Origin of the sequence: Xanthomonas albilineans, assembly GCF_002939705.1 — a bacterium.
GTDB classification, from domain to species: Bacteria; Pseudomonadota; Gammaproteobacteria; order Xanthomonadales; family Xanthomonadaceae; genus Xanthomonas_A; species Xanthomonas_A albilineans.
In genome coordinates, this window is the sequence record NZ_MDCB01000005.1 from 167,998 (window position 1) to 225,668 (window position 57,671).

The window sequence follows — 57,671 nt, forward strand, 5'->3', positions numbered from 1 at the left end:
AGGCGATTGGATCGAGCGGCGCCTGCGCGGCAAGGGCCTGCGTGCCGATGCCGGCGCAGTGCAGCGGCTGGCCGAGCGGGTCGAGGGCAATCTGCTTGCGGCGGCGCAGGAAATCGACAAGCTGGCTTTGCTGAGCGACGGACAGGGGCTGGACGTGGCGGCGATGGAGTCGCTGGTCGCCGATGCGGCGCGCTACGATGTGTTCCGGCTGGCCGAGGCCACCTTGGGCGGGCAGGCGCCGGCGGTGCGGCGCATGCTCGCCGGTCTGCGCGCCGAAGGCGAGGCGGTGGCGGCGTTGTTGCCGATCCTAATCAAGGAACTGTTGCGCACGGCGGTACTGGCCAAGGTGCAGGCGGCCGGTGGCAATCTGGCCGCGGAGATGAAGGCACAGGGTATTTGGGAAGCGCGGCAGGCGCCGTTCAAGCGTGCTTTGCAACGCCATTGCGCGCCGCGCCGCTGGGAGCGCTTCGCTGCCGAGGCCGGACGTATCGACCGCATCGCCAAGGGGCGTGCCGACGGCGATGCCTGGATCGCGTTGGAACGCCTGTTGCTGGCTGTCGCCGAGGCGCGTGCGGTGCGGTTGTTGGTGGTATGAAAGCCGGGACCCGTGAGAGCGGGGTTCCCGCGAGGACGTACAGTGCTACCTCCGACACCGGCACGCTGACCCGCGAATCGTCGGGTCACCGTCAAGATGCCGTTGCATCAGTAGCATTGAGCTTTTCCGGGTCCGGGCTCCACCTCATCTACGGCGGCACGTTCGATCCCGTCCACAACGGACATTTGGCGATCGCGCGCGCGGCGCGCGATGCGTTCGGTGTGGCGGTGCGGATGATGCCGGCCGCCGATCCACCGCATCGTCCCGCGCCGGGTGCCGATGTGCAGCAGCGCTGTGCGATGCTGGCACTGGCAATCGCCGATGAGTCGGAGCTGCTGCTGGATCTGCGCGAGGTGCGCCGCGCATCGGCGCAGCCAGGCGTGGCGTCCTATAGCATCGATACGGTGCGCGAACTACGCGCCGAACTCGGCGTCGACGCACCGTTGGCCTTGCTGATTGGTGCCGACAGCTTGGTTGGTTTCACGGGGTGGCGCGAATGGCGTGCGCTGCTCGATACCGTCCATCTGATCGTTGCCGATCGCCCCGGTAGTGGCTGGCAACAGGCACTGCCTGAAGCATTGACGCAGGCGCTGGCCGGGCGCTGGGCCGCTTCGCCGCAGGCGTTGGCGGCTGCGGCGGGTGGTCTATTGTGGTGCCTGCGGCAGCCGTTGCGTACCGAATCTGCCAGTCAGGTACGTGCGCGTATTGCTGCCGGCGGCGATTGGCAGGGACTGCTGCCGGCGGCGGTCGCCGATTACATCCGCGCCCATCGCGTGTATGCAGAAGATGCCAGCACAGCCGACTGAATACGTGTCGTCGCAGGCTCCCCTATACTTTTCCCATTCCATCGAGTTCGCCGCTTTGTCCAATCAAGCCCACGTCATCAAGACCCAAGTCCCCAACCCGCCGCCGCCACTGCCGGTTTTGCTCGCCCACGTTCGCGAGGCAGTCGAGGAGCTCAAGGCCAAGGAGGTGGTGGAAATCGACGTGCGCGGCAAGTCCAGCGTCACCGATTACCTAGTGATCGTCTCCGGCACCTCCACGCGCCACGTCAAGTCGATCGCCGACGAAGTCATCAAGTACGCCAAACGCCTGGATTTGATGCCGCTGGGCGTGGAAGGCGAACGTGAAGCGGAATGGGTACTGGTCGATCTCGGCGATGTGGTGGTGCATGTGATGCTGCCGCGCGTGCGCGAATTCTATGCGTTGGAGCGTCTTTGGACGGTCGGCGATCAGCCGCCGAGCGATGCCGAAGAGGATCATGGGGGAGTATGACTAAGCGGCAGGACGGAACCCGTGCCGCGAGTGGCCAGACGTTGCTCTTGCGGGTGCGTGCTGGCGCAGGCGAGCCGCGTCCGAGCCCAGCACGCAAGCGCTTCGATACGCTGGTCGAACGCCTTGAAAAAACCCGCCTGCAACTGCGCGCCTGGCACGAGTCGTTGCCGTGCTGGGAACAGCGTTATCACGAACAGGTCGAGCCGTTGCTGCAGGCGCGCGATATGGCGCAGGTGCAATTGGTCCGTGAACTGGATGCGGCGTATACCGCCTACAAGCTGAGCAAGCGCGATCGGGCCGATTTATCCGATGCGATCTGCGAACTCGCCGGCCTGCTCATCGAGGAGGGTGGCTTCGACGATCTGAAATCGGTCTATGACCGCCACAGTGAGGTCGCTTTCGATCAGCAAGTGGCTGAGTCCGATGCGATGTTGAAGTCGTTGATCGGCGGACAGTTCGGCCTGACCGAGGAGGAGCTGGAGCATGTCCAGTCTCCCGAAGCGTTGTACGCACAGATTCAGCAACGTGTGCAGGCGCAACAGGCGCATGCGGCCGGGCGCGCGCAACAGCGCGCCAAGGGACACCGAGCTGGCGTGCGCAAGGCGGTGGGCCCGGCGCTCGATCCGCGACAGGCCTTGCGCACGCTGTACCGCAATCTGGTCGCCGCGTTGCATCCGGATCGTGAGCCCGACCCGCGGCAACGCGAACGCAAGACCGCGCTGATGCAGCGGCTCAACGGCGCCTATCGCGATGACGATCTGCTGGCTCTGCTGGAATTGCAGATGGAGATTGGCCAGCTAGATCAGGCCGGAATCGCCGCCATGGCCGAGCAACAGATCCGCGACTACAACAGCATGCTGGCTGCGCAGTTGAGGCAGATCGAGCAGGAATTGGCGCAGTTGGTCGATGCCTTCATGCACCGCTACGGCCTGGCCGAAGCGCGCCGGCCGCAGCCGCAACGCCTGGACGCGTTGATGGCGCGGCTCAAGCGCCAATTGCAGGAGGAGTGCCGCGACTATGCCGAAGAACGCGCTGCTGTTCGGCAGCCTGCCACGTTCAAGCAATGGCTCAAATGGCAACGTGCGCACATGCAAGAGCAAGCGTGCGCCGAAGCCATGCTGGACGTGATGTTCACGGTCGAACGCTGGTGATGTGCGTGGCGAGCCCGAGGCGATGAAGGCGCGCCTCATTGCCACAGGGGAGCGTGCCCCGGCCTGGGTCGCCCAGGGCTTTGCCGAATACCGCAAGCGTCTGTCGCACTGGCTGCCGCTCGAACTGGTGGAGATCGAGCCGGGACTGCGCGGCAAGGGCCGCGATGCGCAGCGTGCGATCGAGGACGAAGGGCGTCGTGTGCTTGTTGCATTGCCCAAGAATGCGCTGGTGGTTGCGTTGGACGTGCCCGGCAAGCAGCACAGTTCCGAACAGTTGGCGCAGCGGATGGAACACTGGCGCGGGCAGGGCCGCGATCTGGCGTTGCTGATCGGTGGTCCGGAGGGCCATTCGGCCGAGGTGCTGGCGGTTGCCGATGAATCCTGGTCGCTGGGACCGCTGACCTTGCCGCACATGCTAGTGCGGCTGATCGTGGCTGAGCAGTTGTACCGTGCCGCGGCGATGCTGGCCAACCATCCCTACCATCGCGCCTGAGTGCACCATCATGGTGAGCTTGTGTCTTGCCGCAAGCCAGGCGCGGCAGCGGCGTGCGCGGCTGTCATGTGCCCCTTGCGGCAGGACATCGTCCGCTCCGCCGGATTCCGCTGACGCGTGACATAGGCGTTATCGGCACGCCCTGTGTGATGCGTGCCTGGTCCATCCATGTTGCTGCGCGTGCTGCGCCTCCTGGGGCCTGCCGTGGCCGCCGTTCCCATCGCATGGCCGAGCCCTCGCTATGCATTCGTCACTCAATGCCTCGCGATGGTGCGAAATGTCGCTTGCTGCGGCGTTGTGCACCTTTATGGTTCTAGCTGATTCTCGTTCGAAAATCTTGAGACAAGGGTTGCAAATTTGTCTAGATTTTGCTCTAAATGAATCTCCTATTAATAGATGGTTTTTCTTGAAACAAATTTGTGCATGTCAATCGCGAGCGTCTGGTTTCTCGCTGATGTGCAGCTCAGGTTTTTCTTAGGTTTTCTTACTCAGGGAGAAAAATAGATGTCCAAGCACCATCCGCGTTGTGTCGTGCGTCGAAGCGTATTGGCGGTGTTTCTGGGGGCCGCGCTGACGCAGGGAGTTGTTCACGCGCAGAGTACGACGGGTTCCATCTATGGCGTTGCGCCGTCGGGCGCCACCATTACCGTGCAGAGTGACACCGGACTGACGCGCACCGTCCCGGTCGATAGTGCTGGCCGCTTCAATATCGGCTCGCTGCCAGTGGGAACCTACACCGTCACCCTGAATAAGGATGGTCATGCCGTCGATACCCGCAAGGGCATCGGCTTGCGGGTGAACTCGGGGACCGAGGTGTCCTTCGCCCAGCCCGGCGGAACAACTTCCACGCTGGGTGCGGTGACGGTCAGTGCCAGTAACGTGGCGGCGGTGGACGTCACCACGGTCGATTCGCGCACGGTCATCACCGCCGAGCAGTTGCAGCGTTTGCCGTTGGCTCGCTCCGCCGAAGCCATCGCCCTGCTGGCGCCTGGCGCGGTCTCCGGTAGCGGCTATTTCAAGAATGGGAATGCCGTGTCCTTCGGTGGCGCCGGCGTGTCGGAGAACGCCTACTACGTCAATGGCTTCTCCACCGGTAATCCGCTCGACAACATCGGTGGCGTGAGCCTGCCCTATGGGGCGATCGACCAGCAGGAGGTCTATACCGGTGGCTATAGCGCGCGCTACGGCCGCTCCGATGGTGGCGTGATCAACCAGATCGGCAAGCGCGGCACCAACGAGTGGCATTTCGGCGGGCAGGTGCTGTGGCGTCCGCGCGGCACCTCCGAGTCGCCGAAGGACGTGTACTACCCTAATGGCAGCCTGCCCAGCGGCTATGCGTATCAGAAACCCGAACTGGCCGGCACGCTGTATCGCTCGGGCAAGGACAACCCGACCTGGAGCAACGTGTACAGCGCCTACGCTGGCGGCCCGTTGATCGAGGATCGTCTGTTCCTGTTCGCTGCGGTCGAGCAGGAAAAGATCGACGGTGTCTCGACCAATTCGTCCGATAATGGCGTCGTGGCGCGCAACCATTCCGACGAGAACAAGCCCAAGGTCTACACGAAGATCGATTGGAACATCAACGACAGTAACCTCCTAGAGCTGACCGGGATCAAGAGCAACGACCGCACCGGCGGTTACTACAACGCCTTCGACTACGCCACGCTGTCCGAGGGCGCGCGCAATACTGCGATCGCGCCGAATATCGTCAAGCAGGACAGCACCTATTACATCGGCAAGTACACCAATTATCTGACCGACGATCTGACCTTCAGTGCGACCTACGGCAAGAGCACTTTCGACAACAAGAACTATCCAGGCATCGTCAGTGCGGACCCCTTTCTGAGCGGTCAAGTCTTCCAGGATCCCTCGATCACTGGCGGTCATCCGATCTACAACAACCAGGGTTCGCTCAACAAGCTCAATGGTCAGGACAAGACCCGTGGCCTGCGTCTGGACTTCGATTATCGCCTGGGTCACCACGATCTCGCCTTCGGCGTCGATAATATCTACTACTCCGCCAAGAACGAAGGTCAGGCCATGACCGGCCCGGGGTATGCCTGGTATTACGCGAAGTCGTCCAGGCCAGCCCGGCCGATCAGCTCCTCGCTTGGTGTCGGTGCGCCCGGCGGTAACGGGTATTATGTGCGCAAGCTGATCTTCAGCACCGCCACGTCGATGTCGGTCAAGCAGAAAGCCTACTTTCTCGAAGACCGCTGGCAGGTCACCGACAAGGTGTTGCTGTCGCTGGGCTTGCGCAACGACAAGTTCGTCAACAGCAACAGCGATGCCAAGCCCTACGTCGACAGCGGCAACCAGTGGGCGCCACGCCTTGGCGCCACCTGGGACGTGCATGGCGATTCCTCGCTGAAGGTCTACGCCAACCTGGGCCGCTACTTCCTGGCGTTGCCCAACAGTGTCGCGATCCGTGGTGCTTCGGCATCGACCTACACCAGTGAGTACTTCGCTTATAGCGGCATCGACGCCAAGGGTAATCCGACCGGCCTGCGGGCGCTGGGGCCTGGCCCGGTTTCCGCGGATGAAGAGTACGGCGTTGCGCCGGATCCACGCACCTTCACCCCCACCGACCTGAAGTCGATGTACCAGGACGAATTGATCGTGGGTTTCGATCAGGCGTTCGCCGAGAAGTGGGCCTTCGGTGCCAAGGCAACCTATCGCAAACTGGAGTCGACCATCGACGACGTGTGCGATCCGGATCGCATGCGTGCCAAGTTGCAATCGCTGGGTGTGGATCCCAGTACCGTCACCATCCCGGGCTGCATCCTGTTCAATCCGGGCAGGACCAATACCTTCAGTCTTGCCAATAGCAACGGCGGCCGCACTCAATTCACCATGAGCAAGTCCGACTGGGGCTTCGACAATGCGGCCAAGCGCAACTACGCCTCGGTCAACCTGTATTTGGAGCGTCCGTTCGATGGCAAGTGGAGTACGCGTGTCGACTACACCTGGTCGCGCAACTTCGGCAACACGGAAGGTCAGTTGAAGTCCGACATCGGCCAAGCCGACGTGTCCAAGACCCGGGATTGGGATGCGGCGGCGTTGATGGATTGGGCTGGCGGTTATCTGGCCAATGATCGTCGTCATCAGGTGAAGCTCTACGGCGCGTATCAGGTTGCGCCGGAATGGATGGTGTCGGCCAACCTGCGCATCCAGTCAGGTACGCCGCGCAATTGCCTGGGCTACTTCAGCGCCAACGGCACCGACGAGAGCTCGACGGCGGGCGATCCGATCGGTTACGGCTCGGCCTATCACACCTGTGGTGGCAGCCCCTCGCGTCCTGGCGATGCGGGCCGCACGCCATGGACCAAGCAGGTCGATCTGGGTTTGATCTATCGTCCGGCGTTCGCGGACCAGAAGCTGGCGTTCGGGTTGCAGGTGTTCAACCTGTTGAACGAGCGCAAGCCCATCCAGCAGTTCGCGGCCTGGGAGTCAGGCCCGTACACGGTGCTCAATACGTATGGCATGGGCAATTACTTCCAGACGCCACGTTACCTGTTGTTGTCGTTGTCCTACGATTATTGATCCAAGCATCGCGCCGTTCGCTGCTTGACGTCGATCTGCCAGGCCTGCTCCCAGTGATGGGGGTTGGCCTTTTCGTTTGGTATCCGTGTTGGCCGTACAAGGGAGCGTGGTACCCGGTAGCAATACCGGAAAGCAGCGCTGGTCGCCTTGCCCGAGCGCGCGAGGCAGACGAAGATCAGGTGCAGCGCACCGTTCAGCCACAACAAGCGGCCCTTGTACTTGTCGATGAGGATGCTTTGCAGGGTTTGCTATCGCAGGCCGCTTTTTTCAGATTGGCAAGATCGGCGAAGCGGGCCTCGGTGCCGTAGGAGGCGAAGAACTCGGGTATCGACAATCCAGCTTGGAACGGCAAGTCATGGATGCTCATCACGCCACTTCGTTGGCTTCAGGTGACAGCAGCATCCGCCCGGGGCACCACAGATCCTGCGACTTTTGGTTGACGAGTAGGGTTAATCAGATCGTGTCTTCGATCATGTAGGTGACATAGTCGCCCCTGAAAAACCACGCAAATCCACCTGCGCCACGCCTTCTGTGCCGCAGAGGCCGTGTCTGCATTGCTATTCCGTCAGGCTGGGCGCGGTTTTCTTGCATTTTCCGAGCATGCGCAATCGACGTCCCACGGTTGAAGATCGCCCGCCCGAAGAGTTGTTCTGTTCCAGGCTGGAGAACCAGATCGATCTGCGTTATCCCATGGCGCAGCTATCCACCAAGATGCCGTGGCCGGCGCTGGAGCAGGCCCTGTCGGCCCGCCTGCTAGCCGATCCGGTGCGCGGTGGACGTCCCGCCCTGCCGATCCGCTTGATGGCCGGGCTGCTCTACCTCAAGCACACCTATGACCTGTCCGATGAAGTGGTGTGCGAGCGCTGGCTGGCAGTGCTTCACCGGCGAGGTGTTTTTCCAGACGTGTTGCCGTGCGATCCGAGTTCGCTCACGCGTTGGCGCCAGCGTCTAGGCGAGACGGGAATGGAAGAAATGCTGGCGCAGATGATCACCGCGGCCAAGGCGATGAAGGCGTTCGATGCGCGGGAATTGTCACGGGTGATCGTGGTGCAGGAGAAGGTGATCGCACATTCCACCGACAGCTGATTGTTGGAGATGGCCCGCCGCAAGCCGGTGCTGCTGTGCAAGCGGCATTGTGTGAAGTTGTCGCGGTGAGTCAGATTAAAAGTGCTGATGACACGGCAGAGTGCCGAGTCCGAAGGCGCGAAGCTGCATCTTGCAGATGGGGCCGCTATGCCCATGCCAAACAGTTCAAGCGGATGCGACGAGTGCTGTGTCGGCAGTGCAAGGTGTTGGGCCGGGTGATACGGGACATCGGGCGCCCCTACGATGGCGATAGGCTGGCCGAGTGACTGGAGCAGGCCAGCACGCTGATGCAGGACACGGATGCGCAGCCGCAGGTGGAAATCATGGGGTATCGAGGACGCGAGGTGGAGAGCGCGCAGATTCTGCCCATATTCTGTTTACATATGTAGACTCTTGCTTTGAATGGCATCCAGGCCATTGGAAAAGCTAAACGTTCGTAATAATAATGGCCCCACTCCTGCATTGCCACTACGTGTTAGACGAACTGGTTTAAGGCCGATAGTAACTGGTTTGTTGACATGTCACCGTTCTGCAGAAAGCAGTCGCTCATTGCCGCGTCGGGGTAGTTCTGAATCCTTGGGAAAACGGAGTGTCCTTATGCATGGCGAGGATCTGCTGGCGAGAGGGGGGGGGGCAGGGAAATGCTTGCAAATGAATCAGTGTTGCGGACCATATTGCGGTGCAATTCACCGCTGCAACAATTTATCTGCACTGTGGCCGATTTTCTAAATTCTCAGCGAAGCGAATCAGGCCATACGAGTGTGCAGTTCCATGAGCTTGATTTGCTAATGGAACATGTCGAATCGAGAATATTCTATGCCACTGAGGTGGATGAGCTTGTTTTTGGGCTGAGGCGCGAAACGCCACACGATAAAGTTTTGCAGGAGGCTTATTGTTTATGGGAGACCACTCTGGAACGAAATTTCGTATCCAGGCTATGTGGAGGATCTGCCACTGCGGTTTCAGATTATAGATTGGCTGGCCGTCTGCAACGCCTTGTGCGACGTGAAGTATCCATGCTGCGGACTCAGCCAGAAAGGATGCTTTTTATTGGATCGGGTCCACTCCCGTTAAGTGCTATATGGTTCAGTAGGATCCTTGACGTACATGTTGACGGGATTGACATCTCGAAGTCTGCGGTCGAGGAGTCGTCTACGCTCATCAAGGTGCTGGGGCTTGATCGATCCATTCGCATCATCCACCGAAATGCGGTTGATTACGATGTTTCAAATTATGACATGATTGTGATCGCGCTACTAGCGAAGCCGAAGCAATTGCTTTTAGATAACATAGCGCGTACTGCGCGAAGCGATTGCACTATCGTATGTCGTACATCCTTCGGTCTTCGTAGTTTGATTTATGAGCCTACATTTTTTTCTCCAGCGATTCTCGATAATTTCGACATAGAGGATATACGCTTAGTGAAAGGGGCTAGTGACGATACTGTGTCTTCTTTGAAGCTCAGTATCCGGAATTTATAAATGATCGCTGTTGAAAAATGGCATCGGAAAGGTGGATTATTTTAATTTAACTGTGTAACTATTTAGCCCCTATATTTTCTGATTCATGTGTAAAATTAATAAAGATAGATCAAGTTGCGAGGGTGCGGCATGAGGTGCCTCCGGCATGGTGTGAGAAAATTGATTGCCCTCATGTCAATGATTCAATAGCTGGGTAAGTGGCATTAAATAACACTCGGGAGTGAAATTATAATGTTGGATCATCTATCCATCGATAGCCATGTACAGCAACTGATATCAGCCTATAACGCTGTTTCATGTCACGAGCCATTAACTATCACTGACACCTCGATCGCAGACTTCTCCAATTTATGGCATCTCTGCCAAAGCCTTCGAAATAAAGAAATTGCTCATGCCGTATGTTCAGATGAGCGATTGAATGACATCAAGCCTAAATTACTAATGCTTTACGCCGAGTGGTGCTACTTACGAGAAATCCAAGCAGCACGGAATATCTTCGAATCCCAAGATGCGCAAAGTGCTTTTCGGACACTTTTTACTGATCTCCCACTTTATGAGCGCATCGTCGCTCTAGAGTATCAGGCCGTTCGCATATGTGCTGGACGCGACCTGAAAAATGCATTGATGATCGGCTCCGGTCCTGTCGGATCGACAGCTATGATTCTTCAAGGGCTAGGGCTTAATGTGGACTGCGTTGATATCAGTGCGGAGGCTACCGAAATATCACGTGAATTGATGCGGCGCCTTTCAATTGCAGTAGGTATGTGTCATATAACCAGCGACATACTTGAGTTGCGCGACCTTTCAAAGTACGATGTCATATGGCTCGCCGGCTTCGTCGGCGTGGCCGGCATGAAGCAAAAAGTCATTGAGCACTTAAGTATGCATGCTGCACCCGGCGCATTCTTGATCGTCCGCAGTGCTTCAACTCCTTGCAATATCTTATATACTGAAGTGCAACCGTGGGAGCTCGATTCTTTCGAGCGCTACATCTATCTTCAGCCACTGTCGTTCAACAATCACTCCTCCTACATCGTGCGGCAATACAACGAGCATACGGCCCATGGCTAGGCTGCTCATGCTTGATAGTTGGGTCTATGCAACAGGCATCACGGTTCCTCTCGCTATCCGTGAATTAGGCCACACTTATACGCTACTGACGCCCAATCCGTCGCGCTTCAAAAACAACCCGCTTGGCGATGGTATACACCCAGTGATCGCAGAAGCGGAGGCGGTTGTCGTGGCCAATGTCAACGACGATACCACCTTACTTGAAACTGCCCGCAGATTGCATGAACAAAGTCCATTCGACGCGGTAATCACTTCCTGCGATCACTACCTTATCGCCGCTGCACGAGTTGCCGAAACGCTGGAACTGCCGACGGTTGGCAGCAATGTAGTACGCACTACGCGGGACAAGTATTTGATGCGATTGGCGTCGTGTTCCGCGGGTGTACCTACTCCTCAATTTGGTGTTGCTGCTACACATCAGGAGGCTCTAGCCATAGCGCAACGAATCGGCTATCCGGTTGTAGTAAAACCAACGGATATGTCTGCCAGCGCATTCGTCGCACTCGCGATGACGGATGCCGAGCTGCTTAGCGCGACAGATGCCGTCACCTGCTATCGCCAGAACGCAAGAGGACAGGACCTCAATGCCGTCGCCTTGATAGAAGAGTTTCTAGATGGGCAGGAAGTCAGTGTCGAAACAGTGACGGTTAACGGAGCGACTCAGGTGATTGCTGTAACCGACAAATCGCTCTACAGCGACACATTGTTCATAGAAACCGGCCATATGGTTCCGGCGATACTGGATCCTGAAACCGTTCGTGCTGTCGGGGATCTTGCAGAAGCGGCGTTGCGTGCCGTGGGTTATTCTCATGGCGTGGCTCATACAGAAATAAAACTGACGTCCAGAGGTCCACGCGTTGTAGAGATAAATCCGCGAGTGGGCGGCAACTGGATTTCGGAGCTAGTGCGGATCACCGTCGGATTCGATCTCATCCAGGCGTTCGTCAAGCTATCGCTCGGCGCCACGGATCTAAGCGATTGCTTTCTCGCCCCAGTCGCACGTAGTGCGGCGATCCAGTTTTTGTTGCCTCCAAGCCCAGGCATTCTCGCAGGCATTTCTAACTGGGACGAAATCGTAAGTGACCCGTATGTACATAGGAGCCATTTGGATCCGTTCATGCGAGGTAAAAAGGTGGCAGCTCCAAAAAACAATGACAGCTATCTTGCACACGTGCTATGCATCGACCGGGCAGGAGTGGATGCGCGTGCCCACTGCGAGCGCCTTGTCGCGGCGATTGAACTCACCTACCTTGAAAGACACTAGCCCGCACGGCCGCTCCGAATCACAGCACATCTACGGCCCCAATCCGCATAGGCCTGGGCTAGGGACTATGTTGTGCCTGCGTGCCGCTGCGTGTTCCGTGGCGCTATGCGTGATCGCCGGATGCACATTGGGACCTAATTTCAAGTCTCCTGCACCTAACTATGGCGACATGATCAGTATACCCATCGAGCAGAATACGGCCTCGACAAAGATGATCGGGGGTGATGCCGAAGCGCTTCAGGTAGGTGGCGAAGTGGCAGGCCGATGGTGGGAGCTTTACCGATCTGCCGAACTGACATCTTTAGTAGAACAGGCAGTTCGAGATAATCCTGACTTACAAGCGGCGGGCGAAGCGCTAAATAGAGCAAAGCAACTTGAACTCGCTGAGGGAAGTAAGCGGCTGCCCGCTCTTGATGCAAATGTCTCACAGCAACGACGCCGCCATGCTCAGGCCGAAGACGGTGATGTAGGTCCGGCAAGCTATTATTCAATATCCAATGTGCATATTGGTGCAGTATATGATCTTGACCTATGGGGCGGCATACGCCGTTCTATCGAGGCAAGCGGTGCGCAGACTGACTACGCCCACTTCGAAATGGAAGCAGCCTACCTTGCACTGACCAGCAACGTTGTGACCACTGTTATCGAAAAAAGTGCTATCGACGAAAAGATCCGTATTCAACAGCATATAGTCGAAATTGATCAAAATTGGCTAGATATAATGGTCGCACAAGCCGGGCTTGGAACGAGCAGTGATTTCGATGTGGCACTTCAGCAGTCAACCCTTGCAAGATCTAAATCGGTCATGGAAACACTGCTAATGGATCGCGAACAGGTTCAACATAGACTGGCCGCGCTGATGGGCAAGCCGGTCAGCGCCGTTTCCGATATCTCGATTGATCTGGACACACTGCGACTTCCCAGGACGCTCCCAGTGACCTTGCCTTCCAAGTTAATTGAGCAGCGTCCTGACATCAAGGCAGCGGAAGCAGTGTTGCACGCACAGACCGCACTGGTGGGCGTTGCCGCTGCACAGCGCCTGCCTGATATCACGATCAGCGGACGGCTCGGCTCCGCTTCGCTAGATGCAACCACACTCTTCGGCCCAGGAAGCGGCCTCTGGTCGGTCTCTGCAGGCGTGACCCAGACGATCTTCGATGCTGGAAAACGCAGATACCGCCAGCGCGCCCAGGAAGCAGCAATGCGCGAAGCCGATGCACGCTGGCGAACAACTGTCGTTGAGGCATTCCACTCGTTGTCCGATGTGTTGTCAAGCCTGCAACACGATGCCGTCAAGCTTCAATTGGCAGCCAACGGCGAGATGGCTGCCCACCATGTCCAGATGCTATTGGAGCATCAACGTGAGCTTGGTAGTGTATCCGTATTAAAAGTCCTTGCCGCACAACAAACCTATCAAAACGCATCGCTCGAACTGGTCCAGGCACGAGCCCAACGCTTCGTCGATACCGTCGTTCTATACCGTGAACTCGGCGGCGGATGGTGGAACCGTGGTGATGTCGGCCAATACCCAGCACATTGAGGGCTGCATCGCACTGATGGGCAGTCAGAAAAATAATCTGAACGAAAGGAATGCTGACGATGCAGGCGCAAGCTTTGAATACAACAATGCCAATGTTAAAGCGAAAACGCTGGACATTTGCGACGGCGTTTACTGGTAATGCTGTCTACTTCTCTATCATCCCATTTCTAGCTCTATTTCTGGCCGACGTGTTGAGGCTGGAAGCTGGCGCGGTTGGTACGGTGCTTGCGATGAGAGCATTCGCCAGCCAAGCATTCACCTTGCCAGGTTCTTTGGTTGGGCGCCTTCTTGGCCCTAGGCCAACTCTCGCGCTGAGCTCCCTGCTCCGCGCTGTCGCGTATTTCCTATTGGCCAACGGTCACACGGAGATCATGTTAATAGCCGCCGTCCTTGTGATCGGAGTTGCATCGTCGATCACGACTGGCCTAAGTTCAGCGCTAGTCTCTGGGCGGGAGCGCGGGCTCAATGTACTTGCTTTCGCCAACCTCGCCACGTTCCGCAACGCTGGTGAGATCATTGGATTCCTCGTTGGAGGATGGCTCTGCCCGCGCTATTTCGAACAGATCTGCCTGGCTGCCTCGCTGATCTATTTGATCACAACTGCTTCATTTCTTCTGATTTTTAAGAAAGGTGATCTGAGCCTGGATGACCGGCGAGGGAAAGATGATCTGCCTGCAGGCATTCGGGTTTTCAGTCGGCGTTTTGTCGCCACATGCCTTGGTGTAGCACCCTATTCAGTTCTGGTGGCACAGCTCTACGTGGTAGTTCCACTCTTCATACTCTCTTCCCAGAACCGCGCCGACTTCCTTGGATTGGGTCTGAGCATTGCGGCGCTTGTTGGCGTGGTGGCCCAAGCATTGTTCAGCATGTACGGAGCGTCGATATACCTGAACAAGACTGTGACATCGTTGAGCTATTTGCTGATGGGATTTTCTTTCGTACTGCTTCCTCTTTGCTCTTACATCGGCCTGTCCGACTGGATTTCGTCGGTATGCTGTGGTGCCGTACTCACATTTGGAACGGTGTTCGCATATCCCTCCGCGATGTCGCATATCCGCGCATGCTCGAATGGCAGAGATACCGGACTTTACTTCGGGATTTACTACACATTGGCATCAGTATTGACCGCTATTGTCACAAAATGGCTGGTGGGCGTTGGTGTGCATACGGCAAAAGAGTGGGTTGTTTATGGTGCACTGATGCTCATCGCGCTGCTGGGAGCGGTCGCTGATTGGCTTCTTTCTTCTAAAGCTGATGTCGAGAAGATTGCCGTCCCCTCGCTGCCAGCCACAAATGCATTGATCCATGCAAGTACACCGGTTGAAATGGAGCGCTCATGATCGAAGGAGAGAGAAAGCTTCGGGCACCGCTGCAATCGTTGCGTTGGTGCATGATTGCGATTATTGCGATATGCATCATTGCACTTGCGGCATATAGATACCGCTCCGCCGTAAAAAGTCCAGCACCTGCATTGATCGGCTCGACGGAATTGCCGGTCATTGCCGGATCCAAGGTCATCTGCACGGATTGGCAGCGCCGCGAATCCTTTAGCGGAGTGGTGCGAGCAGCTCACAGGGCCGATCTTAGTAGCGATACCGCGGGCATCATCGAGGCTGTTCGCTTCGAATCTGGTGCATCCGTACAGACTGGCGAGATTCTTGTGCAGCTGCGCCTCAACGATGGGCCCGATGTTTTAGCTGAGAACCAAGCGGATTTGAAGCTTGCAGAGCAGAACATGTCTCGCGCCAGCGAACAACTACGTATCGGAGCAATTAGCCAAGAGCAATTCGACACTCTGCATCATGCCGCGGACGTAGCAAGAGCGCGCCTGGCTGCGCAAAGGGCACGAATCGGGCAACGCAGCGTGCGCGCACCCTTCGCCGGCACTCTAGGCATTCGGAAAGTGGATCCCGGTCAGTTCATTCAAGCAGGGGACGTCATTACCACCATAGATAGTAGAGAGCCTCTACTCTTCGATTTCTCCATACCTCAGTCGTTGCTTCCGTCACTCAGCGTAGGACAACGCGGCCACGTCGAGTTCGAAGGATATGCGGGCAGGCAATTCGATGTGGTGATAAGTTCGCTGCCGCCGATTGCAGACCCTCAAAGCCATAGCATTGCCGCGCGTGCGACGTTCGCAGGGGATATGCATGCACTTGCATCCGGAATGTTTGGGAGAATGCGACTTGATATTGAGAAATGGCACTCTGTCAAGACCGTACCGAGAGCTGCCATACTATCCAGCACACATGGCGACACGCTGTATCTATTGCGTACCATGGAAAAGGATACCGTCGCCCATCAAGTTCCGGTGTCAGTGAAAGCGGACGATGGCGACAGGGCGGTCGTCGAAGGACCGTTCAAATGCAGCGATAGGATTGTGGTCAATGGACAGATCAAGATCGAGGACGGCACTCATGTCGTTGTCGCACCTCATGAGTAGGTATTTCTCTTGTGGAGGTGGGGCATGAGGTCCGGATCCACACTGATTGCGTTGCTCACACGTGCCAGCACGGTATTCGCTATCGTGCTGGTGATCACGGCCTTCGGCATCCTGGCGATTGTCCGCCTTCCAGTACAGGCGTTCCCCACCATCAAGTACGCCACAATCAACATATCCACGGTCTACTACGGCGCCGATCCTGAAACCATAGAAGGGTTCCTCACCTCTCCACTGGAACAGGCAGTTTTGCCTGCAAAAGGCATCGATTTCGTCACATCTACAAGCAAGCAGGGCGAGTCCGAAATCGTTTTACACCTCACTCTCAATGCTAACCCGGTGGAGACGCTTGCACAGGTGCAGTCGCTCGTCAACGCCGTTCTTTCCAATTTACCGTCAGGCACGCAAAATCCCGCAATCGTCCTTGACCACGGCGACGAAAGTATCCTAGATCTTGCGCTAACCAGTACGACCGCGACCGGAACACAGATGTCCGAATACGCACAGCGCGTGCTGAAGCCTGAAATTGCCACGGTTCCAGGCGTCCGCTCCGTCGCTGTCAACGACAGCCTACCGCTGGCAATGCGCCTGAATCTTGATCCCTATAAAATGACAGCCTATGGACTCACCGCAGAGGTGGTTCGCGACAAGGTCGCGGGAAACAACTACGTGACAGGTGTCGGCACGATCGATGGAGATACGGTTTCAGTGCCGCTCACGATCGCCTCGGGGCTTGAGACAGTTGCCGAATTTAACAATCTTGTGGTTAAAGAAGTAAACGGATCTCCCATTCACCTTAGCGACATCGGGAGTGCAGAGATCGGCACCTCTCGCGACAAGTTTGCCGCTTACGCAGATGGCGTTCCCGGTGTATTCCTGGATGTTGTACCCAACGATGGCGCAAACATCATTAAAGTTGCCAAAGCGGTCAAGAGTAAGGTCTCTCTTCTGCAAAAAACACTACCGCCTGGCATTGCGTTGTCCGTGAACGAAGACGATACGGAGTTTACGCGCCATGCACTTCGCGAGGTATTGCATGCGCTTGCCGAGGCGCTTTTAGTCGTCAGTCTGATCGTCTTCGTAGCCTTGCGCAAAATACGATCCGCTTTGATTCCAGTAATCGCGGTGCCACTTGCGCTCTTGGGTAGCCTTTGGTGTCTAAATTTATTTGGCTACAGCATCAACGAACTCACATTGCTCGCGCTGGTGCTTTCTGTGGGATTGGTCGTAGACGATGCGATCATCGTCGTGGAACGGCACGAGCGTCACCTGGAATCAGGCCTATCGACTCACGACGCAGCGGATATGGCGGTATCCGAACTGCTTAGGCCTATCGTCTCTATGACCATCGTGCTGGCAGCGGCTTATCTTCCTATCGCGTTGCTGCCTGGAATCGCAGGCATCTTGTTCCGGGAGTTCGCCGTTACCCTCGTCACGTCGGTCTCGGTCTCCGCCCTGATCGCAGTCACTGTCAGTCCCTTGCTGTGCCGGTTTATTGTCAGGCGATCCACCCGCGCTGGCAGCACTGGTGGGTCCAGCCACTGGTACAAAGCGCGACGGGTATTTGACCGAATACAGGCCACGTCGTTGACGAATTACCGGTTGGTGAGCGTGTTCGGTGGTGCGCTAATTGTCGCGACCGTGTTTTTCTTCCTGGGGAGCCGACAGGAACTGGCCCCCCAGGAAGACCAGGGATACGTGCATCTTCGTGGGCATGCTACACCTGGAATGTCCTTTGCCGTATCCCGACAATTCGATCAGGATGTTTTAGCGAGCATAGCTCACTCCTCCTACTCTGGACACTCATGGAACTCAGTCACGCCAGCATCGATTAGAGGAGGGATTTCCTTGATCGACTGGGCATCACGTCCTTCCACAGCCGAGGTCATCGACCAGCTAAGGCAATCGCTGCATGGCATCACGGGATTTTCTTTCTCGCTATACCAGTCCGAGTCGCTCCCCACGGAAGACGGCGACCAGGTTGAGTTTGTCGTCGAAGGCGCGGGCGAACTTGGAGACCTGACCCAGGCTACCCAAGAAATTTTGGCAAAAATGAAAGCATCTGGCCTATTCGCTTATCTAGAGACCAATCAACAGCCTAGCCAGTCGAAAAGTCACATCGTTCTCGACCGGGCTAAGCTTGCCGACTTTAAACTGGATGTTCGACGTGTTTCCGATGCGCTCAGTTCCATGCTGAGTGGCAGCTACATCAATTATTTCAACTACCAGGGACGATCTTACAAGGTCATTTCAGCGGCCGATCCAGACTCCAGAAAGCTCAATCAGAACGTACTCGACTATCCTGTAGCCACAGTTAATGAGCAGCCCGTCCTATTGAGGGCTGTCGCCCATCTGGAGACGACGACTGGTCCAGACGTTCTACGCCATTTCCAAGGGCAGCGCGCCATCACTATTTCCGGTGAGTTGGCAAAAGGGGTATCCCGCGGACAGGTAGCGGATTATCTCGCAGGCATAACTAAAATTTTACCAAAGGACTATTCCTCGGATATCTCTGGCCCAATGCGCGAGTACACACGGAATCAAAAAGGTTATGCGATTATGCTTTTGCTGAGTATCGCAGTGGTTTACTTAACGCTAGCCTCTTTCTATAACAGCTTCACCGATCCAATCATCATTCTCGTATCGGTACCAACTTCGCTGTCAGGTGCGCTGTTCTTCGTATGGCTTGGCCTTGGCCAGCTTTCTGTGAATCTTTATACGGACGTCGGACTACTCACCTTGGTTGGCTTGATCAGCAAGCACGGTATCCTGCTAGTCGAAGTGGCGAACGAAAAGCAGGATTCTGGTCAATGCAAAAAAGACGCCATCCTTGCCGCCTTAAATATACGGCTTCGCCCAATTCTCATGACATCGGCGGCAATGATCATGGGATCATTGCCGTTATTGCTCATTGGAGGCCCTGGCTCAGCGGCGCGCTCGACGATTGGCTGCATCGTCATAGCAGGGCTTGGCATCGGAACTTTCCTAACCCTACTGGTCGTTCCAGCATTATATATGCTATTGGCAAAACCTCGTACAACGCGTGTGGAAAACGCCAGCACAGCGAGCGCCCTGTCAAGCTGATGTTGGCGAACTGAATCGCCTATGGCCCCGTAGATAGTCGGCCTTGAAAAATCGTCTGCATCAACTCCCAATCGCATGCAGCGTTGACCTGGCCGCCATCGAAGCCTGCATGATGGCGCGCAGCCAGACACGCAAAAACACGATCCACCGCATCAGCCAGCGCAGGTTGTCGCTCGCCGCCGCGCCGATCGCGTTCCGTGCATCGCCTTGCACATCCTTGAGCAAGCAGCGGTCCAGCCTGTCTGTCGACGCTTTCGCACGTTCAATGTCATCAACGACTGCATTGGCCGAGTGGGCTGAGCGCAAGAGCATCGCCCTGGACTTCATCGAGCCGGGACGTCCGATGCAAAACGGCTTGATTGAACGCTTCAACGGCAGCTACCGGCGCGGCGTCCTAGACATGCACATCTTCCGCACGTTGAGCGAAGTGCGCGAACAGACCGAATTCGTCTTGTTCATGGCTCCATCTTCTCAAGAGTTGGAGCCTCCCGAAATCCAGGGGCGGTTCAGTTCGGCATGCGGTCGACACTCGTGTCACTGCGTGTCTGCAGTCCCGATTTGACGTGCAATGAGACCGCCGCTTACTTGCCCAGTTCGAACACCACGTCCAGGCTGACCGAGACGCTGCTCTCGCCCGGTGCCACCGGTGTTTCTATCGCTGTATTCGTCGCCATCGCACGCATCATCGCCATCGGCGGGCGCACGCCGCCGCTGTTGCCCTCGGAGATGCTGACGATGCGGCGCACGCGCAGGCCCAGCGTTTTGGCGTAGTTCTGCGCGCGGGCTTGGGCTTTCTTCAGGGCGTCGCCGCGGGCCTGATCGTACAGCGGTTCCGGATTATCGATCTCGAAACTTGGGCCGTTGATCTGATTGGCGCCCTGCGCGGCCAGGGCGTCCAGCACTTTGCCCAGTTTGGCAATGTCGCGCACCTTCAGGTCGACCGAGTTGTTGGCCTGGTAATTGGGCTGTTTTGCTCGGTTCTGGGAGTACGTGTACTGCCGGTTGAGGCTGATGCCACTGGTCTGCACGTCCTTCTCGGGGATACCGGCGGCGTGGATCGCCGCCAGTACCTTGGTCATCTGTGCAGCGTTTTCGCGCATCGCTTTGCCGCTGTCGGTGGCCTCGGTGACCACACCGGCCGACAACCTGGCCACGTCCGGCGCGTGCTTGGCCTCGGCCTGCGAGGTGATGTTGAGCAGGGTGCCGTCGGCGGGCACGGCGTAGCCGGGTGTCGCCGGTTGAGCATGGGCGGTGATTGTCGTGCATCCCAGCGAGAGGGGCACAGCCAGCAGCAGGCGAAGGGGCAGGATGCGCATCGGTGTTCTCCTTGACGGATGGCGTGAGAGTGTGGCGGTGACGATGAACGCGTGATGATCTTTGTTGGAGTTGAGGCGATCGCTCCGCAATTGGCGATCGTTCAGTCAGCCCGGTCGGGTTATCCTTTGGACATGTTGTATCTCGCTTCCCGCTCTGCGCGCAGAAACGAACTGCTGACCCGCCTTGGTGCGACGTTTCGGATCCTCGACCTGGAGGTGCCGGAAGTGCGTGCGACCGGGGAGTCGGCGGAAGCATACGTGCGTCGCGTGGCGCTCGATAAGGCGTGTGCCGGGCTGGCGCAGCGGGCCGGCGAGGCCGATGCGGTGGTGCTCGGTGCCGACACCGAAGTGGTGCTGGGGGATCGTGTGTTCGGCAAGCCGGCTGACGCCGAAGATGCCGCGGCGATGCTGGCGGCGCTGTCCGGGCGCACCCACCAGGCGCTGACCGTGGTGGCGCTGGTCGGCGCCGGGCGCGAGGAACTGGTCTCGGTGCCGACCGCGGTCACTTTCGCGCCGTTGTCGGCGCGCGACATCGCCGATTACGTGGCCAGCGGTGAGCCGATGGGGTGTGCCGGTGCATACGCGATCCAGGGCGGCGCCGAACGTTTCGTCAGTCGCCTGGACGGTAGCTACTCGGCAGTGATGGGCCTACCGCTGCATCAAACCTTCCACCTGCTGCGTACCTTCGGAGTGCTGTGATGTCGCAAGAGATCCTGGTCAACGTCACGCCGCGCGAGACCCGGGTGGCCGTCATCGAGAACGGCATGTTGCAGGAGCTGCACATCGAGCGCGGTTGGCGGCGCGGCGTGGTGGGCAACATCTACAAGGGCCAGGTGCAGCGGGTCATGCCGGGCATGCAGGCGGCCTTCGTCGAGGTGGGGCTGGAGCGCGCGGCGTTCCTGCACGCCAACGACGTGGTGCGACCGGCGCCAGTCTGCAATGGCGACACCGACGAAACACCGCCGCTGCCAGTCTCGGCCGCGGTACCGATCATGGAATTGCTGCGCGACGGCCAGGAGATCGTGGTGCAAGTGGTCAAGGATCCGATTGGCAGCAAGGGCGCGCGGCTGACCACGCAGATCAGCATCCCCTCGCGTTATCTGGTGCTGCTGCCGCAGTCGCGGGTGATCGGGGTGTCGGCGCGGATCGAGGACGAGGCCGAACGGCTGCGGCTCAAGACCATGGTCGCCGATCTGGCGGCCAGCCATGGGGGCTTCGGCTACATCATCCGCACCAATGCCGAGGGGCAACCGGCCGAGGCGTTGGCCGAAGACATCGCCTATCTGTCGCGGGTCTGGAACGTGGTCGAGCGACGCGGTCGCGATGGCGCCCCGGCCAGCATCATCTACGAGGATCTGAGCCTGCCGTTACGCGCGGTACGCGACCTGATCCGCAAGGACGTGGAAAAGGTCAAGGTCGATTCGCACGACACCTTCGAGCGTTTGCAGGCCTTCGTCGCCAAATACATGCCGGTGTTGGCCGAGCGCTTGGAGTTATACACCGGCGACCGCCCGATCTTCGACCTGTATGGGGTCGAGGACGAGATCGCACGTGCGTTGGACAAGCAGGTGCCGTTGAAGTCCGGTGGCTACCTGGTCATCGATCAGACCGAAGCGATGACCACCATCGACGTCAATACCGGCTCGTTCCTGGGCCAGCGCAACCTCGAAGAAACGGTGTTTCGCACCAACCTGGAGGCGGCGCAAGCAGTGGCGCGGCAATTACGTCTGCGCAATCTCGGTGGCATCATCATCATCGACTTCATCGACATGAGCGATGCCGAGCATCGCCGTCAGGTGCTGCGCACGCTGGAAAAAGCGCTGTCGCGCGATCATGCCAAGACCACGGTCTACGATTTCTCGCCGCTGGGGCTGGTGGAGATGACCCGCAAGCGCACGGTGGAAAGCCTGGAGCGGCAACTGTCCGAGCCATGTCCGCAATGCGGCGGGCGCGGCTCGATCAAGACCGCCGAGACGGTGACCTACGAAATCTTCCGCGAGATCACCCGCGCGGTACGCCAGTTCGATGCTGCAAGGCTGTTGGTCATCGCCTCGACCAAGGTGGTGGCGCGGATCACCGACGAGGAATCCTCGGCGGTAGCCGAAATGGAGGAGTTCCTCGGCAAGACCATCCGCTTCCAGGCCGACGAGCAGTATCTCCAAGAGCAATTCGACGTGGTGTTGCTGTGATGCAGCCGGGGCCGAGGGGCCGGGTCCCGAGACCTGGCAGGCCAGAGCACTGTGTGGTGTTCGTGCATTGGCGTCGTGGTGGTGTCTTGGCGCTGATGGGGCCTGGACAGGTCCCCGGCCCAGGCTGCTGATGCACACACCGTTGCGTCGCCGCTTGCGTCTGGCACGCCGTTTCGCGTTCTACGCGGTGGCGATTGGGCTGGTGTGTGTCGCCCTGGTGGTTGGTGCGTTGAGCCAGGCGTTGCCGTTGGTGCAACGGCACCCGCAGCAGGTCGCCGCGTGGCTGAGCGCACGTGCCGGTCAACCCATCCGTTTCGATCGGCTGGAGACCGCCTGGACCCGGCGTGGCCCGCTGTTGCGTCTGGATGGCTTGCGCATCGGTGGTGGCGACGGCGTGCGTATCGGCCAGGCCGAGATCCTCGTGTCCATGTATACCGGTATGTTGCCCGGTCGCTCGTTCACCGAGTTGCGCCTGCGCGGGCTGGCGTTGAACTTGCTGCGCGCCGACGACGGCAACTGGTCGGTGCAGGGCTTGCCGACCTCCGGGCAGGGGGGCGATCCGCTGGATAGCTTACAAGGCTTGGGCGAATTGCAGTTGATCGGTGGGCGCCTGGCGGTAAGTGCGCCGAGTCTGGACGTTACGGTGCAAGTGCCGAAGATCGACATGCGTCTGCGCGTCAACGGCGATCGCCTGCGCGTGGGCGTGCAAAGCTGGGGCGATATGCATCAGCCGCCACTGACTGCGGTGCTGAACATTGATCGCCAACGCGGCAGCGGTGGCCTCTATGTCGCTGTGCGGCCGATGAACCTGTCGGTCTGGTCGGGTCTGCTGCATGTCGCTGGAATCCAAGTGCAGGGCGGCGCCGGCGAAATCCAGGCGTGGCTGCAACTACAGCAGTATCGCGTTGCCGGTCTGACGGTGCAGGCCGCGTTGCGCGACCTGCGCCTGCGTGGCGCGGCGCTGGCCGATGGACGCACGCGACCGCAACTGCTGTTCACCACGCTGCGGACAACAGCGCGGTGGCGCCAGATCGACGGCGCCGGCGGCTGGCGCCTGGATGTGCCGAAATTGCAGATCGATCAGGCCGGCCTGCCGCCGCAGCGCCTGGATGGGTTCACGCTCGCCATCGGGCGCCGTTTCTCCGTGCTGGGCGATCATCTCGATGTCGCACCGCTGATTGCCATGGCCGCGCTCAGCGACCGCCTGTCGCCAGGTCTGCGGAGCTGGTTGCAGATCGCGCGGCCGCACGCGCAACTGACCCAGGTCGCGTTGACCGGAACGCCGGGTGGTCCGTTGTACGGACAGGGCCAACTGACGGAGTTGGCGTTTGCACCGGCCGGCCAGTCTCCGGGCGTCAGCGGTCTGCGCGGTCGCTTCGAAGGCGACGCGCAGGGTGGCCAGCTGGTGCTGGATGCCAGCAGCCCGGTACGCGTGGACTGGCCCAGTGGGTTTGGCGTGGTTCACCAAGTGCAACTGGCTGGTCGCATCGTGGCCTTTCGCGATCACGATGGCCTGCGCGTGGCGACCCCGGGCCTGCGCGTGCAGGGCACCGACTACGGCGCCGACGTGCGCGGTGGGCTGTGCTTTCAGCACGACGGTTCGCGACCGTGGATCGATCTGGCCGCCGATGTCCAAGATGCGCCGGTGGTGGTGGCGAAGAAGTTCTGGGTCCATTCGAAGATGAGCAAGGCCCTCACCGATTGGCTGGATGCCGCGCTGCAGGGCGGGCGCGTGCACGATGGACACGTGCTGATTTCGGGCGATCTCGACGACTGGCCCTTTGTCGAGCACGACGGCCGCTTCGAGGCGACCGCGCAGCTGCAGGACGCTAAAGTACGCTTTCACGAAGACTGGCCGGCTGTAGAGCATGTGGATGCCAGTGTCGCCTTCATCGGCAACGGCTTCGAGGTGCATGGTCGCGGCATGATGGGCGGTGTGCCGGTGGAGCAAATGTCGGCGACTCTGCCCGATTACAGGGAAGGCCAGCTCAGCGTGCTGGCCAACACCCGTGCCGACACCGGCATGCTGCTGGCGATGTTGCGGCAGAGTCCGCTGCGCCTACATTACGGTGACACCCTCGACGGGCTCAGCGCGTCGGGGCCGGCCGATGTCAGCTTCGACCTGCTGCAACCCTTGCGTAGCGATGTCGTTACCCGTCATCTGCGCGGCACGGTGGACTTGCTCGGCGCGCACATCGCCGACAAACGCTGGGACGTGGTCTTCGACGACATGCACGGCAGCGCCACCTACAGCGATACCGGTTTTGCCGCGCAAAAGCTGAGCGTGGTCCACGACGGCCGCTCGGCCGAACTGGCGCTGCGCGCCGGCGATGGTGTGCTGGATCCGCAACAGGCGTTTGAGGCCGCGCTGGGCGCATCGCTGGATGTGGACGAATTGCTTGATCGGGTGCCGGAGATGGCCTGGCTCAAGCCCTATGTGCAAGGACGCTCGCGCTGGGACATCGGCGTCGGTCTGCCCAAGACCACTGATGGCGGGGCGCAGCCGCCGACCCGGCTGCAACTGCATTCGGATCTGGTCGGCACGCAGTTGCTGATGCCGGCGCCGATGGACAAGGATGCGGCGATGCCGCTGGCAACCTCGGTCAACGTGCCGTTGCCGGTCGGCAGTGGGCGCATCGAAGTGGCCTTCGGCAAGTTGATGGCCCTGGCTGCGCGCAGCCAGGGCGGCAAGACCGGGGTCAGGGTGGTGATGGGTAGCGACCACGTCACCGACGAGCCGCCAAGCAGCGGTCTTGTGGTGAGCGGGCATACTGCGGCCCTGAACGCGATTGACTGGATCAGCTTGGTCAGTCGTCCAGATCCGACAGCGGCCGCCGTTCCTGGTGGCGAAGACCCGCTGCCGTTACGCTCGATCGACTTGCTTGCCGATCACCTTCTGTTGCTTGGTGGGGTGTTCGACAACACGCGCATGTATCTGCAGCCCCGGGCCAACAGCATCGACGTGCGGCTGGATGGTCCGGCGCTGTCCGGCGAACTGAGCGTGCCGAGCAAGGACGGCGGTGTCATCGGTGGCCGTTTGGCGCGTGTGTATTGGCGTACGGCGGCCTCGCCTGCGTCGACGGCGGACGCTAAAGCGCCCGAAGTTCAGGCCGGGCACCTTGCCGACAGCATGGACCCGGCCACGATCCCGGCGCTGGCGTTGGATGTGGATGATCTTCGCTTCGGTGCGCTGAGTTTCGGTGCGGCTTCGCTGCGCACGCGCAAGCTGGCAGATGGCATGCAGGTGGACCAATTGCACCTGCGCTCGGACCAACAGCAGATCGACATCAGTGGCGATTGGCGTGGCAAGGGCGCGGCGGCGCATACTCAACTAAGTGCCCACGTGGAGAGTCAGGATCTGGGGGCGCTGATGCAGAGCCTGGATTTCGGCGGCCAGTTGCGCGGTGGCGAGGGGCGCTTGAATCTGCGCGCGGCCTGGCCGGGCAATCCGGACGCGGTGCAGTTGGCCGCATTGCAGGGCCAGCTCGACGTGGCCGTGCGCAATGGCCAGTTGCTGGAGTTGAATCCCGGGGCCGGGCGCGTGCTCGGCTTGCTCAGCCTGGCGCAGTTGCCGCGCCGGCTGATGTTCGATTTTCGCGATTTCTTTTCCAAGGGGTTCGCGTTCAATCGCATCGACGGTCAGGTCCGCTTCGGCGATGGCCTCGCGCACAGCGACGGCATGGTCATCGACGGACCCGCAGCGGAGATCAAGATCCGCGGCCAGGCGGACCTGCGCGCGCAGCAGTTCGACCAGACCATCGACGTCAATCCCAAGTCCGGCAACCTGTTGACCGTGGTCGGCGCGGTGGCTGGCGGCCCGCTCGGCGCGGCGGTTGGCGCGGCTGCCAATGCGGTGCTGAGCAAGCCGCTGGACATGATTGGTGCACGGACCTACCGCGTCACCGGGCCGTGGAAAGACCCGAAGGTGGAGGTGATCGCGCGCGAATCCGCGCGTCCCCCCGCTCCGGTCAATGTTCCGCCCGTGTCCTCCGTCCCACCGTGACGCGCGGTGCTTCGCGCCGCTTGCGCTCCGCACTTCTGTACCCCATGTTGAGACCATGAACGACCACACCCTCCAGCTCGCCGAAACCCGTCTGTTGCTTCCCGCCGGCCTCGATGCCTCCAGCCTGGAGCGTGCCTTCGGCACGTTGCTCGGCCCTGGTGTGGATTTCGGCGATCTGTATTTCCAACATTCGCGCCGCGAGAACTGGAGCGTGGAGGATGGCATCGTCAAGGATGGCGCGCACTCCATCGAACAGGGGGTGGGCGTGCGCGCGATCTCCGGCGAGAAGACCGGTTTCGCCTATTCCGACGACATCCACCACGATGCGCTGCTGGTCGCGGCGCGGTCGGCGCGTGCCATCTCACGCGATGGCGGTGCGCAGGCGACGCAGGCGCTGCAACGCGGTGGCGCGCGCATGTTGTACCCGGCGCTGGATCCGGTGGATAGCATGGACCATGCGCGCAAGCTCGAATTGTTGCGGCACCTGGACCAGTTCGTGCGCGCCGCCGATCCGCGGGTACAGCAGGTCATGGTGAGCCTGACCGGTAGCGTGGACACGGTGCTGGTGGCGCGTAGCGACGGCGTCCTCGCCGCCGACGTGCGTCCATTGGTACGACTGAACGTGCAGGTGATCGTCGAGCAGCAAGGGCGCCGCGAATCCGGCTATGCCGGCGGTGGTGGTCGCTACGACTATGCGGTGCTGTTCGCCGATGGTCGTCCGGAAGCCTATGCCAAGGAAGCCCTGCGCCAGGCGTTGGTGAACCTGGAGGCGGTGCCGGCGCCGGCTGGGGTGATGCAGGTGGTGCTGGGGCCTGGATGGCCCGGCGTGCTGCTGCACGAGGCGGTCGGACACGGGCTGGAGGGCGATTTCAATCGCAAAGGCACCAGCGTCTATGCCGGTCGCATCGGCCAGCGCGTGGCCTCGCCGGGCGTGAGCATCGTCGACGACGGGACCCTGGATGGCCGTCGCGGCTCGTTGAACGTGGACGACGAAGGTACCCAGACTCACTGCACTTCGTTGATCGAGGATGGCGTGTTGGTCGGTTATATGCAGGACACGTTGAATGCGCGGCTGATGGGCGTGACGCCGACCGGGAATGGCCGCCGCGAATCGTTCGCGCATCTGCCGATGCCGCGCATGACCAACACCTATATGCGCGCTGGTCAGCACGATCCACAGGAAATGATTCGGTCGGTGAAGAAGGGCCTGTATGCGGTGAACTTCGGCGGTGGTCAGGTCGATATCACCAGCGGTAAATACGTGTTCTCGGCCACCGAGGCCTACCTGATCGAGGACGGCAAAATCACTGCGCCGGTCAAGGGCGCGACGCTGATCGGCAACGGCCCGGAAACCATGCAGAAAGTCAGCATGATCGGCAACGATTTGGCCCTGGACGAAGGTGTCGGCGTATGCGGCAAGGATGGACAGAGCGTGCCGGTGGGCGTGGGCCAGCCGTCGTTGCTGATCGATGGTCTGACCGTGGGCGGGACGGCGTAGAGGGCGTGATGCACGTTGCGGTGAACTGCCCTGTCGTAGGTGGCGTGTCGGGACCGGCTGCGCTGCTCACGCGCTCTGTGTTGGCCGCGCGCGGGGTTTTGGCGCACACGCGTGTGCGCCGCCGTTGCCGCGCAGGTTGGCGCCGTCTTGGCCGACGTCGTGGTTCAGCGGTCTGCGTCGTCTTCGACGTTCTCGTCCGTGGTTGTACTTTCCGCGTCGCTGGTGTCGGTTCCCGCGCCAAGCATCAGTTCGCGCAACTCCCGGAACAATTCGCGGTACGCATGCGGCGGTTTGTTTTTCAGCCGTTCTTCCTTGGCGTTGCGCAGCAACTGACGCAGTCGTTGCCGGTCGGCGTCGGGGTACTCTGCGAGCAGCGCGGACAGGGCCGCGTCGCCGTCGGCGAGCAGGCGCGTGCGCCAGTCTTCGACCCGGTGCATGGCGGCCACCTCGCGGCGTGCGCTGTCGCTGTTCACGTCCATCGCCTCGCGGATCGACTCCAGCACCGCATCGTCCTCGCGGCGCATCTGCTTGGCCAGGAACGCCAGTTGGCGTTTATGCGCGATGTGCGAGGTGATGCGCCTGGCCTCGGCGATATGCGCCAGCAGCGATTCGGGTACCGGCAATCTGGCCAGTTGCGCCGGGGTCAGGGCCACCAGTTTCTCGCCCAGGCTCAGTACTTCCAGCGCCTCGCGGCGCTGCTGGCTGCGGCTTTCGCCGCGGAATTCACCGGTGTCTTCGTCGCGTCCGCGCATGGTCGTGCTACTCGGTCAGTCTGCAACATCACATCTAAACGTCCGGCCATGGAGGCCAGGACCGCTGCGAAAGGATTCGCATGACAAGGATAAAGCATTGAACGCGATCTCCCCCGACGTGTACCACGATGACAGCCAGCAGCGTCTGGAGCGTCTGTCCGACATTGCCGAGCGCTTGCTGGCACGCGCACGCGCGCTTGGCGCCAGCCAGGCCGAAGTCAGTTGCAGCGAAGACCGCGGCATCGATGTCAACGTGCGTATGGGCGCGGTGGAAACTGTAGAGTCTACGCGCGACCGCGGCATTGGCGTCACCGTGTATTTTGGCCAGCGCAAGGGCAGCGCTAGTACGGCAGATTTGCACGACGCCAGCCTGGAGGCGACCGTCGCCCAGGCTTGCGCCATCGCCCGCTATACCGAGGACGACGCCGCCGCCGGTCTGGCCGACGCAGCCTTGATGGCGCGCGAAATGCCTGACCTCGATCGCTGGCATCCATGGGCGCTGCAGGCGGAGGAAGCGATCGAGCTGGCGCTGGCATGCGAGGCCGCCGGACGCGATGCCGATCCGCGGATCAGCAATTCCGATGGCGCCTCGGTTGGCAGCAGCGAGAGCCTGTCGGTGTACGCCAATTCACATGGTTTCGTCGGTTGCGAGCGTAGCACCCACCATGCGATCAGTTGCGCGCTGATCGCCGGGCAGGGGGACGGCATGCAGCGCGATGGTTGGTACAGCAGCACGCTGGCGCGCGAGGAACTGGAGCGGCCGGCAGCGATCGGTCGCCGTGCCGCGGAGCGGACCGTGGCGCGTCTGCAGCCGCGTTCGCTGCCCACCGGTGAGGTACCGGTGCTGTTCGCGCCGGAGATGGCGCGTTCGCTGATTGGATATCTGCTGGGAGCGGTGTCCGGCGGCGCGTTGTACCGTCGCGCCAGCTTTCTGCTCGACAGTGCGGGGACGCGCTTGTTTCCGGAGTGGTTCGCGATCGACGAATTGCCGCATCTGCGTCGCGGCCTGCGCTCGGCGTTCTTCGACAGCGACGGTGTGGCCACCCGCCAGGCGCCGCTGGTGAGCGGCGGTGTGCTGCAGCGCTACGTGTTGGGTAGCTATTCGGCGCGCAGGCTCGGCTTGCAGACCACCGCCAACGCTGGTGGCGTGCATAACCTCAAGGTCGCGGCCAATGCGGCGGATCTGGCTACGATCATCGCCGGGATCCCGCGCGGTCTGTTGGTTACCGATCTGATGGGCAATGGCGTCAACCTGGTGACGGGCGACTATTCGCGCGGCGCGGGTGGCTTCTGGATCGAGAACGGCGCCATCGCCTATCCGGTGGATGAAGTCACCATTGCCGGTAACCTGCGACAGATGTTCCAGCGTATCGAGGCGGTGGGCGCCGACATCGACGTGCGCTCGCATCTCCACATCGGCGCAACCTTGATCGGCGCGATGACCGTGGCCGGCGCCGCATCCTGATTGCGCTGTATTCTGGGCGACGCAGGCATGGCTTGACGAGCCTGTTGCCGTCGAGAGTCAGGGCTTGGCGTTTTGTCCGCTTCACCAACGATGGAAATGAAGACCGATGAGCGAATTCGACAACATGACCGCCCCACCGCCGCCGCCGACTTCGTCAGGGTCGAAGGACGATCGCACCATCGCCTTGATGATCCATCTGTCTGGCATCTTCGTCAGCTTCGTCGTCCCGCTGATCGTCTGGCTGCTTTATAAGGACACCCCTGGCAAGGCGTTCCTCAGCGACCAGGCCAAGGAAGCGTTGAATTTCCAGATCACCATCGCCATCGGCTACCTCATTTGCAGCGTGTTCATCATCATTTTGATTGGTCTCGTGGGCATGAAGATCCTGTGGGTGCTGAATCTGGTGTTTTGCATCCTCGCCGCCATCAAGGCCAATGAAGGCGTCGCTTACCGTTATCCGTTCGCGCTGCGGTTGATCAAGTAGCCCGCAATTGCTGCGCTCGCGAAAAGGCACGGCGTTCGACGGGCCTTTTTTGTTGCCTTGGGTAAAGGTGGGCGAGGTCGGTTGGCTTGCGTATCGGCGTGCCTGGAGCAGTAGTGCATGCGGCATGGCCATGGTGATGCCTACGTTTCGCCGTGCGCGTGTGGGCGGCGGCGCGCATGCTGCGGACGGGAAGGCGTAGGCGATTCAGTGCGCGCGATCCACCGCCAGTTGTGCCAACGCCGCCAGTGGGTCGGCATGCGCGCCGTAATCGTGCAGGCTATCGCGCATGGTGTGCGCCAGTTCGGCGAGCTTGGCCTTGGCCCCATCCATGCCTAGCAGCGCCGGATAGGTCGATTTGGCCTGGGTCGCGTCCTTCCCGGCAGTTTTGCCGAGTTGTTCGGAGCTGGCCTCCACGTCGAGGATATCGTCGCGGATCTGAAAAGCCAGACCCAGCGCGCTGGCGAAGGCATCCAGGTGATCCAGTGCGGCGTGGTCGGCGCCGCCGCCCAATGCGCCCAGGCGCACGCTGGCGCGGATCAGGGCGCCGGTCTTCAAGGCGTGCATGCGTTGCAGGTCTGCCAGCGGTTGCACGATGCCGGTGGCATCGATGTCCAGGGCTTGGCCGCCGCACATGCCGGCCGCACCCGTAGCTTCAGCTAGGGTTTGCAGCCACTGGACACGCAGTGTCGCATCGGCGGCATCGGCCTTGGCCAGCAGTTCGAACGCCAGGCTCTGCAGTGCATCCCCGGCGAGGATCGCGGTGGCCTCGTCGAAGGCGATATGCACCGTGGGTTGGCCACGTCGCAGTGCATCGTCGTCCATGGCTGGCAAATCGTCGTGGACCAGCGAGTAGGCATGGATCAGTTCCACCGCCAGTGCCGGCGCATCCAGGCGCGCCGGGTCGGTGCCGAACAGGGCGCCGCTGGCGTAGACCAGCAGCGGGCGCATGCGCTTGCCGCCGCCGAGAGTGGCGTGGCGCATTGCCGCGTGCAGGCGCTGTGGCGCTTGTGCGATTGCAGGCAGGTGCGCGTCCAGGCCGGCTTCGACCCGTTGGCGCCAGCGTGCGAAGACGGCCTCACCCGCCATGGGGCGGGGTGGGATCGAACGGTTCGGCGCTGTCGGGCTGCTCTGGGTCGCTGAGCAGGCGCACACGCAATTCGGCCTGTTCCAGTGCCTGCTGACATTGCCGGTACAGGCCGACGCCGCGTTCGTAGGCGCTGAGCGACTGTTCCAGACTCAGGTCGCCTGCTTCCATTTTCTCGACCAGCACTTCCAGTTCTTCGAGCGACTGCTCGAAGCGGGCGATCGGGGAGGCATCGTCGTGTTGTGGCTTCTTGGGCATCGCGAAAGTGTGCGCGGCGCCGGGGACACGGTCAATGCGCAGCGTCGGGTGCGTGGTCGTCCAGCACCAGACGTGCGTCGCGCGCCTGCAGCCAGGTCTGCAGCGGCGCTGCGAGCAACGTTGGGCCGGCCGCCAGTAACTGTTCTGCGTCGAACAGAAGTGGCATGCGTGCACGCTGCCAGGGTGGCACCGCATGGGCCTGCAGCAGATGTTTGAGCGTCTGCGAATGGCTGCGCCCGGGCAACTGTAGGCGCTCGCCGCCACGCCGTTGTTTTACCAGCAGCGGTGTGTCGAAGCCGAGTGGCGTGGTGGCCTGTAGCCGTAACTGGCGGCCATCGGGCAGGCGCAGCGGTGCGCGTCCGTCCCAATGGGTTTGCCAGTCGGCAGGCCACGATGGTGGATCGCATTCGGCATACAGCGCTTCGCGCCAACTGCGCACATGGGCACCATGCCAGGCGAATTCGGCGGCGGCGTCGGCGCGCGGGTACAGCAGCGTGCGCTCGATCGCCGCCAGGCCCGCCGCTGGCAGTGGCGGCAGGCCTGCGTCGCTGATCCAGCGCCGCAGCACGCGTGCGCGGCGCGCGCTGGGAAGTGCGCGTAGCGGCGGCAGCGGCAGCGCTGTGCCTGGCGCATACTGCCAGGCGTTCAGCGTCGCCTGATCGTCCGCATCCAGCAGGGTCGCGGCTTCGGCGCACAGCTGCGCGCTGCGGGCGAGTGCGGCGTCGGCGTGTGGCCAGCGCTGGCGTAGTAATGGCAGCACCCGCAGGCGCAAGAAATTGCGGTCGAAGTCGGGATCTGCATTGCTGGGGTCGTCGATCCAGCGCAGTGCGTGCTGTTGCGCGTAGGCATGCAGTGCGCTGCGCGGCAGTGTCAGCAACGGTCGCCACAGTTTGCCGTCGGCGAAACCGGACAGGGGCTGCATCGCGGCCAGGCCGTCCGGGCCGGAGGCGCGCAGTGCGCGTAGCAGGAAGGTTTCGGCCTGGTCGTCGCGATGCTGGGCCAGTGCCAGCCACTCGCCATGCGCCAGCACCTGGGCAAACGCCGCGCGCCGCGCCTGCCGTGCCGCCGCTTCCAGGCCATCGCCGCGATCGCGTGGTACCTGTACGCGTAGTACCTGCAGCGGTACTGCCAGGGCCACGCTCATCTGTTGGCAGTGCATCGCCCAAGCGTCGGCATCGGGGTGCAGACCGTGATGCACGTGCACGGCGCGCAGGCCGCGCTGGCGATAGTGCGGTTGCTGCGCCAGTGCGTGCAGCAGTACCGTCGAATCCAGGCCGCCACTGAAACCTAGCAGCACTGGCGCCGGTGCTGGATTGGGTAAGGCGTCGGCGAGTGCGAATAGCGGTGTGGTGGGCATGCGCGAATTCATCGTGCCACTGTAGACCCAAGCGAGCGTGCGGCGAAGTGCGTGGTGCGTGTGGAGATAATTCGAAAATGGTGCTTGGGCGCACGCTTTCGGGTTTGTTGATACCGGTCGTGCGACCCGTTTTCAAACCATGGCATCGTCGGCGGTGCCCAGTTGCGCTATGGTGCGAAATTGTAGAGTTCTCTGGATAGCGGTTAATGAAATTGGTGACGGCGTGGTTACGCATCCCGTTCTGGCAGCGCGTGTTGGCCGGTTTCGCGCTGGGCGCGCTGGCAGGCTGGGCGCTGGGTCCGGCTGCGCAGACATGGTGCAAGCCGCTGGGTGATCTTTACGTCACCTTGATCAAGATGATTGCGGTGCCATTGGTGTTCTTTGCGGTCATCAATGCGATCGCGTCGTTGCATGGGCAGCAGTCGGTGGCCAAACTGGGGGGGCGCACCTTCCTGTGGTTCATCGTCACTGCGGCCCTGGCGGTAGGCGTTGGCCTGACCGTGGGCACGTTGCTGCAGCCTGGCGCCGGTCACCTCGGCTTGCGGGTGGACAGTGCTTGGGCGCCGCACGATGTGCCCAGCCCGATGCAGGTTCTACTGGATGTGGTGCCATCCAATCCGTTCTATGCGCTGACCGGCATCGGCACCCGCACCAATGCCGCCGGGGAAAGCGTGCTGGTGGCCGGGCGTGGCTCGATCCTGCCGGTCATCTTCTTCGCCGCATTGCTCGGTTTTGCGATGGTCAAGCTCGGTGCCCGCGTGGCCGAGGCGCGCAAGCTCTGTACGCAAATGAGCGACATCATGATCCAGGTCACGCGTCTCGTGCTGGAGATGACCCCGCTGGGCACCTTCGGGTTGATCGCTGGGCTGGTCGGCGGCTACGGTTTCCAGAAACTGCTGCCGTTTGGCCATTTCGTGTTGGCGCTGTATCTGGCCTGCGCACTCCACATCGTGGTGGTGTATAGCTGTCTGCTGTTGGCGCATGGGCTCAACCCGTGGAAGTTCTTCCGCGGCGCTGCGCCCGGGATGCAGGTGGCCTTCGTCAGCTCCTCCAGCTTTGCCGCCATGCCGGTGGCGTTGCGTTCGATCACCCACAATCTGGGCGTCAACAAGGACTATGCCGCGTTCGCGGTGCCGCTGGGTGCAAGCATCAAGATGGATGGCTGCGGTGCGATTTTCCCGGCGCTGTGCGCGGTGTTCATCGCCCAGTACACGGGGGTGCCGCTGACTGCCAACCAGTATTTCGTGGTGCTGATTGCCTCCGTGCTGGGTAGCTTCGGCACCGCCGGCGTGCCTGGTACCGCGGTGGTGATGGCTACCGTCGTCCTGAGCGCAGCCAACCTGCCGCTGGAGGTGATCGGTTATCTGTACGCAATCGACCGTGTGCTGGACATGATGCGGACCATGACCAACGTGACCGGGCAGATGTTGGTGCCGGTGCTGGTCGCCAAGGAGACCGGACTGCTCGATCGTCAAGTGTACGAAGCCGCTTCCAGCAACGTCGGTTTGGAGTCGCCGCCGGTCGATCACCCCGATGGCGCAGCGCGGTGAATGTCAGCTGCGCGCGCAGTTGCAGCGCTTGCCTGGCCTGGCGTTGTGCGACGGTGTGCTGGTGCAGCAGACACAGGTGGAAGATCCGTTCGAGCAGCGCTATCTAGCGGTACGGCATCGCGAAGGCCCTCTCTACAGTGACGAGCAAGTGCGTGCCTTGCCGTATCCCGACGGTGCCCAGGGCGGCAGCCACGAATGGCGGGTGCGTGCCGAGTCGTCCCGGCGGTTGCTGCGCCATTTGCGCGCACGGGGTGGCGACGGGCCATTGCTGGAGGTGGGCTGCGGTAACGGTTGGTTGTCGCGACGCTTGGCCGTGGGGCTGCGGCGTGAAGTTTGCGGCGTCGACGTCAATCGCGTCGAACTCGCGCAGGCTGCGCGCGTGTTCGCCGCCGAGCCACGGCTGAGCTTCGTCGCCGGCGACATCCACAGCCTGCCACTGCCGCGACAACATTTCGATGTGGCAGTGTTGCCAGCCTGCCTCCAGTACTTCGCCGATCCGCGTGCATTGATCGCGCGCGTGCTGAGCCTGCTCCATGCCGATGGCGAATTGCATATCATCGACAGCCCGCTTTATGCCGACATCGCCCGAGCCCAGGCCAGTGCTGTGCGTAGCCTGCACTATTTCACCGACCTTGGCTGTGCGGAATTGGCGCAGCAGTACCACCAGCATCCCTACGCCGCGCTAGACGGGATCGTGATGCGGATGTTGTTCGACCCGCGTCGCCTAAGTGCTCGCTGCCTGCGTGCGCTGCGCTGGCGTCAGCCGCATTTCCCGTGGTTGTGTATCCGCACGCGCGACAACTTGGCCTTGTTGGCGTAGCTGTCCATCGTGGTGGCCGCTGCGTTGTTGTCGGCCTGCCGTTGCGGCGCAGTTATGTATTGCCGCATCGGCGCATGGCAGACTGCGGTTTGATTTTTGTGTATGGAGGTCCGATGAGCGGCACGCAACGCGAGCTGACCTTCCGCTTTTTGGCCGAGCCGATCGACGTCAACTACGGTGGCAAGGTTCATGGCGGGGTGGTGATGAAGTGGATCGACCAGGTCGGCTATGCCGCTGCGGTGGGCTGGAGTGGTCACTACAGCGTGACGGTGGCGGTAGGCGGTATCCGTTTCGTGTCGCCGATCCGGATCAGCGACATGGTCATGGTGAGTGCCAAGCTGGTCCACACCGGCACCACCAGCATGCATTTCGCGATCGAAGTACGCGCCCGCGATCCGATGGGCGGGGAGGCGCGGTTGTGTACCCATTGCATTATCGTGTTCGTGGCTCTGGACGGCGTAGAAGGAAAGCCGATCCCGGTGCCATCGTGGCATCCAGACACGCCGGAAGATCGTCGTTTGGCCGAGTACGCCCAAAAGGTGATGGAGCTGAGCAAAGGCATCGAGGACACCATTGCCCATTACCATGGCTGATGTTCTGGCGTATTGCAGTTTCATCAACTCAGGCGCGCCAGTTCGACGGCGTCTCACCGCCTTGCGTCGGACCGGGGCACTAAGAGTAACTAACAAAACGATTGCGTCGCCGCCGGTCGCCGGACGGGTGCGTGCAGTGCTCGGAATCCTCATGTCCCCCCTTGTACACGGCGGTTCCTGCGCGCTGTCCGTGCCCAACCGGCAGCGCTCGCGACGTTTTGTTAGCCACTCTAAGTCTGCCTCTGTGCAGGGCAGGCTCCTGATGGTCGTGGCGCTGCAATAACGAAAAAGGCCGCTGTATCCAGCGGCCTTGTGTCTGCCAGATGGGGCGCGCTTACATCGCCACGCGCCGCGCCTGCAGGAATTTCGCGCTCCAGTACCCGGAGGTGAGGGTATCCACGCGCACATCCTTGCCACGGCTCGGGGCATGCAGGAAGCGGCCTTCGCCGACATACAGGCCGACATGGTCGACGCGGCCCTTGTGGCCGAAAAACACTAAATCGCCCGGTGCCAGTGCGTCGCGGTCCTTGATCAATTCGGCATTGGCCTCGTGAGCCATCTCACGCGACACGCGGGGCAGTTCGATGCCCAGTGCGGTACGGAATACGTAACCGATCAGACCACTGCAGTCGAAGCCTTCGGTATCCTCGCCGCCCCAGCGGTACGGCGTACCCAGCAGCGCCATGGCGCGCTTGAGGACCGATTGAACCTTGTCGCCGCCCGGGACTACGCCTTCGTGCAGGGTCGGTTGAGAGATATCGTAGTTGGCTAGCAAGCGGCTGATGTCGCCAGCGAACATTGCCGAGCGATCCATGAGCGGGATAGTGTCGTTGCCGGCCAAGTGGGGCAGTAGGGCGGCCAGAGTGGCGGTGGCGGCGATGTCTGCCTTGCTGCGTGCTGGAGGTGCTGCCTGCGGTGCAACCGTCGGTGTTGGCTTGGCGGAGGGGGACGTAGTGGTGAGCGTATGTACGTTCCCCGCAACAGGGACAGCCGTGGCGACAGTGGAGGGGGTTATTGGATTGGGTGCGAAGGGCGCGATCGCTTCCCGGACGACGGTGTCGGCGGATGGGGGCTGCGCCAGGGCTGGGAGAGCCGTGAGACAGAGCGAGGCGGTGCAGAAAAGGCGGAACGCGGTCCGATGGGGAACAGCAGTCTTGCCTGTGCAGGTCTGGGCTTCAGTCGTCACGCTTGGATCACGAAATCAAAAGTTGGACGATCATCCCCCGGATGAGGCAAGAAGAGGTTTAAATAAAGTTAAATTTTTGTAATTGTGAATGCAATTTAAGTAACGAATATCACATTTCAGTGCAAAACCCGTTTAGCACCAGTGTAATGATCGCGCCAGTAGGTTCCGTCGAGTGAGTCCAAACGCACTGTTCCACCAGTGTTAGGGGCATGCACGAAGCGGCCCTCGCCGACGTAGATGCCGACGTGGCTCACGCTACCTGCGCTGCCGAAGAACACCAGGTCGCCGGTACTCAGGCGTTGCGGATCGATCTTTGGCCCCTGCACGGCGGCGAGCTCGCGCGAGGTCCGCGGCAGCCGCAGGTCGAGCATGTCGCGGTAGACGTAGGCAACCAGTCCGCTGCAGTCGAAGCCGGATTCGGGGGTGTTCCCGCCGTAGCGGTAGGGCGTGCCGACCAGGCCCAGGGCGCGGATCAGTACCGCGTTGGCGGCGTCCGGGTTGGCCGGGGCGATCTGCGGCCAGTCGCGCACCGCCACCCGCGCCGGCCGCGTCGGACGAGCCGTGTGGTGTCCGCAGGCAGCCAGCGCTGCCGCGCAAAGCAGCACAGCGCATCTGAGAAGCACGCCGCGTGCATGCGCGGAAACTGGCGTGTTGTGCATGGAGCCGGGATAATGCGCGACCTCTAGAGGGCCACCATCATGGCGGCCCTCCCGGCGGCCGACAAGTCGCCCATTCCATCTGCCCCGGCAGACCTAGCGCAGAGTGCACATGAAGATCGAAAAAGACCGCGTCGTCCGTTTCCACTACACCGTTTCGGAAGTCGGTCAGGCGCCGATCGAGAGTTCTAGGGATCGCGATCCCCTGGTGATCCTAGTCGGGCACGGCAATATCATCCCAGGTTTGGAGAGCGCGATGCTGGACAAGGTGGCCGGGGACAGTTTCGCTGTGGACGTGGCGGCCAAGGACGCATACGGCGACCGCCGCGAGGGCTTGACTCAGCGCGTGCCGAAGAAGCATTTCGGCGCGACTAAGTTGCAGCCGGGCAGCCAGGTGATCCTGCAGACCAACTTCGGCCCACGCGCGGTGACCGTACAGAAGGTCGGCATGAGCGTGGTCGACGTCGACCTCAACCACCCGATGGCGGGCAAGGATCTGCACTTCGATGTGGAAATCCTGGAGGTGCGCGAGGCCAGTGCGCAAGAGCTCGAACACGGCCACGTGCATGACGAAGCCGAGGGCGACCACCAACATTGATCCCTGATCGCCACGGCGCCGGATGATCCGGTGCCGTGGGCCGCCGCCGCAGTGCGATGGGGTCGCCGCTGCGTCAGTATGGCCGTGGGCATGCCGCGGTGATGGATAATGGCCACCCTCCCGTCTGGTGTTCGCCTTGGCCGCCCCTGCCGCTTCCGTGTTGCAGCCCATCGCGCCCGCCGAGCGCATCGTCGCCTTGGACGTGCTGCGTGGCTTTGCCCTGCTGGGCATCTTGTTGATGAACATCGAGGGCTTCGTTGGCCCGCTGGATGCCGCAATGACCGGGTTGGACCCGGCACTGCGCGGTGCCGATCGCATTGCCGACGCACTGGTGTACGTGTTGGTGCAAGGCAAGTTCTACACCTTGTTCTCGTTGTTGTTCGGCATGGGGTTTGCGGTCATGGCGCAACGCGCCGAGACCGCGCGGCGTCCCTTCACTGGGTTTTTTCTGCGTCGTAGCGCTGCATTGCTGTTGATCGGTCTGCTGCATGCGCTCTTGCTGTGGTCCGGCGACATCCTGGTCAGCTATGCGTTGCTGGCCATGATGCTGCTGGCGTTCCGGGAGGCGCCCACGTCCTGGTTGCCGTGGATGGCGGTGGTGGTCTATCTGTTTACGCCGTTGCTGTTGTTGCTGGTCGGTGCGATGGCGTCGGCGGCGCAGGCCGACCCGCATGGCGCAGCCCATTGGCGGCACGACATGGCCGAACGTGCGCAACGCAGCGCGATGGCCCTGGCGCAGCAGCGCGAGGCGTTTGGTCATGGCAGCTATGCTCAGGCCACCGCCCAGCGCGGACGTGATTTGCTCGACGTATTGAGCACGCTGTTGTTCGATGCCTCGCCCATCTTCGGCATGTTCCTGCTCGGCGCCTGGTGCGTGCGCAGCGGTTTGGCCGCGCAGCCGCAGCGGTTTCCGCGATTGCTGGCGGTACTGCGCTGGGGCGTGCTGCCGCTGGGGTTGGTGCTGATGCTGTGGAGTTTCCGACTGGAACCCTGGATGGATCGGGCGCGGTTGGACCTGCGTTTGACCGGGGCGTTCGCTCTGGCCAACGTCGCCAGTGGGCTCATGGCGCTGGGGTATACGGCCTGGCTGTTGCGCGCGGTGCCGGCGCTGCAGTGGCTGGCGCCGGCCGGGCGGATGGCGTTGAGCAACTACCTGTTGCAGTCGCTGGTATGCACCACGCTCTTCTATGGCTATGGGCTAGGCTATTTCGAGCGTCTGCCGCGTGCCTGGCAGATCCCGTTCGCGTGCGTGCTGTTCGCGCTGCAGGTAGCGTGGTCGCACGTGTGGCTGCGTTGGTTTCGCTTTGGCCCGGTGGAATGGCTGTGGCGCTCGGCCACGTATTTGCACTGGCAGCCGCTGCGTCGAGCCGATACGACATAGCACGGTGTCGTAGAATGGTCGCATGCCTTCGCGATGTTCGCGCCGCTGCACTCCTTGCCAAACGCCCCTGCTGGAACGGCGGGCATGAGCCCGCGCCGCCCGCCGTTGGTCGTGGCCGATCCATATGCACGGATCCTGGCGGCGATCCGCGCGATCCCGTCCGGCCAGGTGCGTGGCTACGGCGAGGTCGCGATGCTGGCTGGGCTGCCGGGACGGGCGCGGCTGGTCGCGCGCTTGCTCGGCGGGCATGCCGAGGCGACATTGCCGTGGCATCGGGTGCTGCGTAGCGACGGCCGCATCGCCTTCCCTGAGGGTTCGCGGGGATATCGCGAGCAATGCCAGCGCCTGCGTGCGGAGGGGGTGGTGGTGCAGGGCGGGCGAGTACAGCGCACCACCACGCAGGCGCTGGACCTCGACGCGGCGTTATGGGGCCCGCAATAGCAAGCGGCTATGATGGGGGCACTTGCTACGGACATGATCCATGTTTCCCAGACTTCCTCCCGTCACCCAAGCACTTCTGATCGGTAATGTTGTGGTGTTCCTGTTGCAGATATCGCTTGGCACCGCGACCTTCGCTCCCTTCATGCTGTGGCCGATCGGGTCGTTCGATCCCTTTTCGTCGGGGCAGAACTTCCAGATCTGGCAGTTGCTGACCTATGCCTTCCTGCATGGGGGCTTCTCGCACCTGCTGTTCAATATGTTGGCCCTGTACATGTTCGGTGGCCCGCTGGAGCAGACCTGGGGCAATAAACGCTTCTTGACGTATTACCTGGTCTGCGTCGCCGGTGCCGGTCTGTGCCAGTTGCTGGTTGGCTGGTGGATGCTGCGCAATGGCAGTGCGCCGTATCCCACGCTGGGCGCGTCCGGTGGCATCTTTGGCCTGTTGTTGGCCTTCGGCATGCTGTTCCCCAATCAGCGGGTGATGCTGCTGTTTCCGCCGATCCCGATGACGGCACGCACTTTCGTGATCGTGTTCGGCGCGCTCGAACTGGTCATGGGCTTCGCCGGCTGGGAGCCGGGCGTGGCGCATTTCGCGCATCTGGGCGGCATGTTGTTCGGTTGGTTGATGATTCGCTACTGGCGCGGGCAGCCACCATTCGGCAAGGGCAAACCGCCGCGTCCGCGAATCGTGCGCTGAGCCGGGTAGTACTGTAGCCGCGGCGATCGTCCGCCAGCGTCGGCGGCCCAGACGGGATCGCCGACGCATTGAGGCGTTTGGGATCTTGCGACGCTGTCGCCGATGCGCCCTTGGCCACCCGGCGATGGGTGGCCAAGGGCGTAGTTGCCGGCTCAGAAGCGGTAGCCGATCTTTCCGTACCAGTAGCGGCCATTGAAGCCGAACGGCGATAGCGAGGAGTATTGCAAGCCGTTGGTGCGATCGTCGTAGATGCTGTTCAATGCCGTGCGCGTCGGGTATTGGTTGGTCAGGTTGTCCGCGCCAACGGTGAAGGTGATGTTGCGCCAGGTATAGCTGGTGGACGCGTTCAACAGCCAGCGTGCGGCGAAGGTTTGATCCTGGCTGCCGTCGTCTTTATCGCCGCGGCGGGTGACTGCGCCGTAGCGGGTGGCGTCGCCGTGCAGGGTCCAGCTTGCAAGGTTCCATTCGGCGCCGAGGACATACTTGGTACGCGGTGTGGCGTCGGTGAGCAGGCCCTGGCTGGCACGCCTGAAGTTGGGGTTGGAGACTTCCAGGATCTCGGTCTTGTTGTAGTTGGCGCTGAAGCTCAGGTTGAGTTTGCCGGCCTGGTCGAGATCGAGCAGATAGTTGTTCACCCAATCGATGCCGCGGGTGCGGGTGGTGGCGCCGTTCACGAAGAACTGCACTGCGGCGACCTGCCCGATCGGGACGGCCAGTGCCAGCTGGTCCGTGTAGAGGATTTGATTCCAGATGCGGACCTGGTACATATCCAGCGTGGAACTGAAATCCGTGCCGGATTGCCAGACCGCGCCCAGGCTGTAGTTGCTGGATTTCTCCGGGGTAAGCGGTTTGGCGCCCAGTGCGATGGCCACGGGGTCGGAGGTGCGGTAGGTGCCGACCTGATTCAACTTCCCGTTCTGCAGCACGGTCACCACCGAGGTGTAGTTCTGCTGCGCCAGCGACGGTGCGCGGAAGCCGTTGGAGGCGGTGCCGCGCAGAGCAAAGGTGTCGTTGATCTGATAGCGTGCCGACAGCTTGCCGGAGCGGGTTGCGCCTGCTTCGCTGTAGTCCTCGTAGCGCGCGGCCAAGCCACCGGAAAGTTTCTCGGTCAGGTTGGTTTCCAGGTCGGCATACACAGCTTTGCTGTGCCGCTGGAAGTCGCCGGCCAATGCGGGCGCTAGCCCCGGGAACACCTGCGAGCCACCCGGGTAGGGGCGGCCAGTGTTCGGGTTGATGGTGTTCGGGTTGAAGAAGTACGAATTCGGCGAACCGGCCACGACCGTGTACTTGTCTTGCCGGTATTCCGTACCGAAGGCGAGATTGACCGGATACGCCAGCCCCCAGTCGAAGGATTTGCTGGCGTCCGCGTTGAGTACACCTTGCTTGGTACGGAAGCCGCCGGCGTTGAACTGCGTTGGCGAGGCGCCTGTGCTCCAGTACAGGTTGGTGTTGATGGTGTGGCGCAGGTCGAACGTCACGTCGTTCTCGCCGTAGTCGGCGGAGACGTCCCAGTTCCAGCCGCTGTCGGTGTTGCCCTTGATGCCCAGGACCGCGGCACGGTCGTTGGCCGGGTTGTAGATCTGCGGCAGGAAGCCGTTGGGGTAGACCGCCTGCACGTTGCGGTTGGTGTTGTTCCAGGCGCGGTAGTAGCCGTTGGACAGCACTTCGCGGCGGCTGAAATTGGCATAGCCGTACAAGCTGATGTTGGGCGTCAGTGCGTAGCCGAAGTTGAGCAGGCCTTGATAGGTTTTGACCGCCGGATCGCCGTAGCGTTCGTAAGGAATGCCGCTGGGATTGTTCGCGCCCGCCAGGGTGGTGGACTTGTCGGTGTTCTCGGCGCGATTGGTGTTCATCGCGTTCTGGTAGTTCCAGGACACACGTGCCCAGCCGGGGGCTTCGCTGCCCTGCGTGCCGCCGAAGGCCAGCCCATAAGAGCCATCCACGCCGTTTTGCGCGCCGTCGCCCTTGTCCATGATGCCGCCGTTGACCGAGACGCTGTTGCTGCCGGGTTTGGCGCCGTGCTTGAGCACGATGTTGATGACGCCGGCGATGGCGTCCGAGCCGTATTGCGCCGAAGCGCCGTCGCGCAGCACTTCGATGCGCGCGATCGCCGACATCGGGATCGAATTCAGGTCCGCCGGCGCCGAGCCACGACCGACCACTTCGTTGTAATTGACTAACGAGCTGGTGTGGTAACGCTTGCCGTCAAGTAACACCAGCACCGCATCCGGCGACAGGCCGCGCAAGGTTGCCGGGCGCAGTGCGTCGTTGCCGTCGTTGATCGCCGGGCGCGGGAAATTCAGCGATGGCAACAACTTGCCCAGCGCGCTGCCCAGGTCGCTGGCGCCGGAGGCCTGTAGCGCTTCGGGACTGATGATGTCGATGGGCGATTGCGATTCGGCCACCGTCCGGTCGGTGATCCGGGTGCCGGTGACGATGACGTTGTCCAGGGTCTTGGGGGCTTGGTTTTGGTCTTGTTGAGCGAAGCTGTTGCCGGAGGCGAGGACGAGCAGGATGGCGCTGGCGAGGGGGACGGGGCGATACAGCATCGGTTTGAGGCTCCAATTGGCTGTGGGATGGCGGGGCTGGGGGATTCCCGTGAAGGTGGGTAGCATGCTGCGCTGCAGTCACAGCCACGTCATTGAAATCTTTTTTTAACGCGCGTGTGTATACAAATTGCGCCGCTCGGTCGGATGGAGGCCGGGGTGCCGCCCGTGTTGGCTGTCGAGGGGGGCGAGTCCACCGCGTTGGTGGGCCATCGCGAGCGAAGCGGATACACTGCCGCCTCGCTAGCCGAGTGCCCTGCCTTGATTTCGTTACGTAATTTCGCTTTGCGCCGCGGCGAGCGGCTGCTGTTATCCAATGTCGATCTGACTCTCCATGCCGGTTATCGCGTGGGAGTGGTGGGCCGTAACGGTGCTGGCAAGTCCAGCTTGTTTGCCGCGGTGAAGGGCGAGTTGGAGGCCGATAAGGGCGATGTCGACCTGCCCGGCAAGGTACGCATCGCCAGCGTGGCGCAGGAGACCCCGTCGTTGCCGGACCCGGCATTGGGCTTCGTGCTCGGTGGCGATACCGTTGTGGCGGCGGTCTTGGCCGAAGAAGCGGCGGCGAGCGCACGCGAAGATTGGGAAGCGGTGGCGGCCGCGCACACGAAAATGGCCGAACTAGGCGCTTACGATGCCGAAGCGCGCGCCGGTAAATTGCTCCATGGCCTGGGTTTCCCGGCGCAGACCCATCACCGCGCGGTGTCCTCGTTCTCCGGCGGCTGGCGGGTGCGCTTGAATCTCGCACGCGCGCTGATGATGCCCAGTGACCTGTTGCTGCTCGACGAGCCGACCAATCACCTGGATCTGGACGCGGTGTACTGGTTGGAGCAGTGGCTGTTGAAGTATCCGGGCACGCTGCTGCTGATCTCGCACGACCGTGAGTTCCTCGACAACGTGGCCACCCACACCCTGCACCTGCATGGCGGCGGCGCCAAGCTGTACACGGGCGGTTACACCGATTTCGAGCGCCAACGCGCCGAACAACTGCGTCAGCAGCAGATCGCGCACGAGAAGGAACAGACCGAGCGCGCCCATCTGCAAAGCTTCATCGACCGCTTCAAGGCCAAGGCCTCCAAGGCCGCGCAGGCGCAGAGCCGGATGAAGCGCCTGGAGAAATTGGCCGGCACCGAGGCGGTGCGGGCCGAGCGCGAATTCCGCATCGAGTTGGCGTCGCCGGCCAAGCTGCCGTTTTCGTTGATCCGCCTGAACCAGGTGCAGGCCGGTTATGGCCGCGATGCGGTGATTCTGCACAACGTCGGTTTTGGTCTGGAGGCCGGCCAGCGCATTGGCCTGCTCGGCCCGAACGGCGCTGGCAAGACCACGCTGGTCAAGACCCTGGTCGGTGAATTGCAGCCCATCGCCGGCGAGCGCATGGCGCATCCGGATCTGCGCATCGGCTACTTCGCCCAGCACACGGTGGAGTCGCTGCACGAAGGCCAGTCGCCGATGGAACACTTCCGCGAGATCGACAAGGAGGCGAGCAATCAGGCGTTTCGCGATTTCCTCGGTAAGTGGAATTTTCCCGGTGACCGTGCGTTCGAGCCGGTCGATGGTTTTTCTGGTGGGGAACGTGCGCGTCTGGCGCTGGCGTTGATCGCCTGGCAGCAACCCAACGTGCTGCTGCTCGACGAACCGACTAATCACCTCGATCTGGAAATGCGCGAAGCACTGGCCGAGGCGCTGAGCGACTTCGAGGGGGCGATCGTGATGGTTTCGCATGATCGACACCTGATCGGCCTGGTCTGCGACAACTTCTGGCGCGTGGCCGATGGGGTGGTCGAGCCGTTTGACGGCGATCTGGACGAATATGCCGCCTGGCTGCGGACGCGTCCGGCCGCGCAGGGCACCAAGCAGAAGCTGGCCGAGGCCGCGCCGACTCCGCCACCAGTGGTCAAACCGTTGCCGGCGAAGAAACCACAGAATCCGCACAAACTCGCGGCGGCCGAGAAGCGCGTGGGCGAGCTGGAGACGGAACTGGCCGAACTGGATCGTCAACTCGCCGATCCCCGCTACTACGCCGATCCCGAGAAAATGGCGGTGCTCGGTCGCGACCGCGAAGCCACTGCGCAACAATTGGCGCAGGCCGAGCAGGTGTGGATGGAACTCATCGAGGGCGCGTAAGCCGCTGCGCGCAGGTGTGCTCGCCAGCGCTGCCCGCACACATGCCGGTTCATCCACGCGGACCGACTTGCCTTGAGAGGGCATACAGTTGCTCGCGATGAGCGGTGGCAGCACGGCCTGGATGCCGGCATCGCAGCGCGGTAAAGGCGCGTCGTGCTCAGTCCGCCGCCTGGGGTTGCTCGCTGCGCAGCCAGTCGCGCAGGCGCCGGGCGGCGTCGCTTTCGGCGCGCGAACGCAAGCGCGTCAACCAGTACCGGCCCAGGTCGATGTGGATCGGGAACGGGCACAGCAAGCGTCCGGCGGCTAGGTCCTGGGCGAACAGACGTAGCGGCAGCAGGGCGACGCCGTGCCCCGCCGCGGCGATACTGGCCAGGGTCAGCGAGGCGTCGCAGATCGGTCCATCGGCCTGCACCTCGGCTGCGCCGGCAGCGTGCAGCCAGCGCGGCCACTCGTCCAGCCGGTAGGAGCGCAGCAGCGTTGTCCTGGCCAGGTCCGCCGGCGTGCGCAAGGCGTGTGCCAGTGCCGGGGCGCATACCGGTGCAAATGGCGCGTCCAGGATCGGTGTGGCGCATTGGCCCTGCCAGTCGCCGTCGCCGAAACGGATCGCCAGATCCAGGCCTTCGCAGGCCAGATCGACCCGGTTGTTGTGGGTGTGTACACGCAATTCGATGTCCGGATGCGCGGTGTGGAAGGCCTCCAGGCGCGGCAGCAGCCAGCCCGCTGCGAAGGTGCCGACCACGCCCACGCGCAAGGTCTCGCGGTAGCTGCCACCGGCAAAGCGTTGCAGGGTGACGGCAATGCGGTCGAACGCTTCGGTCAGGACGGGGTGCAGGCGTTGCCCTTCTTCGGTCAGTGCCACGCCGCGAGGCAGGCGCTGGAACAGGACCAAGCCCAGGCGGGCTTCCAAGTGCTTGATCTGATGGCTCAGCGCGGCTTGGGTCACGCACAGTTCGGCCGCCGCGCGGGTCAGATTTTGGTGCCGCGCGGCGGCTTCGAAGGCGCGCAGGGCGTTCAACGGCAGATGTGGACGACTCATCGCAAACGATCAATATTCCTCATCAGAGCGATTGAATAACCTCGCTGGTGGGCTTCGGTCAAGACGCCCATCATCCTGGCTCCTGACGGAGGTGGACGATGCTGACGAGACGACGGTTCTTGCAAGGTGTGGGCGTGGGCGCAAGCGCGCTGGCGTTGGCCGCAGTGCAGGCGAAACCGCTTTCAAACAAGACGCTGGCGCTGCAACAGCGGCTGGCCGAGATCGAGCGCCGCAGCGGTGGCCGGTTGGGTATCTATCTGCTCGATAGCGGCACCGGCCAGCGCATCGGTCGGCGTGAGCAGGAGCGTTTCCCGTTATGCAGCACCTTCAAATTTGTTTTGGTTGTGGCGGTGTTGCAGCGGGTCGATCGTGGCGAGATCGGGCTGGATCAGCAGGTGCGGGTCCGCGCAGCGGACGTGGTGTCCTACGCGCCGGTGACCAAGCCGCATGTCGGCGGCACGCTCAGCGTCGATGCGCTGTGCCGGGCTGCCATGATCTTCAGCGATGGCGGGGCGGCCAATCTGTTGTTGCGCTTGGTCGGCGATCCGCCGGGGCTGACCCGCTTTCTGCGCGCGCATGGCGACACCCAGACCCGTTCCGATCGCAACGAGCCGTCGATGAACGCCTTCGCCTTGGACGACCCGCGCGACACCACCACGCCTGCGGCGATGGCGAGCACCATGCGCACGTTGCTGTTGGGCGATGTGTTGCAGCCGGCCTCGCGCCAGCGCCTGATCGATTGGATGATCGACAATCGCACCGGCGACGACTGTTTACGCGCGGGCTTGCCGGCGGGCTGGAGGATCGGCGACAAGACGGGCAACAACGGCACCGACAGCCGTAACGACATCGCCATCGTGTGGCCGCCGGGCAGGTCGGCTCCCTTGTTGCTGACCGCCTATCTGAACATGGCGACGGTCGACAGTGATGCACGCGACGCGGCGCTGAAAGCAGTGGCGCAAGCGGTAGTGGCGTGGTGGCCGGGGTGATCCGTGCGCGGTGGCAGTCAGCCCATTGGCGAGGTAGGCGCGGTTTGAATCGGCAGGCATCAATTGGCAGGCATCGAAATCAGCTTCGATCGCGTCAGCCAACAGGCCATGACCCTTGGAATCAGCCCGGTTGCTTGCTCACCTCGGACTGGTACAGCCGCGCCGGACCGCCGAGCGCCGGATCGGTATGGCCCGCTCGTCCGCTCTCCACGCGCCCCGCCAGTCGTTGCGCGCTGTCGTCGGGGTGCAGCAGCCACAGGTCGTACCAGCCGGCGCTCGGTGCCGCTGGCCAGTGCCGCTCGACGGTTTGTCCGGGGGCCAGTTCCAGTTCCAACGCTGGCATTGCGTCGGCGTAGGCGCCGGGGCGCACGCGAATGCGTTGCGGGCGCGCCGCCGTGGAATGCAGGCGCAGGCGCAGCGTGTCGGCCGTGGGCGTAGCGGCTTCTACCTCGGCGATCAATGCCGGTGTGGGGAGTGTGCCGCGATAATGCCGATGGAAGCCGTTGGCGCCGAGCAGCCACAGATCGTAGTGGCCGTCGTGGAGTGTCCAAGTGCCTTCCATGGTGGCGTCGCGGCCAAGCGTGTAACGCCGTGGAATCGCGTCCAGGGCATGGCGGTCGTACACGTGCAGCACGGTCGCCGCGCCGCTGTTGCGCATGCGCAGCCGCACCGTGCCGTGTGCGGCGTCGGCTTGCAACTGCACATCGGGGCGATATGGCACGGCACGCGCGCGACGCACGCCGAAGGACTGACGTGGCGGCTGTATCTGCGTTGGCGTCGGCGGTAGTGCGTGCTCGCGCAACGTCGCCGCGCGTGCCGCCGCGGCACGCACGTCGGGAAGGTTGGCGATGAACGGGCGCGTGTCGGCCTGGCGGAAATCGAAGGCATCGACCAGGTCGCCGCACACGGCGCGGCGCCATGGCGTCAGCCCGTGGGCGACAACGCCGAAGCGGCGTTCCAGCAGGCGCAGTACCGAGGTGTGGTCGTAGACCTGCGAGTCGACCCAGCCGCCGCGGCTCCACGGCGAGATCACGTACAGCGGCACGCGCGGACCCAGGCCATAGGGACGGCCGCGCAGTTCCGGTAGATCGACCTTGTCTTCGCCGGGTGCAGGATGCAGATGGTATTCGCCATGGGTGTCCACGCTGGATGCGCCGGCCCAGCCGCCGGCCGCGGACGGGTCGGGCGAGGGCGGTGCGGGCGGCGGGACGTGGTCGAAGAAACCGTCGTTTTCGTCGAACATCAGCAGCAGTGCGGTGCGTGACCAGACGTTTGGTGCGGCGGTGAGCGCATCGAGCACGCGCGCGGTGTAGGCCGCGCCCTGCGCGGGGCTGGAGGGTTCGGGATGTTCGCTGCCGGCGGCGTCGGCGATGATGAAGCTGACCGACGGCAGGCGCGCGGCCAGCACGTCCTCGCGCAACTGTGTCAGGGTACGCGTGCCGACGCCGCGTGCGCGCAATTGCGGATCGTGCCCGGGGGCGCCGCGCCGCGCCACGCCGCGCGAAACGCTGCGAATCCGGCCAGCGGGTTGTCGGTGAAGTTGTCGGCCATGTCCTGGTAGATCTGCCAGGACACGCCAGCCTGCTGCAGCGCCTGGACGTAGCTGTGCCAGCGGTAGTCGTTGGGATCACCGCCCAGTTCCGGGAAATTGTCGTGCGAGTTGGCGATCACCGGCCCGCCAGCGCGTGCGTGCGGATCGTTCTGCCCGGTCCACAGGAACACGCGGTTCGGGTTGGTGCCGGCCTGGATCGCGCAGTGGTAGGCGTCGCACACGGTGAAGGTGTCGGCCAGTGCGAATTGGAACGGAAGGTCGGCGCGCTCGTAGTGCGCCAGCGCGTGGTCGCGTTTTGCCGCTGGCCACCGGCCCATGCGCCCGTGGTCCCAGGCCTGTTGCGCGTTGGGCCAGGTATGCGGCGTCCCTTGTACGCGCATGGTGGCGAAGTCGTGCGCGGTGTGCAGGGGGAATGGCGCCAACAGGCGGCTGCCGTCTGCGCTGGGTTGTAGCCATACGCTGCGCGGTGGCGTTCCCGGCAATGGCGGTGCGGGAATCGGGAAGCGGTCGCCGAAGCCGCGCACGCCGGCCAGGCTGCCGAAGTAGTGGTCGAAGGCGCGGTTCTCCTGCATCAGGATCACCACGTGCTGCAGGTCGTTCAGGCTGCCGCTGCGCACGTCCGGGGCGATCGCGGCGGCGCGCGCGATGCTCGGTGGCAGCAGGCTGGCGGTGCTGGCGGCAAGGCCGGCGCGGAGCAGGCGGCGGCGGGTGAGGTCGGTCATGGCGTGCATGAAACGAAAGCGGCGCCGACCATGATAGGTCGCCGCTGCGAGATTGGCATGTGGCCGGCGATACATCGGTGAAAGATCGTCTATGAAGATATGAAGGTTGATCCGATGCGACACGGCGGCGCGATGAAGGTGCTGTCCACGCTGTCCAAGCCGGTGCGATGGCGCATGTCGGTTTGGTGACCGGCCCGTAGATTTGCTCTGGATTCTTTGGTGCGGTGTGGCGCAACGATGGCAAGGCAAAAGTGCGCTGTTGTGTGTTTGCCGTTGACCCAGGCTTGCGCTGTATGCCGCGATGGTGCGGCGTGATGGCACGGACACGGATGAAGCGTCATCATCGCCATTGCCGTCGGAAACCAATCCGCGACATCCTCCTCGCCTAGCGCGACCACGCATGCGCGACAGAACGGACTGCTCGATGTCTCACGAACTGATCTATTTGCTGTTGATCTTCGCTTTGCTGGTCATTCCGCGCGCGCTACAGCGTTTCGCGATGCCAGCGCCGTTGAGCTGCCTGTTGTTCGGCATCGTGGCGATGCTGGCGATGGGGGCCAAGGCGCACGACCAGGTGGTGAGTCTGCTGGCGACCCTCGGGATTTCTTCGCTGTTCCTGTTCGCGGGCCTGGAGGTGGAGTTGAAGGCCTTGCGTCGCGGATTGTGGCCGTTATTGCTGCATCTGCTGGTACGCGGCGGCACCTTGTTCGGGACTGGCTGGTTGGCTTGGCGCTATGCCGGGCTGCCGTGGCAGGCTGCGGGTCTGCTGGCCCTGGCACTGCTGACGCCGTCCACGGGGTTCATCATCGATTCGCTGGGGAGGCTTGGGCTCGATGAGGAGGAGCGGTTCTGGGTCACCAGCAAGGCCATCGCCGGCGAATTGCTGGCGTTGGCGGCCCTGTTCGCGATCCTGCAGGCCAGCGATCCGTGGCGGATGGGACTTTCCAGTCTGGCGCTGGCGGCGATGTTGATCGGTCTGCCATTGCTGTTCGTGGGGCTGGGGCGTTGGGTCGCGCCACAGGCGCCGGGATCGGAATTTTCGCTGCTGGTGATGGTCGGTCTGATCGCGGCCTATATCACCTATTCGCTGGGCGTGTACTATCTGGTCGGTGCGTTTATCGCGGGATTGGTGGCGCGCCTGTTGCGCCAGCGCATGCCGTTGCTGGCCTCCGACGAGAACCTGCACGCGGTCCGGCTATTCGCTTCGTTCTTCGTGCCGTTCTATTTTTTCAACGCCGGCACCAAGGTGCCGAGCGGGGCGCTGAGCCTGCACGCGCTGGGGCTGGGACTGGCATTGACCGCCTGCGTATTGCCGCTGCGCATCGGCATGGTCTGGTTGCAGCGCCGGATGCTGTTCGGCGAGGATGCGCGCAGTAGTCTGCGGGTCTCGTTGGCGCTGGCGCCGACGCTGATCTTCACCCTGGTGCTGGCTGGTATTTTGCGCGATCGCTTCGTTATCGCCGAGGCGCTGTTCGGTGCGCTGCTGTTGTATGCGGCGTTGAGCACGTTGTTGCCTGCGCTGTTGTTGCGCATGCCCTTCGATGTGACGTTGGTCGAGGCCACGCCCGCCCCCGCAGCGCCTGGGCATGTCAACGTCGCGCCCGCGCCCGGACAGACGCAGTCTGTCACCCCGGCCGCGCCATCGACGATCGCAGCGGCCACGCCGTTGGCGACTCCGGAATCGCCGCCGCGATAGTCGTAACCGGGCTCCATCTGAACCCCGTGCTTGAAAGCGAGCGGTTGGCCCTCATATTTGCCTTCCCGTTCCTGTTGCGTTTTTGCCGCCATGCCGATTTATGCGTTCCAATGTGCTGCGTGCGGTCACACTTTCGATCGTCTGCAGAAGTTGTCCGATCCTGATCCGGAAGTCTGTCCGGCCTGCGCCGCATCTGCGGTTAAACGTCAGCTCACCGCCCCGGCGTTTCGCTTGTCTGGCAGTGGCTGGTACGAGACCGATTTCAAGAAGGACGGCGAAAAGAAGCGCAATCTGGTCGGATCCGAGAGCGGTGGCGAGACGAAGCCCGCAGCGGCCTCCGAGGCCGCGCCTAAGCCAGCGGCTGCGGCGTCGAGCCCAGCGTCGGCACCTGCGGCTCCGGCCAAACCGGCGGCGCCCTAGGACGCCGCAGCGTTTCGCCAGGCGGTTGTCAGCCAAACGTAGCGTGGGTGTGACACTGCTGACGACCTGTGCTTCTTACCAAGGCCGGCTGCGCCAACGGCGATTTGCCCGGGCCGGCGCGGCACCGCAGAATATCCGGCTTGCCGGTGCCTTCTGCGCTGGTCGCCCCCTTGCTTGGAGCTTGCGATGCGTACCCACTTTTGCGGCCTGGTCGATGAGACGCTGATCGGCCAAACCGTCACCCTGGCCGGCTGGACCGATGTCGCGCGTAATCTCGGCGGTGTGTGTTTCATCGATCTGCGCGATCACGAGGGCATCGTCCAAATCATGGTGGAGCCGGAGAACGCCGAGGTGTTCAAGGTCGCCGCCAGTCTGGGCTACGAGGATGTCCTGCAGGTCGAGGGCGTGGTGCGTGCTCGCCACGCGGTCAACGACAAGCTGCGCAGCGGCAAGGTCGAAGTGATCGCTAGCGCCATCAGCGTACTCAATAAAGCCGCGCCGCTACCGTTCCACGCACATGAAAATCCGGGCGAAGAGACCCGGTTGAAGTACCGTTATCTCGACCTGCGCCGCCCGGAGATGCAGCGCATGCAGCGCACCCGTATCAAGCTGGTGCAGGCGCTGCGCCGCTACCTTGATGAGCGCGGATTCCAAGACATTGAGACGCCGATTCTGACCAAGGCCACCCCGGAAGGCGCGCGCGACTTTCTGGTTCCGGCACGCATGCACCCAGGCGAGTTCTACGCCTTGCCGCAGTCGCCGCAGTTGTTCAAGCAGATTCTGATGGTGGCTGGCTTCGATCGTTATTACCAGATCGCGCGCTGCTTCCGCGACGAGGCGCTGCGCGCCGACCGTCAGCTCGAATTCACTCAGCTCGATATGGAGTTCGCCTTCGTGCGCGAGCGTGACGTGCAGGACTTCGTGGAGGCGATGGTCCGCACTATCTTCAAGGACGTCGTCGATGTCGAACTGGATGCCGGCTTCCCGCGCATGACCTGGGCCGAGGCGATGCGCCGTTACGGCTCGGACAAGCCGGACTTGCGCATCGACCTTGAGCTGGTGGACGTCGCCGAACAGGTCAAGGCCTGCGATTTCGCGGCGTTTTCCAGCGCGGCCAACGATCCCGATGGCCGCGTCGCCGCGTTGCGGATTCCGCGCGGTGCCAGCCTGTCGCGCAAGCAGATCGACGAGTACGCCGCGCATGCCGCCAAGTACGGTGCCAAGGGCCTGGCCTACGTCAAGATCGCCGACAGTGGCGAGATCAGTTCGCCGATCCAGAAGTTCTTCGACGAGGCCGCGTTCGCCGTGCTGCTTGCCCATGTCGGTGCCGGCCGCGGCGACATCGTGTTCTTCGGCGCTGGTGCCTACACCAAGGTGTCCGATTTCATGGGGGCATTGCGGCTGAAGGCTGGCAAGGACTTTGGCCTGATCGCCGTGGGCTGGCGTCCGCTGTGGGTCACCGATTTTCCGATGTTCGAATGGGACGAGGAGGCGCAGCGCTACGTGGCCCTGCATCACCCCTTCACCGCGCCAGCGGTGGACGATATCGCCACGTTGCGCGCACATGCCAAGACCGCAGTGTCGCGTGGCTACGACATGGTGCTCAACGGCAACGAAATCGGCGGCGGTTCGATCCGCATCCATCGTCCCGACATGCAGAGCGCGGTGTTCGAATTGCTGGGCATCGGCGCCGAGGAGGCGCGGGCCAAGTTCGGCTTCCTGCTCGATGCGTTGAACTACGGCGCGCCACCGCACGGTGGCATTGCCTTCGGCATCGACCGTATCGCGGCATTGATGGCCGGTACCGAGTCGATTCGCGACGTGATTCCGTTCCCCAAGACCACCGGCGCGCAGGATCTGATGACCGATGCGCCGTCGCCGATCGCCGACACCCAGTTGGCCGAGGTGCACGTGCAGGTGCGGCCGCGCGCGCTGTAGTTTTCTTTATCCATCCACCCGCCTTAGCGAAAGAGAGTCACATGAGCGAGAACGCATTCAACTTGGAGTGGGAAACCCTCGGCAATGAGGGTGCAGTGGATGCCATCGTCACCCAGCGCGCGCGCGTATTCGGCGGATGGCTGGTGCGAGTGGGTAACGGTGCTAATGCGCCGCTGGCCTTCGTAGAGGACCCGGAGGGCCGCTGGGACGGCGAGGACTTCGGCGAAGACGATTACGAATACGAGGAAGATGAAGACGAAGAGGAGGAATACGACGAGGACGAAGAGGGCGAGGAAGAGGAAGGAGGGGACGAGGCCTCCGACGCAGAACACGCGGCGCGCTGAGCGGTGCAGATCCGCCGCGCCAGGCTCGACGATGCCGAGGCGGTGACGCGAATCGCGACGACGACCTTCAGCGAAACCTTCGGTCATCTCTATCCCGAATCGGAACTGCGCGCCTTTCTGACCGAGGCTTATTCGCTCGCACGTGCGCAGCTTGTGTTGACGCATCCGGACTATGCGCTCTGGTTGGTCGAGCACGATGGCGCGGTGATCGGGCATGCCGCCGCCGGCCCCTGCGGGTTGCCGCATGCGCAGGTACGCCCCGGCGACGGCGAACTGAAGCGGCTGTACCTGCTACGCGCCTACCAGAACAGCGGTTGGGGCAGTCGTCTGTTAGAGACCGCACTGACTTGGCTGGAGCGCGACGGCCCGCGCACGCTGTGGGTGGGCGTGTGGTCGGAGAATCTCGGTGCGCAGCGCTTCTATGCGCGCTACGGTTTCGAGAAGGTCGGGACTTACGAATTCCCGGTGGGGCAGGTCCGCGACCTGGAATTCATCCTGCGCCGGCCGTCGCCGCCTAGCTAGTCGATGCTCATGAAGTGGTTATGGAATGAAGGTAGCGCTGGGCGTGTGCGGCCGATCGTCCCGGGTCAGGCGATGCCTCGCGACCTGCGCCAGGATCGGTGCGGCGGTTTTCTAGGCGATAGCTATTGCCGCGTCGGCGTTACCGGTGGCTGAGAGCATGCGTGCGCAGGTGCTGTTGCTGCATGGGATCTGGAATGCGCCGCCATACCTGCTGCCATTGGCGCTGCGGCTGCGTCGGCAGGGATTCCATGTGACCAGTTTCGGCTATTCGACGGTCTTCGGCGGCGTCGATACGGCGTTCCTGCGGCTACACGCGCGCATCGAGCGTCTAGCCGCATCGGGGCCGGTGGCCCTGGTCGGGCACAGCCTGGGTGGCCTGATCGTACTGCATGCCTTGCGCCAAGCGCCTTCGCTGCCAGTGACCCGGGTAGTGTGTCTTGGCAGCCCATTGGCAGGCAGTGCCGTCGCCCATGCCCTGGTGTATCGCGGCCTTGGTATGGTGTTGGGGCGCAGCGCCGGGTTACTGCAGCAGGGACTACGTGGTTGGGATGGCGCAGCGCAGGTCGGGGCGATCGCTGGAACGCTGCCGCGTGGGCTGGGTAAGCACTTCGTCGCAATGGACCGGCTTTCCGACGGTACCGTGGCCCTCGCCGAGACCTGGGTGCCGGGGCTCAGCGACCATTGCCAGGTCCGGGCCAGCCATAGCGGACTGCTGTTCTCTGCGCAGGCGGCGCGTCAGGTTGTGGCGTTCCTGCGCGACGGGCGCTTTTCCGCATGAGTGGCGTCCATCTAATGGGGCGCGGCAGCGCAATCGAGTAACATCCGCCGCTTGTCCTTACAGATGTCCGGAACGCCCCATGGGTAGAGGCCCCTCGATCGAAGCCCGCAAGAACGCATCCGATGCGAAGCGCGGCAAGATTTTCACCAAGATCATCCGCGAGATCGGCGTTGCCGCACGCGCTGGCGGCGGCGACCCGTCGAACAATCCGCGGCTGCGGGTGGCGATGGACAAGGGGCTTGCCTCGAACATGTCCAAGGATGTGATCGAACGCGCGATCAAGAAAGCCACTGGCGAGCTGGAAGGGGTGGAATACGAAGAAATCCGTTACGAGGGGTATGCGCCGGGCGGGGTGGCGGTGATCGTGGACTGCCTGACCGACAACCGCGTCCGCACCGTGGCCGACGTGCGCCATGCCTTCAGCAAGTGCGGTGGCAACTTGGGGACCGAAGGTTCCGTCGCCTTCATGTTCAAGCGTTTGGGGGTGCTCAGCTTCGCCTCCGGTGCCGACGAGGAAGCAATCACCGAGGCGGCGATCGAGGCCGGCGCCGACGACATCGTGGTCTATCCCGAGGATGGGGCGATCGACGTACTGACCGCGCCGGACACGTTTCAGACGGTCAAGGACGCCATGGAAGCGCTCGGTTTGGTCGCCGACCATGCCGACATCACCTTTCGTGCCGACAACGACATCGCGGTGGACAGTGACACCGGCACGCAGGTGCGCAAGCTGCTGGACATGCTGGAAGACCTCGACGATGTGCAAAACGTCTATTCCAACGTGGATCAGGCTGCGTTGAGTGGCGGGGGCTGATGGTGTGCTCGCCGCGATCCGGTGGGCTTCCTGTGGACGGGACGCGAAACAGCGTGTTGCCCAGGCCTGACGCGCCGTCGTCGTGGCGTGCTCTGCCAGCATCCGGTGCTCGCACGGCAAGCCCTTCGCGGCCTGCGTCGCCGCTCTTCAGTCCTGGTGACGTTCGCATTCTCGGCATCGATCCCGGTTCGCAGCGCACAGGTGTGGGCATCATCGACGTGGACGCCGCTGGTCGTGCCCGGCACGTCTACCATGCGCCGTTGCGGTTGCTCGGCGAAGGCGATTTCCCACAGCGGCTCAAGCGTCTGCTGCACGGACTCGATGCGCTGATCGAGGAGTATCGGCCGCAGGAAGTGGCGATCGAACGTGTATTCATGGGCAAGAGTGCCGATGCGGCGCTGAAACTCGGTCACGCTCGTGGTGCGGCGATCTGCGCGGTGGTGCTGCGCGACTTGCCGGTGCACGAGTACGCTGCCAAGGAAATCAAGCTGGCTCTTGTCGGCAAGGGCGCGGCGGAGAAACAACAGGTGCAACACATGGTCGGGTTGATGTTGAGCCTGAGCGGTAAATTGCAGGCCGACGCCGCCGATGCGTTGGCGGTGGCCATCACCCATGCCCATGTGCGCGCCACTGCGCAACGCCTGGGCGTGGGCACGCAACAGGCATGGAGTAGAAAATGAGCGAGCATCGCGGCACCCGGAGCATTGGCGGTAGGCACACGACTTGCCACGTGGTCGGTGTGGGAGCGCATGATCCGGTGGTGGCTCTGCGATTCTTGTCGGTCCGGCGATTGGCTGTTGCGCATCTGTATTCGCACGTTGCGCCTTGCGCAGGGGTATTAC

At 62.3% G+C, this 57,671-nt stretch carries 46 protein-coding genes, 1 other RNA gene and 4 pseudogenes (1 of these 51 running past the window's edge); 40 read left to right on the plus strand and 11 right to left on the minus strand.

Features of this window, described 5'->3' with window-relative positions; translation table 11 throughout:
- The 6 genes from holA to XalbCFBP2523_RS06780 all read left to right on the plus strand — a co-directional run.
- Positions 1-595 carry the 3' portion of a DNA polymerase III subunit delta gene (gene holA, locus XalbCFBP2523_RS06755; RefSeq protein WP_012916952.1) on the plus strand. The gene continues 440 nt to the left of window position 1, outside the view, so only the last 595 of its 1,035 coding nucleotides appear in the window; the start codon falls outside the window, past its left edge; the stop codon is at positions 593-595.
- Positions 596-711: 116 nt separating this feature from the next.
- On the plus strand, positions 712-1,401 hold the full coding sequence (gene nadD, locus XalbCFBP2523_RS06760) for a nicotinate-nucleotide adenylyltransferase (protein ID WP_045766185.1): 690 nt from the start codon (positions 712-714) through the stop codon (positions 1,399-1,401).
- Positions 1,402-1,456: 55 nt separating this feature from the next.
- Entirely contained in the window at positions 1,457-1,870 is a 414-nt protein-coding gene (gene rsfS / locus XalbCFBP2523_RS06765) for a ribosome silencing factor (RefSeq protein WP_012916950.1), read from the plus strand.
- Positions 1,867-3,021 (plus strand): molecular chaperone DnaJ, encoded by a 1,155-nt coding sequence (locus tag XalbCFBP2523_RS06770; RefSeq protein ID WP_045766184.1) that lies wholly within the window; start codon positions 1,867-1,869, stop codon positions 3,019-3,021. Before rsfS ends, XalbCFBP2523_RS06770 begins: the two co-directional genes overlap by 4 nt.
- Before the next feature lie 22 nt (positions 3,022-3,043).
- Positions 3,044-3,514 carry a 23S rRNA (pseudouridine(1915)-N(3))-methyltransferase RlmH gene (gene rlmH / locus XalbCFBP2523_RS06775; RefSeq protein ID WP_045766810.1) on the plus strand — a complete coding sequence of 157 codons (471 nt, stop codon included), beginning with the start codon at positions 3,044-3,046 and terminating at the stop codon, positions 3,512-3,514.
- Positions 3,515-4,018: 504 nt separating this feature from the next.
- A complete protein-coding gene (locus tag XalbCFBP2523_RS06780; protein ID WP_045766183.1) occupies positions 4,019-7,057 on the plus strand; it encodes a TonB-dependent receptor in 3,039 nt (1,012 codons plus the stop codon).
- A 193-nt stretch (positions 7,058-7,250) separates the two neighbouring features.
- Here the strand turns inward: XalbCFBP2523_RS06780 and XalbCFBP2523_RS16555 are convergent, their stop codons facing one another.
- Positions 7,251-7,424, minus strand: coding sequence for a hypothetical protein (locus tag XalbCFBP2523_RS16555; RefSeq protein ID WP_155392956.1), 174 nt, complete (start codon positions 7,422-7,424; stop codon positions 7,251-7,253).
- Positions 7,425-7,768: 344 nt separating this feature from the next.
- On the opposite strand from XalbCFBP2523_RS16555, the pseudogene XalbCFBP2523_RS17515 reads away from it, so the two are divergent.
- The 10 genes and pseudogenes from XalbCFBP2523_RS17515 to XalbCFBP2523_RS06825 form a co-directional block, all read left to right on the plus strand.
- Positions 7,769-7,945 (plus strand): annotated as a pseudogene (locus XalbCFBP2523_RS17515) (transposase); the annotation flags it as partial.
- Between the two features lie 75 nt (positions 7,946-8,020).
- Positions 8,021-8,140: pseudogene (locus XalbCFBP2523_RS17400) on the plus strand (IS5/IS1182 family transposase); the annotation flags it as partial.
- A 791-nt stretch (positions 8,141-8,931) separates the two neighbouring features.
- Positions 8,932-9,624, plus strand: a complete 693-nt coding sequence (locus tag XalbCFBP2523_RS06790; protein WP_158250774.1) for a nicotianamine synthase family protein — start codon at positions 8,932-8,934, stop codon at positions 9,622-9,624.
- A 231-nt stretch (positions 9,625-9,855) separates the two neighbouring features.
- Positions 9,856-10,695 carry a nicotianamine synthase family protein gene (locus XalbCFBP2523_RS06795; RefSeq protein WP_080928145.1) on the plus strand — a complete coding sequence of 280 codons (840 nt, stop codon included), beginning with the start codon at positions 9,856-9,858 and terminating at the stop codon, positions 10,693-10,695.
- On the plus strand, positions 10,688-11,959 hold the full coding sequence (locus tag XalbCFBP2523_RS06800) for an ATP-grasp domain-containing protein (RefSeq protein WP_045766181.1): 1,272 nt from the start codon (positions 10,688-10,690) through the stop codon (positions 11,957-11,959). The genes XalbCFBP2523_RS06795 and XalbCFBP2523_RS06800 overlap by 8 nt, the downstream gene beginning before the upstream one ends.
- Before the next feature lie 67 nt (positions 11,960-12,026).
- On the plus strand, positions 12,027-13,499 hold the full coding sequence (locus XalbCFBP2523_RS06805) for an efflux transporter outer membrane subunit (RefSeq protein WP_045766180.1): 1,473 nt from the start codon (positions 12,027-12,029) through the stop codon (positions 13,497-13,499).
- A 59-nt stretch (positions 13,500-13,558) separates the two neighbouring features.
- Positions 13,559-14,839, plus strand: a complete 1,281-nt coding sequence (locus tag XalbCFBP2523_RS06810; RefSeq protein ID WP_158250776.1) for an MFS transporter — start codon at positions 13,559-13,561, stop codon at positions 14,837-14,839.
- Positions 14,836-15,942, plus strand: a complete 1,107-nt coding sequence (locus XalbCFBP2523_RS06815; RefSeq protein WP_045766178.1) for an efflux RND transporter periplasmic adaptor subunit — start codon at positions 14,836-14,838, stop codon at positions 15,940-15,942. Before XalbCFBP2523_RS06810 ends, XalbCFBP2523_RS06815 begins: the two co-directional genes overlap by 4 nt.
- A gap of 24 nt (positions 15,943-15,966) precedes the next feature.
- A complete protein-coding gene (locus tag XalbCFBP2523_RS06820) occupies positions 15,967-19,023 on the plus strand; it encodes an efflux RND transporter permease subunit (RefSeq protein WP_045766177.1) in 3,057 nt (1,018 codons plus the stop codon).
- 280 nt (positions 19,024-19,303) lie between these two features.
- A pseudogene (locus XalbCFBP2523_RS06825) lies at positions 19,304-19,585 on the plus strand (integrase core domain-containing protein); the annotation flags it as partial.
- Between the two features lie 19 nt (positions 19,586-19,604).
- On the opposite strand, the gene XalbCFBP2523_RS06830 reads toward XalbCFBP2523_RS06825, so the two are convergent.
- A complete protein-coding gene (locus tag XalbCFBP2523_RS06830) occupies positions 19,605-20,339 on the minus strand; it encodes an SIMPL domain-containing protein (protein WP_045766176.1) in 735 nt (244 codons plus the stop codon).
- A gap of 132 nt (positions 20,340-20,471) precedes the next feature.
- Between XalbCFBP2523_RS06830 and XalbCFBP2523_RS06835 the strand changes: the two genes are divergently transcribed.
- The 4 genes from XalbCFBP2523_RS06835 (at position 20,472) to tldD (ending at position 28,029) form a co-directional block, all read left to right on the plus strand.
- Complete coding sequence (locus XalbCFBP2523_RS06835; RefSeq protein ID WP_045766175.1) at positions 20,472-21,038, plus strand: Maf family nucleotide pyrophosphatase; 567 nt, start codon at positions 20,472-20,474, stop codon at positions 21,036-21,038.
- Complete coding sequence (gene rng / locus XalbCFBP2523_RS06840) at positions 21,038-22,528, plus strand: ribonuclease G (protein WP_012916934.1); 1,491 nt, start codon at positions 21,038-21,040, stop codon at positions 22,526-22,528. The genes XalbCFBP2523_RS06835 and rng overlap by 1 nt, the downstream gene beginning before the upstream one ends.
- Before the next feature lie 130 nt (positions 22,529-22,658).
- On the plus strand, positions 22,659-26,531 hold the full coding sequence (locus tag XalbCFBP2523_RS06845; RefSeq protein ID WP_045766174.1) for a YhdP family protein: 3,873 nt from the start codon (positions 22,659-22,661) through the stop codon (positions 26,529-26,531).
- Positions 26,532-26,586: 55 nt separating this feature from the next.
- On the plus strand, positions 26,587-28,029 hold the full coding sequence (gene tldD / locus XalbCFBP2523_RS06850) for a metalloprotease TldD (RefSeq protein WP_045766173.1): 1,443 nt from the start codon (positions 26,587-26,589) through the stop codon (positions 28,027-28,029).
- Between the two features lie 164 nt (positions 28,030-28,193).
- Here tldD and yjgA read toward each other — a convergent pair whose 3' ends face one another.
- On the minus strand, positions 28,194-28,781 hold the full coding sequence (yjgA, locus tag XalbCFBP2523_RS06855; RefSeq protein ID WP_045760949.1) for a ribosome biogenesis factor YjgA: 588 nt from the start codon (positions 28,779-28,781) through the stop codon (positions 28,194-28,196).
- A 97-nt stretch (positions 28,782-28,878) separates the two neighbouring features.
- Here yjgA and pmbA point away from each other — a divergent pair, with 97 nt between their 5' ends.
- Positions 28,879-30,246: a metalloprotease PmbA gene (pmbA, locus tag XalbCFBP2523_RS06860; protein ID WP_045766172.1), complete on the plus strand. Its 1,368-nt coding sequence runs from the start codon at positions 28,879-28,881 to the stop codon at positions 30,244-30,246.
- Between the two features lie 106 nt (positions 30,247-30,352).
- Positions 30,353-30,730, plus strand: coding sequence for a DUF4870 domain-containing protein (locus tag XalbCFBP2523_RS06865; protein ID WP_012916929.1), 378 nt, complete (start codon positions 30,353-30,355; stop codon positions 30,728-30,730).
- A 204-nt stretch (positions 30,731-30,934) separates the two neighbouring features.
- On the opposite strand, the gene XalbCFBP2523_RS06870 is transcribed toward XalbCFBP2523_RS06865, so the two are convergent.
- The 3 genes from XalbCFBP2523_RS06870 to tilS are packed head-to-tail and all read right to left on the minus strand — an operon-like array spanning position 30,935 to position 33,441.
- Complete coding sequence (locus XalbCFBP2523_RS06870) at positions 30,935-31,816, minus strand: polyprenyl synthetase family protein (protein ID WP_045766171.1); 882 nt, start codon at positions 31,814-31,816, stop codon at positions 30,935-30,937.
- Positions 31,806-32,072, minus strand: coding sequence for an exodeoxyribonuclease VII small subunit (locus XalbCFBP2523_RS06875; protein ID WP_012916927.1), 267 nt, complete (start codon positions 32,070-32,072; stop codon positions 31,806-31,808). The genes XalbCFBP2523_RS06870 and XalbCFBP2523_RS06875 overlap by 11 nt, the downstream gene beginning before the upstream one ends.
- A gap of 31 nt (positions 32,073-32,103) precedes the next feature.
- Positions 32,104-33,441 (minus strand): tRNA lysidine(34) synthetase TilS, encoded by a 1,338-nt coding sequence (tilS, locus tag XalbCFBP2523_RS06880; protein ID WP_407070984.1) that lies wholly within the window; start codon positions 33,439-33,441, stop codon positions 32,104-32,106.
- Positions 33,442-33,635: 194 nt separating this feature from the next.
- On the opposite strand from tilS, the gene XalbCFBP2523_RS06885 reads away from it, so the two are divergent.
- The 4 genes from XalbCFBP2523_RS06885 (at position 33,636) to XalbCFBP2523_RS06900 (ending at position 36,619) form a co-directional block, all read left to right on the plus strand.
- Positions 33,636-34,979 (plus strand): dicarboxylate/amino acid:cation symporter, encoded by a 1,344-nt coding sequence (locus XalbCFBP2523_RS06885; protein WP_045766170.1) that lies wholly within the window; start codon positions 33,636-33,638, stop codon positions 34,977-34,979.
- Positions 34,963-35,799 carry a class I SAM-dependent methyltransferase gene (locus tag XalbCFBP2523_RS06890; protein ID WP_045766169.1) on the plus strand — a complete coding sequence of 279 codons (837 nt, stop codon included), beginning with the start codon at positions 34,963-34,965 and terminating at the stop codon, positions 35,797-35,799. The genes XalbCFBP2523_RS06885 and XalbCFBP2523_RS06890 overlap by 17 nt, the downstream gene beginning before the upstream one ends.
- Before the next feature lie 113 nt (positions 35,800-35,912).
- Positions 35,913-36,392, plus strand: coding sequence for an acyl-CoA thioesterase (locus XalbCFBP2523_RS06895; protein ID WP_045766168.1), 480 nt, complete (start codon positions 35,913-35,915; stop codon positions 36,390-36,392).
- A 151-nt stretch (positions 36,393-36,543) separates the two neighbouring features.
- A non-coding RNA gene (locus tag XalbCFBP2523_RS06900) (sX9 sRNA) lies at positions 36,544-36,619 on the plus strand.
- 107 nt (positions 36,620-36,726) lie between these two features.
- On the opposite strand, the gene XalbCFBP2523_RS06905 is transcribed toward XalbCFBP2523_RS06900, so the two are convergent.
- Both XalbCFBP2523_RS06905 and XalbCFBP2523_RS06910 read right to left on the minus strand, forming a co-directional pair.
- Complete coding sequence (locus XalbCFBP2523_RS06905; protein WP_045766167.1) at positions 36,727-37,578, minus strand: C40 family peptidase; 852 nt, start codon at positions 37,576-37,578, stop codon at positions 36,727-36,729.
- Positions 37,579-37,694: 116 nt separating this feature from the next.
- Complete coding sequence (locus XalbCFBP2523_RS06910) at positions 37,695-38,237, minus strand: C40 family peptidase (RefSeq protein WP_012916921.1); 543 nt, start codon at positions 38,235-38,237, stop codon at positions 37,695-37,697.
- 109 nt (positions 38,238-38,346) lie between these two features.
- Between XalbCFBP2523_RS06910 and XalbCFBP2523_RS06915 the strand changes: the two genes are divergently transcribed.
- The 4 genes from XalbCFBP2523_RS06915 to XalbCFBP2523_RS06930 all read left to right on the plus strand — a co-directional run bounded on the left by XalbCFBP2523_RS06915 (position 38,347) and on the right by XalbCFBP2523_RS06930 (position 41,351).
- Complete coding sequence (locus XalbCFBP2523_RS06915; protein ID WP_012916920.1) at positions 38,347-38,832, plus strand: FKBP-type peptidyl-prolyl cis-trans isomerase; 486 nt, start codon at positions 38,347-38,349, stop codon at positions 38,830-38,832.
- A gap of 157 nt (positions 38,833-38,989) precedes the next feature.
- Positions 38,990-40,213: a DUF418 domain-containing protein gene (locus XalbCFBP2523_RS06920; RefSeq protein ID WP_045757375.1), complete on the plus strand. Its 1,224-nt coding sequence runs from the start codon at positions 38,990-38,992 to the stop codon at positions 40,211-40,213.
- Between the two features lie 84 nt (positions 40,214-40,297).
- Positions 40,298-40,654, plus strand: a complete 357-nt coding sequence (locus XalbCFBP2523_RS06925; RefSeq protein WP_045766166.1) for an MGMT family protein — start codon at positions 40,298-40,300, stop codon at positions 40,652-40,654.
- Between the two features lie 40 nt (positions 40,655-40,694).
- Complete coding sequence (locus XalbCFBP2523_RS06930) at positions 40,695-41,351, plus strand: rhomboid family intramembrane serine protease (RefSeq protein WP_012916917.1); 657 nt, start codon at positions 40,695-40,697, stop codon at positions 41,349-41,351.
- A gap of 152 nt (positions 41,352-41,503) precedes the next feature.
- Here XalbCFBP2523_RS06930 and XalbCFBP2523_RS06935 read toward each other — a convergent pair whose 3' ends face one another.
- Positions 41,504-43,900 carry a TonB-dependent receptor plug domain-containing protein gene (locus XalbCFBP2523_RS06935; protein ID WP_012916916.1) on the minus strand — a complete coding sequence of 799 codons (2,397 nt, stop codon included), beginning with the start codon at positions 43,898-43,900 and terminating at the stop codon, positions 41,504-41,506.
- Between the two features lie 258 nt (positions 43,901-44,158).
- Between XalbCFBP2523_RS06935 and XalbCFBP2523_RS06940 the strand changes: the two genes are divergently transcribed.
- Positions 44,159-46,018, plus strand: coding sequence for an ABC-F family ATP-binding cassette domain-containing protein (locus XalbCFBP2523_RS06940; RefSeq protein ID WP_012916915.1), 1,860 nt, complete (start codon positions 44,159-44,161; stop codon positions 46,016-46,018).
- A gap of 157 nt (positions 46,019-46,175) precedes the next feature.
- Here XalbCFBP2523_RS06940 and XalbCFBP2523_RS06945 read toward each other — a convergent pair whose 3' ends face one another.
- Entirely contained in the window at positions 46,176-47,054 is an 879-nt protein-coding gene (locus tag XalbCFBP2523_RS06945; protein WP_012916914.1) for a LysR substrate-binding domain-containing protein, read from the minus strand.
- A gap of 98 nt (positions 47,055-47,152) precedes the next feature.
- Between XalbCFBP2523_RS06945 and bla the strand changes: the two genes are divergently transcribed.
- Entirely contained in the window at positions 47,153-48,043 is an 891-nt protein-coding gene (bla, locus tag XalbCFBP2523_RS06950) for a class A beta-lactamase (RefSeq protein WP_012916913.1), read from the plus strand.
- Positions 48,044-48,164: 121 nt separating this feature from the next.
- Here bla and XalbCFBP2523_RS06955 read toward each other — a convergent pair.
- Positions 48,165-50,317 (minus strand): annotated as a pseudogene (locus XalbCFBP2523_RS06955) (phosphocholine-specific phospholipase C).
- 424 nt (positions 50,318-50,741) lie between these two features.
- Between XalbCFBP2523_RS06955 and XalbCFBP2523_RS06960 the strand changes: the two are divergent.
- The 8 genes from XalbCFBP2523_RS06960 to ruvC all read left to right on the plus strand — a co-directional run bounded on the left by XalbCFBP2523_RS06960 (position 50,742) and on the right by ruvC (position 57,509).
- Positions 50,742-52,013 carry a cation:proton antiporter gene (locus XalbCFBP2523_RS06960; protein WP_012916911.1) on the plus strand — a complete coding sequence of 424 codons (1,272 nt, stop codon included), beginning with the start codon at positions 50,742-50,744 and terminating at the stop codon, positions 52,011-52,013.
- Between the two features lie 90 nt (positions 52,014-52,103).
- Positions 52,104-52,433 carry an FmdB family zinc ribbon protein gene (locus XalbCFBP2523_RS06965; protein ID WP_012916910.1) on the plus strand — a complete coding sequence of 110 codons (330 nt, stop codon included), beginning with the start codon at positions 52,104-52,106 and terminating at the stop codon, positions 52,431-52,433.
- Between the two features lie 186 nt (positions 52,434-52,619).
- The gene (aspS, locus tag XalbCFBP2523_RS06970) at positions 52,620-54,371 is read left to right on the plus strand and encodes an aspartate--tRNA ligase (protein WP_045766165.1); all 1,752 of its coding nucleotides are present in this window, start codon (positions 52,620-52,622) and stop codon (positions 54,369-54,371) included.
- 41 nt (positions 54,372-54,412) lie between these two features.
- Complete coding sequence (locus XalbCFBP2523_RS06975) at positions 54,413-54,715, plus strand: hypothetical protein (protein ID WP_045766164.1); 303 nt, start codon at positions 54,413-54,415, stop codon at positions 54,713-54,715.
- Between the two features lie 3 nt (positions 54,716-54,718).
- A complete protein-coding gene (locus tag XalbCFBP2523_RS06980) occupies positions 54,719-55,237 on the plus strand; it encodes a GNAT family N-acetyltransferase (protein WP_045766163.1) in 519 nt (172 codons plus the stop codon).
- A 157-nt stretch (positions 55,238-55,394) separates the two neighbouring features.
- Positions 55,395-56,015, plus strand: a complete 621-nt coding sequence (locus tag XalbCFBP2523_RS06985) for an esterase/lipase family protein (RefSeq protein ID WP_045766162.1) — start codon at positions 55,395-55,397, stop codon at positions 56,013-56,015.
- Positions 56,016-56,094: 79 nt separating this feature from the next.
- Positions 56,095-56,829, plus strand: coding sequence for a YebC/PmpR family DNA-binding transcriptional regulator (locus XalbCFBP2523_RS06995; RefSeq protein WP_045766161.1), 735 nt, complete (start codon positions 56,095-56,097; stop codon positions 56,827-56,829).
- Between the two features lie 167 nt (positions 56,830-56,996).
- On the plus strand, positions 56,997-57,509 hold the full coding sequence (ruvC, locus tag XalbCFBP2523_RS07000) for a crossover junction endodeoxyribonuclease RuvC (RefSeq protein WP_045757374.1): 513 nt from the start codon (positions 56,997-56,999) through the stop codon (positions 57,507-57,509).
- The last annotated feature ends 162 nt before the right edge of the window (positions 57,510-57,671 follow it).

Bases quoted from the DNA above. Each gene is read 5' to 3' on its own strand.
- XalbCFBP2523_RS06800 (WP_045766181.1), top strand. From the start codon at position 10,688: ATGGCTAGGCTGCTCATGCTTGATAGTTGGGTCTATGCAACAGGCATC.
- XalbCFBP2523_RS06995 (WP_045766161.1), top strand. From the start codon at position 56,095: ATGGGTAGAGGCCCCTCGATCGAAGCCCGCAAGAACGCATCCGATGCG.
- XalbCFBP2523_RS06960 (WP_012916911.1), top strand. From the start codon at position 50,742: ATGTCTCACGAACTGATCTATTTGCTGTTGATCTTCGCTTTGCTGGTC.
- XalbCFBP2523_RS06975 (WP_045766164.1), top strand. From the start codon at position 54,413: ATGAGCGAGAACGCATTCAACTTGGAGTGGGAAACCCTCGGCAATGAG.
- XalbCFBP2523_RS06910 (WP_012916921.1), bottom strand. From the start codon at position 38,237: ATGCACAACACGCCAGTTTCCGCGCATGCACGCGGCGTGCTTCTCAGA.
- bla (WP_012916913.1), top strand. From the start codon at position 47,153: ATGCTGACGAGACGACGGTTCTTGCAAGGTGTGGGCGTGGGCGCAAGC.
- XalbCFBP2523_RS06795 (WP_080928145.1), top strand. From the start codon at position 9,856: ATGTTGGATCATCTATCCATCGATAGCCATGTACAGCAACTGATATCA.
- aspS (WP_045766165.1), top strand. From the start codon at position 52,620: ATGCGTACCCACTTTTGCGGCCTGGTCGATGAGACGCTGATCGGCCAA.
- XalbCFBP2523_RS06820 (WP_045766177.1), top strand. From the start codon at position 15,967: ATGAGGTCCGGATCCACACTGATTGCGTTGCTCACACGTGCCAGCACG.
- XalbCFBP2523_RS06790 (WP_158250774.1), top strand. From the start codon at position 8,932: ATGGAACATGTCGAATCGAGAATATTCTATGCCACTGAGGTGGATGAG.
- XalbCFBP2523_RS16555 (WP_155392956.1), bottom strand. From the start codon at position 7,424: ATGAGCATCCATGACTTGCCGTTCCAAGCTGGATTGTCGATACCCGAG.
- XalbCFBP2523_RS06805 (WP_045766180.1), top strand. From the start codon at position 12,027: ATGTTGTGCCTGCGTGCCGCTGCGTGTTCCGTGGCGCTATGCGTGATC.
- XalbCFBP2523_RS06815 (WP_045766178.1), top strand. From the start codon at position 14,836: ATGATCGAAGGAGAGAGAAAGCTTCGGGCACCGCTGCAATCGTTGCGT.
- XalbCFBP2523_RS06890 (WP_045766169.1), top strand. From the start codon at position 34,963: ATGGCGCAGCGCGGTGAATGTCAGCTGCGCGCGCAGTTGCAGCGCTTG.
- XalbCFBP2523_RS06885 (WP_045766170.1), top strand. From the start codon at position 33,636: ATGAAATTGGTGACGGCGTGGTTACGCATCCCGTTCTGGCAGCGCGTG.
- XalbCFBP2523_RS06810 (WP_158250776.1), top strand. From the start codon at position 13,559: ATGCAGGCGCAAGCTTTGAATACAACAATGCCAATGTTAAAGCGAAAA.
- XalbCFBP2523_RS06925 (WP_045766166.1), top strand. From the start codon at position 40,298: ATGAGCCCGCGCCGCCCGCCGTTGGTCGTGGCCGATCCATATGCACGG.
- tldD (WP_045766173.1), top strand. From the start codon at position 26,587: ATGAACGACCACACCCTCCAGCTCGCCGAAACCCGTCTGTTGCTTCCC.
- yjgA (WP_045760949.1), bottom strand. From the start codon at position 28,781: ATGCGCGGACGCGACGAAGACACCGGTGAATTCCGCGGCGAAAGCCGC.
- XalbCFBP2523_RS06935 (WP_012916916.1), bottom strand. From the start codon at position 43,900: ATGCTGTATCGCCCCGTCCCCCTCGCCAGCGCCATCCTGCTCGTCCTC.
- XalbCFBP2523_RS06915 (WP_012916920.1), top strand. From the start codon at position 38,347: ATGAAGATCGAAAAAGACCGCGTCGTCCGTTTCCACTACACCGTTTCG.
- XalbCFBP2523_RS06985 (WP_045766162.1), top strand. From the start codon at position 55,395: ATGCGTGCGCAGGTGCTGTTGCTGCATGGGATCTGGAATGCGCCGCCA.
- rng (WP_012916934.1), top strand. From the start codon at position 21,038: ATGTCGCAAGAGATCCTGGTCAACGTCACGCCGCGCGAGACCCGGGTG.
- XalbCFBP2523_RS06845 (WP_045766174.1), top strand. From the start codon at position 22,659: ATGCACACACCGTTGCGTCGCCGCTTGCGTCTGGCACGCCGTTTCGCG.
- XalbCFBP2523_RS06865 (WP_012916929.1), top strand. From the start codon at position 30,353: ATGAGCGAATTCGACAACATGACCGCCCCACCGCCGCCGCCGACTTCG.
- XalbCFBP2523_RS06870 (WP_045766171.1), bottom strand. From the start codon at position 31,816: ATGGCGGGTGAGGCCGTCTTCGCACGCTGGCGCCAACGGGTCGAAGCC.
- XalbCFBP2523_RS06780 (WP_045766183.1), top strand. From the start codon at position 4,019: ATGTCCAAGCACCATCCGCGTTGTGTCGTGCGTCGAAGCGTATTGGCG.
- tilS (WP_407070984.1), bottom strand. From the start codon at position 33,441: ATGAATTCGCGCATGCCCACCACACCGCTATTCGCACTCGCCGACGCC.
- XalbCFBP2523_RS06830 (WP_045766176.1), bottom strand. From the start codon at position 20,339: ATGCGCATCCTGCCCCTTCGCCTGCTGCTGGCTGTGCCCCTCTCGCTG.
- XalbCFBP2523_RS06875 (WP_012916927.1), bottom strand. From the start codon at position 32,072: ATGCCCAAGAAGCCACAACACGACGATGCCTCCCCGATCGCCCGCTTC.
- XalbCFBP2523_RS06895 (WP_045766168.1), top strand. From the start codon at position 35,913: ATGAGCGGCACGCAACGCGAGCTGACCTTCCGCTTTTTGGCCGAGCCG.
- rlmH (WP_045766810.1), top strand. From the start codon at position 3,044: ATGAAGGCGCGCCTCATTGCCACAGGGGAGCGTGCCCCGGCCTGGGTC.
- XalbCFBP2523_RS06945 (WP_012916914.1), bottom strand. From the start codon at position 47,054: ATGAGTCGTCCACATCTGCCGTTGAACGCCCTGCGCGCCTTCGAAGCC.
- XalbCFBP2523_RS06770 (WP_045766184.1), top strand. From the start codon at position 1,867: ATGACTAAGCGGCAGGACGGAACCCGTGCCGCGAGTGGCCAGACGTTG.
- XalbCFBP2523_RS06930 (WP_012916917.1), top strand. From the start codon at position 40,695: ATGTTTCCCAGACTTCCTCCCGTCACCCAAGCACTTCTGATCGGTAAT.
- XalbCFBP2523_RS06835 (WP_045766175.1), top strand. From the start codon at position 20,472: ATGTTGTATCTCGCTTCCCGCTCTGCGCGCAGAAACGAACTGCTGACC.
- XalbCFBP2523_RS06965 (WP_012916910.1), top strand. From the start codon at position 52,104: ATGCCGATTTATGCGTTCCAATGTGCTGCGTGCGGTCACACTTTCGAT.